45 protein-coding genes and 1 tRNA gene (2 of these 46 only partly in view) are annotated in these 57,671 nt (G+C 59.6%); 19 read left to right on the forward strand and 27 right to left on the reverse strand.

Features of this window, described 5'->3' with window-relative positions; all coding sequences use genetic code 11:
- Positions 1 to 1,283, forward strand: partial view of an aminopeptidase N gene (gene pepN, locus KI792_11140; protein MBV6633570.1) — the 3' portion only. It extends 1,396 nt beyond the left edge of the window; 1,283 of the gene's 2,679 nt are visible here — the last part of the coding sequence; the start codon falls outside the window, past its left edge; the stop codon is at positions 1,281 to 1,283.
- 10 nt (positions 1,284 to 1,293) lie between these two features.
- Here pepN and KI792_11145 read toward each other — a convergent pair whose 3' ends face one another.
- The 10 genes from KI792_11145 to tsaE form a co-directional block, all read right to left on the reverse strand.
- A complete protein-coding gene (locus KI792_11145; protein MBV6633571.1) occupies positions 1,294 to 3,732 on the reverse strand; it encodes a hypothetical protein in 2,439 nt (812 codons plus the stop codon).
- Between the two features lie 203 nt (positions 3,733 to 3,935).
- The gene (locus tag KI792_11150) at positions 3,936 to 4,415 is read right to left on the reverse strand and encodes a YrhA family protein (GenBank protein ID MBV6633572.1); all 480 of its coding nucleotides are present in this window, start codon (positions 4,413 to 4,415) and stop codon (positions 3,936 to 3,938) included.
- Between the two features lie 39 nt (positions 4,416 to 4,454).
- Positions 4,455 to 5,972 (reverse strand): hypothetical protein, encoded by a 1,518-nt coding sequence (locus KI792_11155; protein ID MBV6633573.1) that lies wholly within the window; start codon positions 5,970 to 5,972, stop codon positions 4,455 to 4,457.
- Positions 5,969 to 6,535 carry an HNH endonuclease gene (locus KI792_11160; GenBank protein MBV6633574.1) on the reverse strand — a complete coding sequence of 189 codons (567 nt, stop codon included), beginning with the start codon at positions 6,533 to 6,535 and terminating at the stop codon, positions 5,969 to 5,971. Before KI792_11160 ends, KI792_11155 begins: the two co-directional genes overlap by 4 nt.
- A gap of 294 nt (positions 6,536 to 6,829) precedes the next feature.
- Positions 6,830 to 7,165, reverse strand: coding sequence for a thioredoxin TrxA (gene trxA / locus KI792_11165; protein ID MBV6633575.1), 336 nt, complete (start codon positions 7,163 to 7,165; stop codon positions 6,830 to 6,832).
- Positions 7,166 to 7,383: 218 nt separating this feature from the next.
- Positions 7,384 to 10,938 carry a double-strand break repair helicase AddA gene (gene addA / locus KI792_11170; GenBank protein MBV6633576.1) on the reverse strand — a complete coding sequence of 1,185 codons (3,555 nt, stop codon included), beginning with the start codon at positions 10,936 to 10,938 and terminating at the stop codon, positions 7,384 to 7,386.
- Positions 10,939 to 10,941: 3 nt separating this feature from the next.
- Positions 10,942 to 14,013 carry a double-strand break repair protein AddB gene (gene addB / locus KI792_11175; protein MBV6633577.1) on the reverse strand — a complete coding sequence of 1,024 codons (3,072 nt, stop codon included), beginning with the start codon at positions 14,011 to 14,013 and terminating at the stop codon, positions 10,942 to 10,944.
- 8 nt (positions 14,014 to 14,021) lie between these two features.
- Positions 14,022 to 14,747, reverse strand: a complete 726-nt coding sequence (locus tag KI792_11180; GenBank protein ID MBV6633578.1) for a nucleotidyltransferase family protein — start codon at positions 14,745 to 14,747, stop codon at positions 14,022 to 14,024.
- Positions 14,748 to 14,875: 128 nt separating this feature from the next.
- Positions 14,876 to 15,976, reverse strand: coding sequence for a phosphotransferase (locus KI792_11185; GenBank protein MBV6633579.1), 1,101 nt, complete (start codon positions 15,974 to 15,976; stop codon positions 14,876 to 14,878).
- Between the two features lie 57 nt (positions 15,977 to 16,033).
- Positions 16,034 to 16,510 (reverse strand): tRNA (adenosine(37)-N6)-threonylcarbamoyltransferase complex ATPase subunit type 1 TsaE, encoded by a 477-nt coding sequence (gene tsaE, locus KI792_11190; GenBank protein ID MBV6633580.1) that lies wholly within the window; start codon positions 16,508 to 16,510, stop codon positions 16,034 to 16,036.
- A gap of 58 nt (positions 16,511 to 16,568) precedes the next feature.
- Here tsaE and KI792_11195 point away from each other — a divergent pair, with 58 nt between their 5' ends.
- Entirely contained in the window at positions 16,569 to 17,591 is a 1,023-nt protein-coding gene (locus KI792_11195) for an NAD(P)/FAD-dependent oxidoreductase (protein MBV6633581.1), read from the forward strand.
- Positions 17,592 to 17,647: 56 nt separating this feature from the next.
- Here the strand turns inward: KI792_11195 and ahcY are convergent, their stop codons facing one another.
- The 7 genes from ahcY to KI792_11230 all read right to left on the reverse strand — a co-directional run bounded on the left by ahcY (position 17,648) and on the right by KI792_11230 (position 22,879).
- Complete coding sequence (gene ahcY, locus KI792_11200; protein MBV6633582.1) at positions 17,648 to 18,946, reverse strand: adenosylhomocysteinase; 1,299 nt, start codon at positions 18,944 to 18,946, stop codon at positions 17,648 to 17,650.
- Positions 18,947 to 19,172: 226 nt separating this feature from the next.
- Positions 19,173 to 19,451: an HPr family phosphocarrier protein gene (locus tag KI792_11205; protein ID MBV6633583.1), complete on the reverse strand. Its 279-nt coding sequence runs from the start codon at positions 19,449 to 19,451 to the stop codon at positions 19,173 to 19,175.
- Between the two features lie 34 nt (positions 19,452 to 19,485).
- Positions 19,486 to 19,905 carry a PTS sugar transporter subunit IIA gene (locus KI792_11210; protein MBV6633584.1) on the reverse strand — a complete coding sequence of 140 codons (420 nt, stop codon included), beginning with the start codon at positions 19,903 to 19,905 and terminating at the stop codon, positions 19,486 to 19,488.
- Between the two features lie 97 nt (positions 19,906 to 20,002).
- Positions 20,003 to 21,262 (reverse strand): CCA tRNA nucleotidyltransferase, encoded by a 1,260-nt coding sequence (locus KI792_11215; GenBank protein ID MBV6633585.1) that lies wholly within the window; start codon positions 21,260 to 21,262, stop codon positions 20,003 to 20,005.
- A gap of 18 nt (positions 21,263 to 21,280) precedes the next feature.
- Positions 21,281 to 21,655 (reverse strand): hypothetical protein, encoded by a 375-nt coding sequence (locus KI792_11220; protein MBV6633586.1) that lies wholly within the window; start codon positions 21,653 to 21,655, stop codon positions 21,281 to 21,283.
- Between the two features lie 46 nt (positions 21,656 to 21,701).
- Complete coding sequence (locus KI792_11225) at positions 21,702 to 22,292, reverse strand: CoA pyrophosphatase (GenBank protein MBV6633587.1); 591 nt, start codon at positions 22,290 to 22,292, stop codon at positions 21,702 to 21,704.
- Between the two features lie 11 nt (positions 22,293 to 22,303).
- Positions 22,304 to 22,879 carry a DUF1285 domain-containing protein gene (locus KI792_11230; GenBank protein ID MBV6633588.1) on the reverse strand — a complete coding sequence of 192 codons (576 nt, stop codon included), beginning with the start codon at positions 22,877 to 22,879 and terminating at the stop codon, positions 22,304 to 22,306.
- Positions 22,880 to 23,131: 252 nt separating this feature from the next.
- Here KI792_11230 and KI792_11235 point away from each other — a divergent pair, with 252 nt between their 5' ends.
- The 7 genes from KI792_11235 to cydC all read left to right on the forward strand — a co-directional run bounded on the left by KI792_11235 (position 23,132) and on the right by cydC (position 36,153).
- Entirely contained in the window at positions 23,132 to 24,115 is a 984-nt protein-coding gene (locus KI792_11235) for a MoxR family ATPase (protein MBV6633589.1), read from the forward strand.
- 33 nt (positions 24,116 to 24,148) lie between these two features.
- Positions 24,149 to 25,126, forward strand: coding sequence for a DUF58 domain-containing protein (locus KI792_11240; protein MBV6633590.1), 978 nt, complete (start codon positions 24,149 to 24,151; stop codon positions 25,124 to 25,126).
- Positions 25,123 to 27,933 carry a DUF4159 domain-containing protein gene (locus KI792_11245; GenBank protein ID MBV6633591.1) on the forward strand — a complete coding sequence of 937 codons (2,811 nt, stop codon included), beginning with the start codon at positions 25,123 to 25,125 and terminating at the stop codon, positions 27,931 to 27,933. Before KI792_11240 ends, KI792_11245 begins: the two co-directional genes overlap by 4 nt.
- Entirely contained in the window at positions 27,930 to 30,038 is a 2,109-nt protein-coding gene (locus tag KI792_11250) for a hypothetical protein (protein ID MBV6633592.1), read from the forward strand. The genes KI792_11245 and KI792_11250 overlap by 4 nt, the downstream gene beginning before the upstream one ends.
- A gap of 148 nt (positions 30,039 to 30,186) precedes the next feature.
- Positions 30,187 to 31,998, forward strand: a complete 1,812-nt coding sequence (locus tag KI792_11255; GenBank protein ID MBV6633593.1) for a PAS-domain containing protein — start codon at positions 30,187 to 30,189, stop codon at positions 31,996 to 31,998.
- 58 nt (positions 31,999 to 32,056) lie between these two features.
- Positions 32,057 to 33,853, forward strand: coding sequence for a thiol reductant ABC exporter subunit CydD (gene cydD, locus KI792_11260; GenBank protein MBV6633594.1), 1,797 nt, complete (start codon positions 32,057 to 32,059; stop codon positions 33,851 to 33,853).
- Positions 33,850 to 36,153: a thiol reductant ABC exporter subunit CydC gene (gene cydC, locus KI792_11265; GenBank protein MBV6633595.1), complete on the forward strand. Its 2,304-nt coding sequence runs from the start codon at positions 33,850 to 33,852 to the stop codon at positions 36,151 to 36,153. The genes cydD and cydC overlap by 4 nt, the downstream gene beginning before the upstream one ends.
- A gap of 7 nt (positions 36,154 to 36,160) precedes the next feature.
- Here cydC and KI792_11270 read toward each other — a convergent pair whose 3' ends face one another.
- Positions 36,161 to 36,676, reverse strand: a complete 516-nt coding sequence (locus tag KI792_11270; GenBank protein MBV6633596.1) for a YdeI/OmpD-associated family protein — start codon at positions 36,674 to 36,676, stop codon at positions 36,161 to 36,163.
- An 87-nt stretch (positions 36,677 to 36,763) separates the two neighbouring features.
- Here KI792_11270 and KI792_11275 point away from each other — a divergent pair, with 87 nt between their 5' ends.
- The gene (locus KI792_11275) at positions 36,764 to 37,564 is read left to right on the forward strand and encodes a sulfite exporter TauE/SafE family protein (protein ID MBV6633597.1); all 801 of its coding nucleotides are present in this window, start codon (positions 36,764 to 36,766) and stop codon (positions 37,562 to 37,564) included.
- A 37-nt stretch (positions 37,565 to 37,601) separates the two neighbouring features.
- Here KI792_11275 and KI792_11280 read toward each other — a convergent pair.
- A tRNA-Gln gene (locus KI792_11280) sits at positions 37,602 to 37,676 on the reverse strand.
- Between the two features lie 338 nt (positions 37,677 to 38,014).
- Here KI792_11280 and KI792_11285 point away from each other — a divergent pair.
- Positions 38,015 to 40,312 carry an SEL1-like repeat protein gene (locus KI792_11285; GenBank protein ID MBV6633598.1) on the forward strand — a complete coding sequence of 766 codons (2,298 nt, stop codon included), beginning with the start codon at positions 38,015 to 38,017 and terminating at the stop codon, positions 40,310 to 40,312.
- Here the strand turns inward: KI792_11285 and KI792_11290 are convergent.
- From KI792_11290 to KI792_11300, 3 genes are all read right to left on the reverse strand, one after another.
- Complete coding sequence (locus KI792_11290) at positions 40,309 to 41,220, reverse strand: 4-(cytidine 5'-diphospho)-2-C-methyl-D-erythritol kinase (GenBank protein MBV6633599.1); 912 nt, start codon at positions 41,218 to 41,220, stop codon at positions 40,309 to 40,311. The genes KI792_11285 and KI792_11290 overlap by 4 nt on opposite strands.
- A gap of 9 nt (positions 41,221 to 41,229) precedes the next feature.
- Positions 41,230 to 43,056: a tetratricopeptide repeat protein gene (locus KI792_11295; GenBank protein ID MBV6633600.1), complete on the reverse strand. Its 1,827-nt coding sequence runs from the start codon at positions 43,054 to 43,056 to the stop codon at positions 41,230 to 41,232.
- Between the two features lie 110 nt (positions 43,057 to 43,166).
- Positions 43,167 to 44,798, reverse strand: coding sequence for an electron transfer flavoprotein-ubiquinone oxidoreductase (locus tag KI792_11300; GenBank protein MBV6633601.1), 1,632 nt, complete (start codon positions 44,796 to 44,798; stop codon positions 43,167 to 43,169).
- A 207-nt stretch (positions 44,799 to 45,005) separates the two neighbouring features.
- Here KI792_11300 and KI792_11305 point away from each other — a divergent pair, with 207 nt between their 5' ends.
- The 4 genes from KI792_11305 (at position 45,006) to KI792_11320 (ending at position 49,827) form a co-directional block, all read left to right on the forward strand.
- Positions 45,006 to 45,824 carry a uracil-DNA glycosylase gene (locus KI792_11305; GenBank protein ID MBV6633602.1) on the forward strand — a complete coding sequence of 273 codons (819 nt, stop codon included), beginning with the start codon at positions 45,006 to 45,008 and terminating at the stop codon, positions 45,822 to 45,824.
- Positions 45,825 to 45,936: 112 nt separating this feature from the next.
- A complete protein-coding gene (locus tag KI792_11310) occupies positions 45,937 to 48,045 on the forward strand; it encodes a lytic transglycosylase domain-containing protein (GenBank protein MBV6633603.1) in 2,109 nt (702 codons plus the stop codon).
- On the forward strand, positions 48,032 to 48,571 hold the full coding sequence (gene moaB, locus KI792_11315) for a molybdenum cofactor biosynthesis protein B (protein MBV6633604.1): 540 nt from the start codon (positions 48,032 to 48,034) through the stop codon (positions 48,569 to 48,571). Before KI792_11310 ends, moaB begins: the two co-directional genes overlap by 14 nt.
- A gap of 98 nt (positions 48,572 to 48,669) precedes the next feature.
- Complete coding sequence (locus KI792_11320) at positions 48,670 to 49,827, forward strand: PA0069 family radical SAM protein (GenBank protein MBV6633605.1); 1,158 nt, start codon at positions 48,670 to 48,672, stop codon at positions 49,825 to 49,827.
- An 8-nt stretch (positions 49,828 to 49,835) separates the two neighbouring features.
- On the opposite strand, the gene KI792_11325 is transcribed toward KI792_11320, so the two are convergent.
- Positions 49,836 to 50,645, reverse strand: a complete 810-nt coding sequence (locus tag KI792_11325; GenBank protein MBV6633606.1) for a dioxygenase — start codon at positions 50,643 to 50,645, stop codon at positions 49,836 to 49,838.
- Positions 50,646 to 50,713: 68 nt separating this feature from the next.
- Positions 50,714 to 51,190, reverse strand: a complete 477-nt coding sequence (locus KI792_11330) for a DoxX family protein (protein ID MBV6633607.1) — start codon at positions 51,188 to 51,190, stop codon at positions 50,714 to 50,716.
- A 233-nt stretch (positions 51,191 to 51,423) separates the two neighbouring features.
- Between KI792_11330 and KI792_11335 the strand changes: the two genes are divergently transcribed.
- The 4 genes from KI792_11335 (at position 51,424) to KI792_11350 (ending at position 54,831) form a co-directional block, all read left to right on the forward strand.
- A complete protein-coding gene (locus KI792_11335) occupies positions 51,424 to 52,371 on the forward strand; it encodes a LysR family transcriptional regulator (protein MBV6633608.1) in 948 nt (315 codons plus the stop codon).
- Entirely contained in the window at positions 52,371 to 52,976 is a 606-nt protein-coding gene (locus KI792_11340; GenBank protein MBV6633609.1) for a ribonuclease HII, read from the forward strand. Before KI792_11335 ends, KI792_11340 begins: the two co-directional genes overlap by 1 nt.
- Positions 52,977 to 53,115: 139 nt before the next feature.
- Positions 53,116 to 54,291, forward strand: a complete 1,176-nt coding sequence (locus tag KI792_11345) for a site-specific DNA-methyltransferase (protein MBV6633610.1) — start codon at positions 53,116 to 53,118, stop codon at positions 54,289 to 54,291.
- A gap of 87 nt (positions 54,292 to 54,378) precedes the next feature.
- Positions 54,379 to 54,831 carry a dihydroneopterin aldolase gene (locus KI792_11350; GenBank protein ID MBV6633611.1) on the forward strand — a complete coding sequence of 151 codons (453 nt, stop codon included), beginning with the start codon at positions 54,379 to 54,381 and terminating at the stop codon, positions 54,829 to 54,831.
- Between the two features lie 41 nt (positions 54,832 to 54,872).
- Here the strand turns inward: KI792_11350 and KI792_11355 are convergent, their stop codons facing one another.
- The 3 genes in view from KI792_11355 to mutY are tightly spaced (at most 9 nt apart) and all read right to left on the reverse strand, a layout consistent with a single transcriptional unit that may run on beyond the window.
- Positions 54,873 to 55,832: a M23 family metallopeptidase gene (locus tag KI792_11355; protein MBV6633612.1), complete on the reverse strand. Its 960-nt coding sequence runs from the start codon at positions 55,830 to 55,832 to the stop codon at positions 54,873 to 54,875.
- Positions 55,833 to 55,841: 9 nt separating this feature from the next.
- Complete coding sequence (locus KI792_11360) at positions 55,842 to 56,594, reverse strand: DUF1194 domain-containing protein (GenBank protein ID MBV6633613.1); 753 nt, start codon at positions 56,592 to 56,594, stop codon at positions 55,842 to 55,844.
- Positions 56,591 to 57,671 carry the 3' portion of an A/G-specific adenine glycosylase gene (gene mutY, locus KI792_11365; protein MBV6633614.1) on the reverse strand. Its footprint extends 71 nt past the window's final position, so the window shows 1,081 of its 1,152 coding nt (coding positions 72-1,152); its start codon lies off the right edge, out of view; its stop codon occupies positions 56,591 to 56,593. The genes KI792_11360 and mutY overlap by 4 nt, the downstream gene beginning before the upstream one ends.

Below are 57,671 nucleotides of genomic sequence, written 5' to 3' on the forward strand. Positions count from 1 at the left end.
AGTATGATGAGAAGGCGCAGCGCTACACCCTGACGTTTGAGCAATCCGTGCCCGAGACGCCAGTCAACGCGCCGCGTGAGCCGCTGCAGATACCTGTCCGCATGGGTCTGGTCGCCCCCAATGGCTTTGACATGCCGTTGCGGGTGGACGGTGACGAAGAAGACAACGTCCACAGTGGCGCGACAGAGCGTGTGCTGACGCTGACCGAAGCCAGCCAGAGCTTTACCTTCACCGATGTGCCAGTGCCGCCGGTGCCGTCCCTCTTCCGCGGCTTCTCAGCGCCGGTCCGTGTCGATTTGCCGGTCGATGATGCCCAACTGACCTTGCTGGGCAGTAGTGATGTGGACCCGTTCAACCGGTGGGAGGCCGGGCAGACCTTGGCCAGCCGTGTCATGCTGCGCCAAATCACCCATGGGACCGAACCGACCGCCGCCAATGAAGGCGCGGTGATCGACCTGTTCAAAGCCAACCTCGCAGCACCCGAGGCGGCGCACCGCTTCAGCGCCATGCTGCTGACCCTGCCATCGGAGGGATACCTAGCGCAGCTGGTTGAGGAGATTGAGCCAAGCCGCATCCACGAGGTGCGGGAGCACCTGCGCACCGCCCTGGCAGAGTCATTTGAGAGCCAGTGGTACTCGCTCTATGACCGGCTTAGCGCCGATGCCACGCCGCGCCCGCATATGGCGCAGATTGGGCGCCGCAAACTGCGCAACATTGCCCTGAACTATCTATTTGGCCTCCCCGATGGTCACGGCATTGCCTTGGCCAAGCGACAGTATCAGCTGGCCGATAACATGACGGACCGTTTATCAGCCCTGTCGCTGCTAGTGGATAGCGGCGGCCCAGAGGCTGATGCCGCCCTTGCCGATTTCCACCAAACCTGGCGCCATGATCAGCTGGTGGTTGATAAGTGGTTCATGATCCAGGGCCGCTCTACCCATCCGGATACGCTGAACCGGGTTCGCACCCTGATGGATCATCCGGACTTCAACCTGAAGAACCCAAATCGTCTGCGCTCCCTAATCGGTGCCTTTGCCGCCGGTAACCCGCTGCATTTCCATGCGGCCGATGGCAGTGGCTACAAACTGCTGATCGATGTGGTGATTGAGCTGAATGCCATTAACCCGCAAACGGCGGCGCGGCTGCTATCGCCGATGCGGCAATGGCGTCGCTATGAACCAACAAGGCGGGAAATGATGTCTGGCGAATTGACCAGACTGTTGGACCAGCCCGATCTATCGCCAGACGTGTTTGAAGTCGCGAGCAAAAGCCTCAAGGGCTGACTTGATTTGCTTAAGCTGACCCGTTGTTGAGCACCGTCGCGGCACCAGCGCCAGCGGTAGCATCTTCCATTTGGTTGCTAGCAAGGCCCATGATCGCGCGGGTCATGGCTTTGTGTGACACCGGCTTTTCAAGCAGGGCGTCAAAACCAGCGGCGGTAAGGAAGTCACGGGCTAGTGGGCTCATGTCACGCTCAACCAGGCCGATGACCGGCGGGTGACCTGCGCGTTCATCAAGTGCTTGCAGGATGGCAAGCGCCTGGCGCTGATCTTCCTCATCATTGCCAATGCCAATCAGCAGAAGATCGGCGGAGGCGTCCAGACGCTCCATCATCTTCTCCATCGAAGCGAAGGCGCTAACCTGCCAGCCATGGCTCTGCATCAGGCTGGAGAGGTGCTGACGATCGGCTGGGTTAGTCTCAAGTACCACGGCAACTGACGCGGCGGAGGTCAGGGCCGAGGCGGCATCCAAACCGGTTACCTGGTTCATCAGATCGGCAATGCGCGCCTCAGTCAGGCGCAGGCTGTCATCACCCTCAACCGGGTCAATCACCCGCAGGCGCAGGACCGAGAATAGATCATCGGCGGTCATGGGCAGGGTCATCACATGGTCTGCAACCTCACCAGCCAGCGGGTCCAGGGCACTACCCAGGTTCTGGGCTAGCGCGATACGACGCGGTGCATTCCGACCCTCACGAAGGCGTTGGGCCAGTGAGAAGGCGCGGCCCGGATGTGGGCCGGAGGCGATTATCGCCATATCAAAGCTAAAGTCGCGGCCAGCCTTGTTGGCAGGGCTGTTGTTGTTCACAGCATCCATGGCCGCCATCTCATGATCGGCGAGGACCACATCGGCGCCAAGGGCACGAAGTTGGTCGGCCAGAACCTGACCACGAACCGGGCTCTGATCAACGATCAGATAGGCGCGACCCTCAAGTTCATCAGCGGCGGCAACTGGCGCGCCCGGGCTTGCCAGCGGCAAGGTGACAGTAAAGCGGCTACCCAGACCCGGTTGGCTATAGGCGCGGATATCGCCGCCCATGGATTGGGCCAGATCGCGGGCGTCGGCAAGACCGCGGCCAACACCGCGTTGGGTTGCATCAAACGGCACGGCCATGGAGGCGCGGCCCGGTTGCACCTGAACCTGATCGTGGAAGATCAGCTCACGATCCTCGGCGGCGATGCCGATACCGGTATCCAGGACAGTGATGCGCAACTCACGGACAATCCCTTCAAAGGCAAGATCAACGGTGAGCACAACGCCGCCGCATGTGGTGAACTTGAACGCGTTACCCAGAAGCTGGCGCAGGATGATGCGGAGAGCATTGGGATCAAGATCCAGGGAACTCGGCACACTTGGATCGACATAGATTGCGCTGACGATACCGCGCTGTGACAGGGCACCAGCAGCCTCAATCATGGCGGTGTCGAGCAGTGGCAGCAGATCGGTGATCTCACGCTGGATTGCTGCACTCAACCGTGGCAGGGCCGGAGCTGGAGCCATCGGACGGCGTGGGGTCTTTGCAACGGTCGGGGTGCCGCCGGTGTCAGAAGAACCCGGCATATCACCAATGGCGTCGGCCCATTCTTCCTCAGGGCTTGGCGCTGGCTTGTTTTGATCAAAGACATCAGCAACCACCTCACGGATCCGCTCCATACCTGCCGCGGTGCCCTTGGCAACCATTGGCAAGGCTGGGGTGGTAGGCGCCTTCTCTGGCGCAACCTCTAGGCCAAGATCAGGGTGGATAGCATCGGCCATCTTGCGATGCATAGCGGCCCGACGCTTCGCATATCGGTCATCGCCATCACGAGCTGGCTGGGCCCAGATTGCCTGGCGAATACCGAACCATTGCGGCAGATGCCAAAGCAGCATCAGACCAAGCGCGATCTGCGCCAAAACACTAATGCTAAGGGCAGAGAGCATCAGAAATTGGTTCTGGGCTTGGGCATCCAAGATCTGACGCTGTCCGGTTTCAACATGCTCACGGCTATCGGCAACCAGGGCGTGCATCAGCGGCACAAAACGGTCCAGACGGGTGGCAATGCTGCTTGCAGTGCCACGGTCACCTTCGCTCAACAGGCGAATATCAGGATCAAGGGTGGTCAGCAGACGCTGCAAACCGTCGAGGGTGGCGCGGGCGCCAAACACCTTGGTGAAGGCATCTTTCAGCACCGCCTCTTCATTCAGGGCATTCTGTGCCAGAAGGCTGTCGAGGGAGGCATGCATCATGGTCTGATGAACCCGGACCGGAGCGTTCACGCCGGCACCACGACGTTCAACCGCCGCGATCAGGTTCTTTAATTTTGCCTCTGTGGTCAGGGCCGCAATATGCGGGTTGGCACGCCAGTCACGGGCCAAATCACCCACAAGCTGTTCCTGCCGCTCGGCAAGATGCGCCATGGCACCCAGGGCAAGCAAGCTGGTGACTAAAAGACCGCCAATCATCCGACGCATGGCAAACACTCCTAAAACTCCCGTTTTCGGCGCCGTTCTGGGCAAGTGGCCCGCCCCACCACCATGGTGAGCGCGGAATCTTTTGCCGACGGTTGAATGCCGAAACCGGTCTGTGACGGGAATGTCGCAAACAGCGTGCCAAGCGGGTTAAAACCGCCCCGGCAAATTGGTTAATTTTTGAGGGTAAATCGGGCTTAGAGCGCCTAGCCCATGCGCTCTTTGATCATGCGGGTCAGCATGCGCCGAAGTGTGGCAGCGGAGCGATAAAGCTCACCATCCAAGCGCTCACACTCCTGATAGACAAAGCTGCCATCTGGCTGTCGTTCAATCACCAGCGTTTCCTCACCGGTGGTGCCGATGACCAGTTGATTTGGCCCATCCACACCGCGACCTGGGGTTTGGTTTGCCGTGACCAGTGACGGCACCGTGTAGTTGCGATGGGGACGTGGCACATCTTCGGTGCCAAACAGCTGAATACCGTTCCAGTTCAGGCCGTTAGCCAACCCCAGAAACATCGCAAAGTCTTCTGGGAGGGCGAATTTGCCAATACCATCCAGGGCCTGATTTGCCGCTGCAACCTCATCATCGGCCGCCGGTGGTTGGACCACGGCAAACTGGGCAATCCGCTCCAGCAATTGGGGGATGGTGGGATCATCATCGCGATGATGCGAGAGCTCAGACATGGCTTAGCCGCGTGGGTTTGGGTGCATCGATACGGCTAGTTAGCCGGGACTGACACCCGGATCAACCCGCCCTTGCCTGGCGTTTGATGGCGGTGTTGTTGGATCGATAACGGGATCGTCCTGACACTTCGGCGGGCCACTGCGCTGATACGGCATGGTCGGCTTAAACCAAGAGCCCTCAGGCATCAAAACCCGCACGATGGCCGTCTCGTTCGGCTTCAACCGCTCGATCTGTGGGTCCAGATGCTGGTGGATTGCCAGGTGATAGGGCTGATTTGGGATCAGGATGAAGTTATCGAAATCATTGGCCCGGGCTGCCACGCGCGGGTCACCGGCACCGCCCAACGGATGCTTGTGGTGCACTGATAGCCCCTCGGGTGAGAAGCCCTGGCGCATCCCTTCAACTTCACAATCGGTGAGCTGATAAGCCTCTTTGATCTCATCGCCATGCTCTTCGACGAGCTTGCGAAGGAACTTACGCTTGGCCAACAAACCCTCGTAGCGCAGCACATCAACCTTCTCGCCATCGACCTGTTTGAAAGTCTTAACCCGGCGGGTGTAGGCAATCTCAGCGATCGGCATGCCGTAGTTATCGGATGCCGGACCGGAGGCGTAGATAATCCGGTTCTTAGGCTCTTGGCTCTTCTTCCGCCCTTTGCCACCTTTGCGGCGGCGCTCCATGGTTGGGTAAGCGCTCTCAAACTTGATCGCTTCGCGAATAGCGTCCAGGTCCCAGGAGCGGCCGTCATGATAATCATGATCTCCCGGCACCAAAATTTCTGGGAACTCATGACCAGCTAACGCAGCCAACTCTGGCAGATGTTGGAAATCTGTCGCCTGGACGTACTTACCGCGCTGTTCTAACGCGCCCAGTTCCAGCAAGAGTTCTGCCCGTTCTTTGAGAGCGTCCTGAAGCGCGTCAGCGCGCAGCTTGGCTTGCCGAGCTTCTTCTTGAACCTCTTCGCGCTGAAGCTTTTCAGCCCGCCGCTGCTCCTCTTTAGCCTTTCGAGCAATCCGTTTTTCTTCCCGGATCTGGATACGACGGTCAGCCTCCGCCTGATGCTCAGCCTCAAGACGCAGGCGGGTTTCGGTAACCGCTTCAATACTGCGCTTAGGTATGCGGAAGATCGGACCTTTAAGCAGCGGTAGCTTAATGGTGCGCTGTCGGCTCGGCTTAACAGTGTCGATCTGTTGGTGGAGATACTGACCAACCTTGGCACCGAAAGGTTGCTTCGGGATCAGCACCATATTGCTGAACTCGTTCGTGCCCTTCTTGTCAGTTAGCGGAATAACCCGACGGATCGCAAAACCGACCGGCGCATCGCCCTCGGCCATGGCGGCGATTTCGTCATCGGTAATGCCATTGCGCTTAAGCTGACCAGGTCTCGTCTCTGCCAAATGGGCGAGGAATTCCGCATCTGCCTGGCGCGCCTCGCGCCGCACTCTGTTCAGCTCCTTACGGCCACGATGCTGATAAGGATAGACGCTGTGGTTTAGGCCAAAGGGTGGATCTTCCTCTGGCATCTTGAAGGCTTGGTTCTTGCTGTTCTGGCTCATGGCGCAAGCCCCCCAAGATCAGTCCGGGGTGCCGTTTTCGGCGCTGCCACACGAGGTAGATCATCGCCGCGCCGGTCTTGCCAAGCATCGCGGCGGGCAGCGGCAAAGGCAGCCAAATCGTTGGCTGGTGGTACGAATACAGGGCCCTTAACCACAGGCAGCTTGACCGTACGACCGCGACTAACCTTTAGGCTGCCAAGCTGGGGCGCCAGGTAAGCGTGGATCGCGTCGTGATAGGGGGTTTGTGGCAGCAGGACCAGGTTATCGCGGTCATTGGTGCCGCCGGTGGAGTCCAATGGCTTGATGTGATGAACGGCAAAGCCTTCAGGCACGATGCCCTCACGCATGCCCGCGATCTCTTTCGCGGTGATGCCAAGTGCGGCCAGCTTCGGGCCTTCGCTCTCGGCAATATCGGTGATGAAGTCGCGGCGGATCTTGGTGAACTTGCCCTTAATCTCGTCATAGTCCCGCCGAGCCCGCTTCACATAGCGGTACTCAATCCAATCCAACCCAAGGGGCGGATCATTCTTCGGTGGAACAAAACGGCGGCGGCGGCGCGCCATAGGGCAACTCCCTCACGGAATTCGGGCATCAAAACTAAGTGCCAATCTTCAGCAGGTTGGTTCGAGGGAGAGAACCAATCGCGGGGGTAGCGCGGGCTGGATGCGTCCAAACGCTGCTAGTTCATAGCGGTACCTAAACTTACCCAACCTTGACGAAAGCGTCAGGAATATACTGACAAATCAACAGCCTGATTACGCAAGTAATGACCCAAAACGAAACAGGCGCCGCAATAAAGCGGCGCCTGTCATCGATATCTCGTTTCAATTCTGACGCCCAGACGGGGCGTTGAAGCTTTAGAGGGTGCCTTCGACCCAGCTGACCAGGTCGGTCTTTGGCATCGCACCAATCTTGGTGCCTGCAACCTGACCATCCTTAAACAGCATGAGGGTTGGAATGCCCCGCACACCGTATTTGGTTGGGATCATTGGGTTTTCATCGATATTGACCTTAGCAACCCGAAGCTTGCCACCCATCTCCTGGGCTAAATCTTCAAGGATTGGTGCGATCTGCTTACAAGGGCCGCACCATTCGGCCCAGAAATCAACGAGCACAGGCTCGGATGATTGCAGCACATCACTGTCAAAACTGTCATCGGTGACGCTTGCGGTCACGCTTTCCTCGTCGGCCATGCTTGCCTCCGCTTTGCTCTGTTTTTCGGTTTAAAGGTGACTGTTTGTGTGGGGTCCGGTCTCAGCTCTGAGAGCCTGACCGCGGCGCCTTCATTCAGCGCTGTCGCTCCTTGGGCTAGACCGTAGCCACCCGGTACATTCTGGGTCAAGCCTCCTGCCAACCCATTGCTCACCGCTAAAGATGGGCGGCATTCAACCCCCATGCAAGAGGCTTCAAGCTAACCCTTTGACTTACCAGGAAGATAGGGGGCGAGTGCCGTCTGATCAATCGGCATAAGACGCGGTTCAACCGTCCACAGGAGGGCTGATTCTACCGGCTTACCGCCGGAGATCCGCCCAACTAGATCGCTATAAAACGCCAATTGGCGCAGATAGGTAGCGGGAACCTGATCAACCAGCTTGGGCGGCGGGCGGTTGGTTTTGTAATCAACAATGATGATCCGGTCGGGCAAGGCGATCAGCCGATCAATCTGACCGTTAATCGTGACCAACTCCCCCTCCGCCGATCGAACACGCCCGGTTACCGACACCTCAGCGACGCTTCCTGGACCGAATAGCGGACTGAAGGCCGGATCATCGAGGATGTTCATTACCTCGCCCGCCAGCTCTTCCTGCGCGGCAAGCTCCAACCCATGATGCGGCTGGGCCAGATAGGCAGCGAGCCGGCGACGCCTTACCGCTTCTGGCGCGTCGGGCAGCCATTGCAACAGGGTGTGAACCAAACGCCCACGAACCAGGGCGGCGCTGGTCCCAATCTCAGCCAGTGGTGAGGCCGCCGCCGACCCAACCTCATCAGCACCGGGGCCGGATGGGGTTAGGGCAATATCCTGATCCCGCTCGGTGACCACGGCACTGACAGCCCAGCTCGGCAGCGGCTCTTTATGGGCAGAGATTGCTTCCCGGCGGCGATCTGGCTTTGCCGGTCGATCCTGCTGGGAGAAGTAGGTTTTGGCCTCAACCCCGGACATCAGCGTTTTGGAAACCGTCTCATGCTCCGCCAACTGATCAAGCCCAGCCTCAATCAACCGGTACCAACAATTGGCTGGTGGCGCGTTGCGCTGACCGTAGCCACAGACCAAAAGCCAGTCAGCCGCTCGGGTCATTGCCACATAGAGTAGGCGGTTTGCCTCCTCCTCCCGTCGCTGCCCCGCTGCAACCCGGCGATCCCGGGCCGCACCAACCAGCTCCGCTGATGATGGGGCCCATAGCGGTGGCCCAGCCTCAGCAATCTCAATTGGCCAAAGCGGTTTGGACGCATCGTTGCGGGCGGATTGTGCCGTGTCCGGCAGGATAACGATGGGTGCCTGCAAACCCTTGGAGCCGTGGACCGTCATGATTCGCACCTCATCAGCGGCGGCTTCCTGATCCCGCTTAATCTCAGGTGCGCTGGTTAACAGCCAGTCCAGGAAGTACTGCAAGCTGCCGGGACGCTCACGCTCAAAGGATAGGCAGCGATCAAGGAATTCATCTAGCGGTTCAGCCGCGTCGAGGCCGAGGCGGGAGAGCATGGCACGGCGGCCCGTTGCCTCTGGCTTGGCGGGACAGTTCTCGGCCAGCAGACCGGCGAACAGCTGATAGGGGCTAATGAAATCAACCCGGGCTAGCCACCGCTCGAGGTATGCGGCCACCTGGGCGAAAGGCGCATCGGAACGGCCGCGCAGAACCTGCCGCAGCGTGTCATCACCGCGACCGATTGCGAGTGTCGCAAGCTGTTCATCATCAAGGCCGATCAGCGGAGATTTGAGGACGCAGGCCAGTGTCAAATCATCTTCAGGCAACAGCAGGAACTCTGCGAAGGCAAGGAGATCGCTAACCGCCAGCTGGTCTGGCAGCACCATCCGGTCGGCACCGGCCACGGGAACGCCCCTTGCCTGCAGTGCCCGCACCATGATGGCGGGTGGGAAGCTGGCCCTGGAACGGACCAGGATCATGACATCGCCCGGTCGAACCGCGCGGCCATACGGCTCCAGCTCGGCCTTATCACGCAGCCATTCGGCAATCTGATCCGCGATCCGGTCAGCCAACCGCGTCTTGGCAGAGCGGGTCTCAACCGGCTCCATCGGCGGTAGGGCCCAGGGCTGTGGCCCATCGACCTTGCCATCATCCTCCCCCTCGGCAAAGGCAGGCTCCAACGGCCACAACCAAACTTTGCCAGCATGGCCCTGCCGGGATGATCGGTGCTCTACCAACTGCCCGTCTGCAACCACGCCGGTTCTTGCGTGCCCCTGGGCAAAGACAGCATCAACCAGCTGAAGAACCGGTGCCGAGGTTCTGAAAGACTGGTTAAGGCCAATGGCATCCCAGCGCTGCTCCGCCGCCTTGATCTGCTCCTCAAAATAGGCTCGCATGCGCTTGAAGGTTTCAGGGCTAGCGCGCTGAAAGCTGAAGATCGACTGCTTGTCATCGCCCACCACGAACAGGCTGCGTGTCGCAATATCGGCGGCGCCCAACCCGGCGAAGAACTCCTCAGCAATGGCACGAACAATATCCCACTGCTCTGGGTTCGTGTCCTGCGCCTCATCAATCAGTAGGTGATCGATCCCCTGATCCAGCTTGTAGAGAACCCATGCGGCTTTACCGTCGGCCTGTAGCAGGTCACGGCTAGTCAAGATCAAGTCGTTGAAGTCGAGATAGCCCAGCCGTTGCTTAATCGAGGCATAGGCAGCGAGGATGGCGTGCCCGACGATTAGGAGGTGGCAACTAGCCTCGGCCAGCTTGGCCGACTTCCAAGCATCGACCAGTTGGACCAGCCGTGCTTGCTCCGCCTTCAGGGCCTCATGATGGGCCTCATGCCCCTTAAGGCACAGCGTCTTTTCAGAACATGGCTCACCAGCCTTGGTGAAGAAACAGCCAAGATAGGCATCAAGATGCGGCTCCCGGGCTGTGCCTTCAGCCGCCAGGAAGGCCGCCATCGCATCGGCCATTTTGATAGCTGTTTTACGCGGCTGCTTACCCGTACCACCCGCATCAACCGAGAGGTCCGCGGTTGCGGCCCGCAACGCCACCAGATCACGGCGCGGATCATCCAGAATGTCTTGGCGATACGTCTCTGGGGACCTGCTTCGGTCAACACCCATGGCCCGATGCACCTCACCCAGCAGGGCATCGATATCACTGCCCAGACGGCGCAGCTCACGGGCAAAGCGGCCCCGTTCATCGATCAGGGCACCGATGGTGTCGGCGAACTGATCCGCATTCTGCCGACCGGTTAGGAACTCAAGCGCGGCCGCAACCTCTGGCGGGTTACTGGTACCGGCTAACACTCGCTGCCGCGCCTGGGCCAGCGCGGCCTCAGCCGCCGCATCTTCAATCAGGCGGAACCGTGGGCTAACCCCTGCCTCCACCGGGAAGCGGCGCAAGAGGCCCGTACAGAATGAGTGGATGGTCTGGATCTGCAAACCGCCCGGCGCTTCCAAAACCTTGGAGAACAGGCCGCGTGCCCGCAAGCGGTACATCTGTTCCGGTGGCCCATCGAGACCGAGCAGGTCGGCGAGGCTCTGGTCCAGCTTTGCCTCATCAGCGACGGCCCATTCGCCGAGCCGCTGCTGTAAGCGGATGGCCATCTCAGCTGCACCGGCCTTGGTGAAGGTAACGCAGAGGATCTTCGTCGGCGCCACCCCATCAAGGAGCAGGCGCAAAACCCTGTCGGTCAGGACCTTGGTCTTGCCGGTCCCGGCCGAGGCATTGACCCAGACGCTAGCGCCAGGATCGGCGGCGCGGCGCTGCTGAACATCCGCACTTTGAATGGCGGCAAGAGGCGTGTCAGGGGCCATGGCCTACCGATCCTCCAGCAGGCCCGGCGCCCACTCATCAACGCGGGATAGGTGGCGATAATCATCAAAACGGGGCGCCAGCTTGGGCCTGGGCACGGCCAGATAGGGGCGCGCCGGATCGGCAAACGCATCCATCAGGGCAACGATGCCAGCCGCCGCATAATCCACCAGTGCCTGGGCATCATCACCGTCATAATCATTAAGCTTACCGCCAGCGCCCAACCCGTTTAACTGCCAGTACTCAAGCCGCGACTGGGCGGCAGCCGCGACGCCCTCAAACCCACCATCGCGGGCCATGACAGCCTCCAGCGCCAGCTGTGGCTCAATCCCCAGATAGACTTGATTTCGATCCGGTACACCGCCGGTTTTGTAATCGATGACCGATAGGGCATCGGCATGGGCATCAAAACGGTCAGCGCGGCCACGCAGGCTGGTTTCGCTGCGCTCGCCCTTGATTGTCACCTTACCGGCCAGTTCAGTCGCCAAAGGCGCCCAACCCTGGGCCCGGCGCTCTTGCTCATAATCGACAAACCAGGCGGCGATGCGCTCAAACCGCGACCACCAGAAGCTGTGGATTTCCGGCTGCCCAGCCAACGGGGCAAACAACCCCTCCCCAATTTCCAACAGACGATCCAAGGCATCAGCCTCAATCGCCTTGCCATGCTGTTTGATGTAGAGGTTCAGCGCATCGTGGATCAGCTTACCGCGATCAGAGGCGCCGGGCGGTAGTTCCAAATCATCGAGGGCGTTAAGACCCAAGATATTGCGGGCATAAAAACCGTAAGGGTTCCGCATCAGCAGGCTAACATCAGTCACCCGCAAATCGGTCGGTCGCTGTGCCGCGGCCGGTCTGGGCTCAGGTGGCGCGATTGGCTGCACCTGATCCGGGTCAGGGCGATCAAGCGCCAACGCCCAGTCGTGATAGCGCTTGGCCCGGTCCTTCATGGTCTCAAGCGGCTTTGCCTCTGCCCCCTCAAGACCCGACCAACGGGTCATCAAGACGTCGAGATACTGTAGCCAACGCGCTGGGATTGTTGGTGCGCCGCCCTGACGGATAGCCCTGAGCAGGAACACCTCATCAGCACCTAAAGCCTGGGCGAAATCATGGGCCTGTTGCCCCAACCGCCGCTCTGGGGTTGGCAAGCCAAGCTGACGCCGCATGGGCCGCGATAACCACGGATCGGCGGTTGGCTCCGGCGGCCAGGTCCCCTCATTCAAACCGGCCAGGATTACCCGGTCCGCGCGAACCAGACGTGCCTCGAGCAAGCCTAGGATTGTTAGCCTCGGATGTGCCTGCTGACGTGGGCGCACAACCTGACCTTCCATCAGGGTCGCCAGGAAGGCGGCATAGGCAGACGGCGCCAAGGGTGGGAAGCCATCGCTGGCACCCATCAAATCAGTGAGGAAGGCCGCCGCCTGCTCCCCTGCCTCATCACACCAAAGGCGCTCTGAACCTTCCGTGTCTGGCGTTGCGGCCAAAGCTTCGGCGAGCTTGATATGGGCCTGAACCAGGCTGGCCAGCGGGCTTCGCGCATCCTCAAACACCGGCAGAGCATCTGCCAGATCATTAACGAAGCCCTGGCACAGTTTAATCATGCCGGGCGTTGCCTGGCGGCGTGGATCGCTGGCTGCCGCCTCAATCGCCCCATGCAGTCCTTCAACCCCAGCCCCTGGTGTCGGGCCGCGTAGGGCCAAACGCTCCAGCAGGCGAATACTCTCCCGGCACTGGGCCGTTGACCGGCCAAGGGCCGCAAAGGGGTGTTTGAAGGTGGCCAGAAGATCGCGCGGGCGGAGGTCACCCGCCATCAAGGTTGCGGTCATCCGCAGCCAGTTGCCAACCGGTGTCTCGCCCAGTGGCTGACCACCACTATCGTTCACCGTAATACCGAAGCGGCCCAGAATACTGGCGACCCGACGGGCGAGGTCACGGTCCGGCGTCACCAGCATGACGGTCTGTGGCCCGACAAGTGCGTCGTTATCTAAGACCTCCCGCATGGCCAACGCCGCGACCGTCGCCTCATGCTCAGGGCCCGTGCAATCAACCGGTGTGATCCCCTCCACGGCCGCAGGCTCGGCCTCATCCAACATGCCCTGGGTCAATGCGCGGATCAGTCCATCGCGTTGCCGTACCACCAAGGGCGGCATGGCCGCTTCAGGATGTGGTTTGGGCCAAAGCGGCACATCCTCAACCAAATCCCGTGCTTCTGGCTTGAGTGATAGCGCCGCCCGCAACAACTGATGCTGTGGATGGCTCTCTGGCAAGTCCGGCATATCGGCCGGGCTCAAAGACTGATCCAGGCCGGGCAGGATGACGGCACCGTGGTCCAACGCGCAAACCGCATGCATTAGGGCCATGGTGGCGGGGATCGACCCGGTGGAGCCAACAATCAGAACTGGTTCTTTTGGTGCCTCACGAACCAGCCTTGCCGCCGCACGGCGCAACCACAGATCGCGATAATGCGCCGGGTTAATCGCCCCCAACTGTTCAAGAATACCGGGCCAATGCTGGCCTAGAATATCGAGAAAGGTCAGGGTCTCTTGCCAGTGCTCGGCATAGTCATCGGGGACCAGGCCGTGAAAGGCATCAAGCTCGATCCCCTCGGTATCCAACTGATCGAGCAGGCGGGCAAGCTCCGCCGCCAAATCGGCCGCAAGCTCGGGCGCGATTGGTTCGTCGCTTGGCTTCGCCAGGATCGCACGGGCCAGGCGCATCTGACGGTTCAACGCGCCAATCGCCGGCGGCAGTGGCTCCAGCCCCGGATCATCGCCGGTCAGGACCAACTCATCCTCATCAACATCACCGATGGGGCGCAGGATAGGAAGGAGGAGTGCGGCCTCTTCCCCCTCATCACCATCGGCGGCCAGCTCTAGGAAGGCGGCACGCATGGCGCGGCAGGCCCGGCGAGTGGGCAGCATAATGGTGATCTGGGCCAGGCTCATCGGCTCGGCCTGACAGCGCTGCCAGATACCATGCGCAATGGTTTCAAGCATTGGCATGGTCGGCGGCAGGGTGAAAACCCCACGCGGCCAGGCGGCCCAGGGATCTATTACCTCGGGGTCGTCAGTCGGCGCCATCGCTGGCCCTAAACCATATGGAGGGGGTCAAGCCACCGTGCGCGCTCTGGCGCCAGCTGCTCATCAGCGAGGTCCAGCCCCTCTGGCGTGCCGACATGGAACCAGACGCCATCATGAGACATGCCGAACAACCGCTCATCTTCAATTGCCCGGTCCCAGAACCGGTTGAAGGAGAAAGATTCAGCCGGTGGATCGGTGATCAGAGAGGGGGACACCAATTGCACCCCGCCGTAAACAAAGGGGGCAATGTTCCAATCTTGACGGCGGATTAGGCGGCCATCGGGCGCCATCTCAAAATCGCCGCGCCCCTCATAATCGCCAAAGACACGAACCGTTGGCTGCACCATAAGCAGGGCATCCATCTCCCCAGGCACCCAAAGCTCGGCCATACGCTCAAGCAACGGGCTAGGCCCATCGAGCCAGAGGGTATCGGCGTTGATGACAAAGAACGGATCGTCGCCCAGATGCTCGCGGGCATTGTAGACCCCGCCGCCGGTCTCTAACCGCTCTGGCTCCGCAACGGTAATGAACTCTGCCTCATCCCGGTTATCCAGGTGGTCGATAATCTGCTCACCTAGATAGCTGGCATTAACCACCACCCGCTCAATGCCAAAGGCTTGCAGGCGGTCGATCACCCAATCGATTAGGGGACGGTCGGCGACCTGCAACATGGGCTTGGGCGTATCATCGGTTAGATGACGCATCCGCTCACCACGGCCGGCCGCCATGATCATCGCGGTATGGGGCCGGACATGAGTTGATGCGGATGATGCCGGCGCGCTGCCAGACTCCGTTGCGGTGTCGAGAGTGTCGGCAACGGGTTGGGTGGCTGCGGTCATGATCGCTGCTGCTTTAGGTTAATTTAAGTGACCAGATCGGCCCGGAACTCGGCCGGGACATTACGCTCAAACCAGGCACGGACACCGTCCAGCTCTGGCTCGGCCTCAAACGCTTCTTCAAGCAGGCGCCAACAACGCGGCACATACTTCATATAGCTGTCATCGCCCTCTTCCACCGCCATCTCAGCGAAGACGCCAAGAACGCGGACCATGCGCTGAGCTTTCAGCACGTTATAGGCGGTTTGAAACTGCTCACGATCCAAGTCGGGGAAGATCTTAAGGTAGCCCTGGCGCATAGCCTGGGTCACCTCAGGCGCCAAATCGCGGCGCACATCCTCAAGCAGGGATACCAGGTCATAGATACCGGGGCCCATGCCGCCATCCTGGAAATCCAGGACGCCAACCCGTTGGAATGCGGAGGTATCGTTGATGTCGACGCCTTCCTCGGTCACCTCAAGCAACATGAGGTTGTCGAGGATGTAGTCACGCAAGATAAGGCTTTGCGGCATCTCACAAGCGGGGCCGAGGACGGCCTCCCAAACCTGGATGAACAGCTCCACCATCTCCTGAAGTTCCATTGGGTCTTCAGGTAGCAGGTCAGCACCGCGCATATAGGTATCGAGGAACAGGGCGGCCTGATCGGCAAAGGTAGCGGCGTCGAACACGCGCAAGCCGGTGCCCATTGGCGCTTCAAACCGCTTATGCAGAGCAATCAGAAGTTTGGTTGCACGGGTCAGCAATGGCTTCGCCTCGGCACCGCCATCGATCAGGCTGCTGAAAGTCTCATTGCCAAAATCCTCAACCAGCATGAAGCCATGGTCGAGGTCGCGAGCCATGATCTCTGGCGCGGAGATGCCGACATTATGCAGCAGCTCTTGAATGCGGATGAAACGATTGACCACCGGACCCGGGGTCAACCAATCAACAAAAATGGCCTGGGATTCGGGATCAACGCCGCTATCGGTTAGGCGAATGATTGCTTTTTCAGACGCGCTGGCGGGAAGCAGCTCACGCTCGGCTTCGCTCCACCCGTACTTGTCGACAAACGCCTCAGCTAATGCCGAGCGGTCATCGGCCGCTGTGGTGTCAGCGGCGGTATCAGACGTGGCCTGATCGTTGTCCAACCGGGGGGCCCTTAAGAATGCGTGTCGATAAACTGGTCAGCGACATAGTGTTAGCTGTCAAAGCCCAGCAATCAAGTCCCGTATTCGGTTACCCCAGTCGCCGTGCCCGTGCAACTGAACCGAACGTTGATCGGCAGAACTGCCCGGCGCGATCTGCAAATGCAGCACATTACCGGGTGGCATGGCGCCCAAACGCGATGGCCATTCCACCAGGGCGGTAACATCCGGGCCGCCCACAGCCTCCCATCCCAGCTCAATCAACTCACTGGGATCTTCCAACCGATAAAGGTCGTAATGGTAGAGTTCCCCACCCTTGGGCAGGGCATATTGCTGAACTAGGGTGAAGGTCGGGCTCGGCACGTTTTCATCCGATCCCAACAGCGCTTGCACCATGGCACGAGCCAGCGTGGTCTTCCCCGCCCCCAACGGTCCGTCGAGCAGGATGATGTCGCCACCTTGGCAGGCGGTCGCGAGGGCGGCACCAAACTGGGCCGTCGCCTGCTCATCCGCGAGGGTTAAGGTTGCCTCCGCCATGGTCGCTGTGCTTTCTCCACTGCTCTATTCCGGCGCCCAGCCATAGGACGAAACCGCCATGAATGCGACCCCTATCCAAACAACCGATGTAACCATTATTGGTGCTGGCCCGGTCGGCCTTTACGCCATTTTCCAATGCGGCATGCTGGGCATGAAGATTGAAGTGGTGGACGCCCTGCCCGAAATCGGGGGTCAATGCACAGCCCTATACCCTGAGAAGCCAATCTATGACGTGGCGGGCTTCCCCGAGGTGGCCGCCGCCGATCTGATTGAACAGCTGGAGCAGCAGGCCGCACCCTTTAACCCCAACTATCACCTGAACCAATCGGTGACGGGGCTGGAGGAGATCGAGGGCGGCTATCGCATCACCACGGCCAAAGACACGGTGATTGAGACGAAAGCGATCATCATCGCCGCCGGCGCCGGTGCCTTTGGTCCCAACCGGCCACCGCTTGCGGGGATTGAGGATTATGAAGGAAGCGCGGTGTTCTACGCCGTGCGTCGCCGGGATGATCTCAAGGGCAAGCGCATCGTCATCGCCGGTGGCGGCGATAGCGCGGTTGATTGGGCCCTTTCCCTGCATGAGATTGCTAAGCGGGTCACCGTGATCCATCGCCGGGATAAGTTCCGCGCCATCCCCGACAATGTCGCCAAAATGCGCGCCCTGGCCGAGGCTGATAAGCTCGACCTGGTCATCCCCTATCAACTGCACGCGCTGGATGGCGACGGTACTAATCTGAACCAGGTGATCCTGAAATCCATGGATGGGGATGAGAAGGTGATTGAGGCGGATACCTTACTCCCCTTCTTCGGCCTCGCCACCGATCTAGGCCCGCTCAAAGACTGGGGCATCGCGTTTGAGAAGAGCCAGATCACCATCGCCCCCAGCACGGGCGAGACCTCAAAACCCGGCATCTTCGCCGTCGGCGATGTCGCGACCTATCCGGGCAAACTAAAGCTGATCGTCAACGGCTTCGGCGAAGCCGCCACCGCCGCCCATAACGCCTACGCCAAGGTATTCCCGGGCCAAGCGCTGCACTTTGAGTACTCGACAACCAAGGGCGTGCCAGGCGCGGCATAGAAAAAGGCCCCAACCTTTCGGCGGGGCCTTTTCTGAAACCGAAGGGACTGTGTCCCTTAGTAGCGATAGTGCTCTGGCTTGTAGGGGCCGTTTTCGGCGACGCCTAGATACTCGGCTTGCTCTTGGCTGAGCTTGGTCAGCTTGGCGCCAATTTTGTCGAGGTGCAGCATGGCGACCTTCTCGTCCAGCTTCTTCGGCAGGACATAGACCTGACGCTCATACTGGTCGTGGTTCTGCCAAAGCTCGATCTGGGCGAGCACCTGGTTGGTGAAGGACGCACTCATCACGAAGCTTGGGTGGCCAGTGGCGCAGCCCAGGTTCACGAGGCGGCCTTGGGCCAGGAGGATCATGCGCTTGCCATCGGGGAAGACAACCTCATCAACCTGTGGCTTTACCTCTTCCCAAACGAGGTTGTTCAGGCTCTCAACCTGAATCTCGTTATCGAAGTGGCCGATGTTACAAACGATCGCCCGGTCCTTCATCTCCCGCATGTGGTCGAGGGTGATGATGTCCTTGTTACCGGTGGCGGTGACGAAGATGTCGGCCTTAGGTGCCGCCTCTTCCATGGTCACGACCTCATAGCCTTCCATGGCAGCTTGCAGGGCGCAGATCGGGTCGATCTCAGTGACCATCACGCGGGCACCGGCCTGACGCAGGCTGTCGGCGGAGCCCTTACCAACATCACCGAAACCGGCGACGACGGCGACCTTACCGGCCATCATCACGTCGGTGGCACGGCGGATACCGTCAACCAGGCTCTCACGGCAGCCATAAAGGTTGTCGAATTTCGACTTGGTCACGCTGTCATTGACGTTAATCGCAGGCACGCGCAGCTGGCCAGCCTTGGCCATCTCATAAAGGCGGTGCACGCCGGTGGTGGTTTCCTCGGAAACGCCCAGCACGTCGTCGAGCAGCTGTGGGTATTTGTCGTGCATCAGCTTGGTGAGGTCACCGCCATCATCAAGCAGCAGGTTTGGACGCCAGCCATCTGGACCAGCGATGGTTTGCTCAACCGCCCACCAGTATTCTTCCTCATCCATACCCTTCCAGGCAAAGACCGGGATGCCAGCAGCGGCGATAGCAGCGGCGGCGTGGTCTTGGGTTGAGAAGATGTTACAGGAGGACCAGCGGATCTCAGCGCCCAGGGCAGCCAGGGTTTCGATCAGCACGGCGGTCTGAATGGTCATGTGCAGGCAGCCGGTGATGCGGGCACCTTTGAGTGGCTGCTCAGCGCCGAACTCTTCGCGCACAGCCATAAGGCCAGGCATCTCGGTTTCGGCGATGGCGATCTCACGACGACCGAAATCGGCGAGACCGATATCTTTAACTTTGTAATCGGTGAAGTCGGCTTGCATGGCGGGTGCTGACATGGTGCTTCCTATGTGAGGCTCGGTTAATGGGGCGCCCTCAAAAGGCGATCACTAAATTCGTATTCCGCATCCGAAACGGTAGAGGTGACGGTGCGGATAGGTGGGGCTATAAATAGGGCGACGGCAAAGGGCAAGCAAAGGTGAATTGCCGCATGGCCGAGACCCGGGCGCTGCAGGGCAGTCCTGGGGCAGGTTTTACGGCAAAGAACGTCTATTCATCCTCGCCAAATCGGCTTGTCACCAGGTTAATAAGGGCATCAACGGCGGCCCCTGCTTTCGCACCCTCGCCAGCAATCTCAATTTCGGTCCCCGGCCCGGCTGCCAGAACCAGCAAGCCCATGATGGATTTGCCCGACACTTCGGTACCGGCCTTGGTCACGGTCACCTCAGCATCAAAGGTTTCCGCCAGTTTGACGAATTTGGCTGAGGCGCGGGCATGCAGGCCACGCTGATTACAGATGGTGACGGTTTTTGAGATTTTGTCGGTCATGGTGACGGGAACAAGCGTCACCAGGCCCCAAAAATCAAGTGGCGTCCTGCAAGAGGCTGGACGCCACGCTGATGTATTTACGGGCAGAGTCGCAGGCGGCGGCCACGGCTTTCGGCAATGTCTCGGTGGTTCGGACACTGGCCAGCTTGACCAACATGGGCAAATTCACCCCGGCGATCACCTCAACCTTGGCGCCGGTTCTGGCCCCAACATCCATAATTGAGATGGCTAGATTCGAGGGCGTGCCGCCGAACATATCGGTGCAGACAATAACCCCGTCGCCGGTATCCACATCCGAGGCGGCCTCGATAATGTCCTGGCGCCGCTGCTCCATATCATCATCGGCGCCGATTGAGATGGCACGCACCGCCTCCTGGGGGCCGACCACATGCTCCATCGCGGCAATCATCTCAGCGGCCATACGGCCGTGGGTGACAACAACAAGTCCGATCATTTGTCTCGATGTTCCCCTAATCGACACGGCGAAATAAGTGCCGCAGCCGCATAGTGCCGCAATTGTGCAGAGCAGCAAAGCGAGAACCGTAAAGTAACTAGTCGATCTGACCGATCAGATGCTTGGCTTGCACAAGCGTGGCCTCTCGGCCCGGCGCCCGCCCCGCATCAAACCACCACATTTCCAGGGCCTTCAGCACTTCACCTAGCTTCGGCCCGGGTGCCAGTCCCAGCGCTTGAAGGTCCTGCCCATTCACGGGCAGTTCAACCGGCTGCCACGTACTTGCTGCTGCCAGGACACCATCAAGGTCACTACTTGGGCTGCGACCAGTGGCGAAATCCAGCCAGGCACGATCCGTCACGGCCTGAACACCCAAACGGTGCATCGCCAACTCAAGATTATCCGGCATATCGCGGAGCATGATGGTCAAGCGGCGGCGATCGGCATTGGAAAGCTTCAGGTGATCCGCCACCTGATCACGAACACCCTCATCCCCAGGCAATGAAATACCAAGGCACAACACGGCATCGGTGACTGGGAATGCATCATGCCCATCGGCCGCCGCGAGGCATTCCGCCGACAACTCAACTGGCAGGGCATGCTTTAGAATACCGGTACCGGCCATCAGGGCGATCAGGCTCGCCCCCGATGCCTGGCCCAGAATGCGGAATAGCTCTTCCCGGATCCGCTCCCCCGACAAGTGTTCGATTAATGCGGCCTGGCCGATGCAGGCTTCCATCGCGGCAACATCGGGGGCACCGGCAGCAAACCGACCGTGGAACCGGAAGAACCTAAGGATGCGCAAATGATCCTCGGCAATTCGCTGGCTGGCCTCACCAATGAACCGGACACGACCCGCCTTAAGGTCGGCCTGACCATTGGTCCAATCCTCTAAAACGCCGTCACGGGTGGCGTTCAGGGCATTAATTGTGAAGTCGCGCCGCGCCGCATCCTCCCGCCAAGATTGGCTGAACGCGACCTCGGCATGGCGGCCATCGGTACTGACATCACGGCGGAGGGTCGTGATCTCGACCGTGCCGCCGCCCTGCTCTTTCTGGGCCAGGGCGGTTATGGTCCCATGCTCAATTCCGGTTGGGATAGCCTTCAGCCCGGCGGCCTCAAGCAACTTGATAACGCCTTCGGGTTCAACCGCCGTTGCCAGATCGATATCGCTGGGTTCCTGGCCCAGCACGGCGTCGCGGACGCAGCCGCCGACAAACCGTGCCTCAGCCCCTGCCGCCGCAAAGGCATCAAAGACGGCAATAACATGCCCAGCAGTTGCCCAGCCCGGCAGATCAATAGACCCGGTAAGCGGCTCGGTTAGCAGGCGATCATTTGGTAGGGGGTCAGAGGGCACGCGCCGTAATCCGTCGGATTAGTTTTGGCACTGATACATCTGCTCAAACGCCTGAACGATTGAGATGATCGGCGGACCGACAATCATGAACGGGTTAGCCTGCCCCCACTCGAGGTAAGCCATGCGGGCCTGATCGGCACTGACGAATAATGGCGGGCAGAACAACGGGGGGGTCTGGCCCATCCGCACGGCATGGCGCTGCATGTCGATGATGCCACCCAGATAGTTCATGCAGCGATCACGGCCCGGGCCTGAACCCTGCTGGCAATCAAACTGGAATTGCTGCGCCTGATAGGTCGGCGGCGGTGGTAGTTGCTGTGCCGAGGCTGGGTTGGGGCCGAGCAGCGTTATCGCGCTGACAGCAAAACCGAGGGCCAATAGAAATCTAATCATTACCGGTTACTCTCTCACCTGCCAGCGCCTGCCCATCGCTTGGGCGTCAGGATGCGCTGCCGACCACCGTGCATAGGTTTCTTAGCATTGCGGCGGTGGCCCCCCAAATAAAACGACCGTCATAGGGGACAGCATAGAAGGCGCGGTGCCTACCATCCACAACCCGGTCATGGCGCTCAAAATTCGCCGCATCCAGGAAGAAGGGCAGTGGCACCTCAAAGATTTCGGCAACCTCGCTGGGATCGGCCTTTAACGGCCCTGGATCTTCAATCAGGCCAATCACCGGTGTGATCCGGTAGCGGGTGATGGTGCGGTACTGATCAAGCTCACCAATCGTTTCAACCCGGCTGGGCTGCAGCGCGATCTCCTCCTCCGCCTCTCGCAACGCGGCGGCGAGGGGGGAGGCATCATCGGCATCAACACGACCACCAGGAAAACTGATCTGTCCAGCATGGTGGGTTAGATCGCTGGTCCGCTGGGTTAGGATCACGGTCCACCCCTCAGACCGGTTGACTAGCGGCACCAAAACACCCGCCGGTTTTAGCACCGGCCCCTCGGCATGTTCGGCCAATGGTCTCGGCTGATAATCGGCAAAGATGCGGCGGAGGTTGTGGTGGTCGAGAGTTGATAAATCCATGGCGGTCGCGACTAACCCTCACCCGCTAGGGCATCAACCTCACCGAGGGCATAGAACTCACCACTGCTCATCACGCCGAGCAGTGTCTTGCCATCGACCTCTCGCATCTCGCCAATCTCAGCCAGCTGATAATAGACCGCGCGATTAATCAGGGCGGACAACCCACGATCCATGGCGATGTAAGGTGTTGGCTCGCCCGTCACTGGGCTGGCGGCCACGGTGATCGGGTAATCGGTGCCAGCCGTGACCTCTTGGTCCAGATTGGTGCGGAAGGTTAGCTCCTGATCGGCACCGCTGCCGGTGACCGACACCTCAACAGCGAGGAACGGGGCATCCTCAACCTCAACCACGCCACGTTCAGCCGGTGTTTCAAGCCAGTACTGGCCATCCTCAAGGCGCTTCAACACGGTAGAAAACAGCTTCACCAGCTTCATGCGGCGCATCGGACGGCCCTGATGAAACCATGTCCCATCGCGCGCAATTCGGATGTGATACTCGCGCGGCTGGGGCTTGCCGTTCACCTTACCGGCGGGCTTCTGCCCTTGTTCTCCGCCACTCTCAGACGGTTTTAACTCTTGGTCACCCATGCCGTGTTTTCTTAGGTCCTGCTGCTCACTCTTTAGTGAGGCAGGATGACTGCCCAATTCTCATCCGAAACAGTTGCTAAGCATGTTAGCCTGCAAATCTATATAGGACGACTAACAGCAAAAGTGGATTGGTGAGTAATGGGTATTGGAATGGGCTTTGCTGACATTTCGAGTGTTGCATCCGGTATTGGGCGCAGCCGACAGCCGCTGAAATCCCCGTCGGATGCCGGCACCGCCACGAAACCGGAAGAGATGACCGCCAATCAAATCGCAGATGAGGCCACCCGCCTTGGCGCGGTTTTGGGGGCTGCCCGTGAACAGGTGGGTAAAGTTATCTTCGGCCAGCGTGATGTGGTCGACCTGTCCCTCATCAGCATTCTGGCCGGTGGCCATGTCCTGCTTCTGGGCGTGCCTGGCCTGGCAAAAACCCGGTTGGTTGAAACACTGGGCGCTGTACTGCACCTGGATTATCGCCGGGTTCAATGTACGCCAGACCTAATGCCCGCAGACATTTTGGGTTCTGAAGTCTTAGAGGAGACCAAGGGCGGTAAGCGTGAGTTCCGCTTTATCAAAGGCCCAATTTTCACCCAGCTGCTAATGGCGGATGAGATTAACCGCGCCAGCCCACGCACCCAATCAGCACTGCTGCAGGCGATGCAGGAGAATAACGTCTCTGTTGCTGGTCATACCTACGACTTGCCGCAGCCCTTTTACGTGCTCGCGACCCAAAACCCGCTTGAGCAAGAGGGGACCTACCCACTACCGGAAGCTCAGCTCGACCGCTTCTTAATGCAGATCAATGTGGATTACCCGGACCGGGAAGCTGAGCGTGAGATGCTGCTCGCGACCACTGGTACGGCAAGCCAGACAGCGGCAGCCAGCCTGACCGAGGCGGATTTGATCACCGCGCGCCATGTGGTTCGCGCCCTGCCGGTGGGCGAGCAAATTGTTGAGGCAATCCTGGATCTGGTCCGCAGTGGCCGCCCGGAGGAGAGTGCCCTCGCCGAGGTGCAAAAGCATGTGGCATGGGGCCCTGGCCCCCGCGCTAGCCAGGCGCTGATGCTTGCCTGCCGTGCCAAGGCTCTGCTTGAGGGGCGCCTGTCCCCATCCATGGATGATGTGGCGGCGTTGGCGCGACCCGTCCTGCAGCACCGTATGGCGCTTAGCTTTGGTGCCCGGGCTGACGGTATTGTGCTTGATGATGTGATCGGCCGAATGGTCGAAGCCGTCGCTTAAGGGTCGCGAAACCAGAACTGCTTCACAGAGTTTATGAGCGCCCCAAGCCAACAGAACGAGAGTAAGCCCAAGGCAAAGCTGCCCGCTGGTCGGCGGGTGCTGAACCGTGCGGCTGGCTTGGCCGAGCCGCTGCCATCGCTCTTGCTTGAGGCACAGCGCATTGCCGAGACAGTGCGCCAGGGTCTGCATGGCCGCCGCCGTCCGGGCGCTGGCGAAACCTTCTGGCAGTTCCGTGACTACCAGCAGCATGACGGCACCCAGCGGATCGATTGGCGCCAATCCGCCAAGGGTGAGCGGCTCTATGTGCGTGATGCGGAGTGGGAAGCAGCGCAGACAGCGTATCTTTGGACCGACCGATCCGCCTCCATGGTGTTCAGATCATCGAAGAACCTACCAACCAAACGCATGCGGGGCATGGTTCTGTTGCTTGCCACGTCGACACTGCTTGTCCGTCATGATGAGCGGGTAGCGTTGATGAGCCGGTTTGACCGAACCAAACCGGCCGCCGGTCGGGGTGGATTGATCAACCTTGCGAATGCGCTGATCCCAGCTGAAGGGGAGGATGAGCCTGACCGCAACGACGATAACCCCTATGGCAACCTGCCACCGGCCCACCCACTGCCGCGCCACGCGCAGACGGTGTGGTTCGGCGATTTTCAGGCACCGCTTGAAGATATTCAGTCGGCCATTGCCCCCCTGGTCAATAGCGGGGTAAAGGGCCATTTAGTTCAGATATTTGACCCGGCCGAGGAGCAGTTGCCCTATCGCGGCCGAACCCGCTTCAAAGACCTGGAAAGTGGCGACCGCTTGATCGTGCCTAGGGTTGAGACCATCCGCGACATCTATCATGAGCGCCTGGAAGCCCATCGTGCGGGGCTTAATGCCCTCGCCCGCAACGCTGGCTGGGGTTTGACCCTGCACCGCACGGATCAATCGGCCCAATCTTGCCTGATGAGCCTATACACCGCCCTGGCCGAGGGTGGCACGCTGCCCGGTGAGGTGGCGCGATGATTGAGGCGTTCGGCACCACCATCGCCTTTGGTGCGCCCTGGGCCCTTGCTGGCCTCTTGCTGCTGCCTGTTTTGTGGTGGGTGCTGCGCCTACTGCCGCCGCGCCCAAGGCTGGTGGCCTTCCCGAACCTGCGGCTCTTGCGAGATCTATTACCGACGGAGCAGACACCGGCGCGCCTACCCTGGTGGTTGATGCTGCTGCGGATGATCTTTGCCGCCCTGCTAATCTTGGCCGCATCGCAGCCAACGCTGAACCCACGGGATCCGTTAGCCGGTGATGGGCCGCTCGTCTTCCTGATTGAGAATGACTGGTCCACCGGCGGGAATTGGGCCGACCGGGTTGGCAAACTGCAGGCGCTACTCGACCGGCCTGGCGTTGAGGATAGGCCGATTGTCTTCGCCCCGACCGCAATGCCGGCAAATGGCGATCCGCTAGAGCTCTTTGGCCCCTACTCTGAGACCCAAGCTGCCGAACGACTTGCTAGCATCGCGCCACAACCCTGGGCCGGTGATATGGACCTCGCCGTTGGCAACATTGCCGATTGGCTTGAGGAACAGGGCAGCGCCGTTCCCTCAATCTATTGGATCAGCAGCGGGCTCGAGCATGACGGCGATGACGAGGCGCTGTCCCGCCTGACCCGATTGGGGGATGTCACCTTAGTTCGCGCAGCGGCAAACAATCTGCCTGTAATCCTGCGGCCACCGGGATCAGGCATTGGTGCAGACAAGAACATCGATGACGGTCCCAGCGTGATGGTGGAGCGCAGTGCCGCCGACCGCCCGGCCATCATCCGTATCCAGACATTGGGCAGCGAAGATCGCCTGTTGAGCGACCAACAGGTTGAGCTGCCCGCCGACACCGCTTCTGTCCCCGTGGCCCTCACAGTCCCGGATGAACTGCGCAGCGATATCCGCCAGGTTCGTATCATCGGTGCCGACCATGCGGCGGCGCGGGTCCTGTTCGATGACCGGTTTGTACGTCGCCCAGTTGGCCTCATCGCCGGCGGTATCGACCGGGAATCCCAGCCCCTGCTGGATCAGCGTCACTATCTGCGCCAGGCCCTGAACCCATTTGCCGAGGTTCGTGAGGGCGATCTGGACCAGCTGCTAGCACAACCGCTTGCTGTGTTGATGATGGCGGATATTGGCACCATCGATCCAGATGCCGAGGACCGGCTGAATGCCTGGATCCGAGAAGGTGGTTTGCTGGTTCGCTTTGCCGGGCCGCAACTTGCCAATAGCGGTGAGAACCTATTGCCGGTTCGCCTCCGCCAGGGCGACCGCTCCCTTGGCGGCGCGCTATCCTGGACTGAGCCGGTACCCCTGGCCGATTTCCCGGACAACAGCCCGTTTGATGGGATGGCAGTCCCACCGGATGTCACCATTGAGCGGCAAGTCCTGGCCGAGCCCGCGCTCGACCTTAACGAGCGGACCTGGGCAAGGCTGGTCGATGGCACCCCCTTGGTCACCGCAGAGGCACGTGGCCGGGGCTACCTCGTCCTATTCCACACCACGGCGAGCCCTGATTGGTCCAACCTGGCCTTGAGCGGCCTGTTCGTCGATATGCTGCAACGGTTGATGCCGCTCAGCGCCGGTGTCGATCCCGGGCAATCCGCCGAGGCGAACCGCCCGGCCAACCTTGCCCCCATTCGTATACTCGACGGCTTTGGTACTTTAATTGAACCAGGGCCAATGGTGCAGCCACTGCCCATCGATACAGCGGACATCGTTGAGATCGGGCCCGAACATCCGCCGGGCCTTTATGGTCGTGATGCCGCAAGGCGCGCGCTGAACCTGGGCGCTGAGCTTCCAACCCTGCAGGCCCGAACCACGGTGCCTTCAGGCATGGCTTTGGAACCGTTGAGCGTGGCGTCACAGACGCCGTTACTGCCGCTGCTCATCTTGCTTGCGCTGATTATTGGGCTTGTAGATTGGGGCCTCGCCCAATGGTTGAGTGGTAGCCTTGATCGATTTAGCGGTGGCCTATCCGCGCTTAAATCCAGCACAACCCGTCGTGCCGCAACGGCTGGACTTACTGCGCTGTTCCTCACCATTGGTGCAACCGCCAACGCCCAGGGCCTAACCCTGGATGAAGAGCGGGCGATCAAGATCACCAGCGGCACCTATCTTGGCTATGTCATCACCGGCGACCGTTCGGTGGATGAGATTAGCCATGCTGGTCTGGAAGGCTTGTCCGGCATCCTGCGCCGCCGAACCGCCGCCGAGGTTGATGGCGCCATCGCGGTGGATATCAAGCGGGATGATCTCGCCCTCTTCCCACTGCTGTACTGGCCAATCACGGAGGTGCAGCAGGGTTTGGACAGCAACACCGTCGCCCGGCTGAACCACTATATGCGCCATGGCGGCATGATTATCTTCGACACCAGGGACAAGCTGCAGGGCGGTCTGGAAGAGGCTGGACCCGGCGTACAGCGCTTGCGACAGCTGACCCGCAATCTGGATATGCCGCCCCTGCGGCCCATCGATCCAGACCATGTGATGACCCGGGCCTTTTACCTGCTGCAGATCTTCCCGGGCCGCTATGCCGGTGGCGAAGTTTGGGTTGAGCGCACGGATGAGCGTCGCAATGACGGTGTCGCCTCGGTGGTCATCGGCGTCCATGATTGGGCATCGGCCTGGGCAGTTGGCCCAGACAATCGCCCAATGCTACCGGTTGTGCCGGGTGGTGAGCGGCAACGCGAACTGGCCTATCGCTTCGGCGTTAATCTGGTGATGTACGCCCTTACCGGGAACTACAAGGCCGATCAGGTACACGTACCCTTTATCCTGGAGCGGCTGGGCCAATGAGTGCTGGCAATCAAAGCCTCCAGGAATTTGCGACCCAGATTGCTTGGTCACCCGACCTACCGCTTTGGGTGCTGGTTAGCCTTGGCGCCTTCATCGCTATTCTAACCATTAGTGGCCTAGTCAGCCGTCAACGCGGCACGCTTTGGCGCTTTGCCCTGATGAGCCTGCTGCTACTGGCCTTGGCCGACCCGTCCCTAATCCGGGAACAGCGGGTGCCAATTCCTGACATTGCGTTGGTGGTTTATGACCAAAGCCCAAGCCAAAACCGCGCACTGCGCCAGGAACAGCTGACCGAAATCAGGGCGCATTTGTCTGATCAGTTCTCTGCCGCTGACGGGTTGGAGCTTCGGGAGATCACTGTACCTGGCCCTGGCATTGCCGGACGTATTGATGAAACCCGTCTGTTCCAGGCGATTGAACAAGCGTTAAGCGACCTGCCGCGCCAACGGGTGGCCGGCATCCTCTTGGTCACCGATGGTCAGGTTCATGATGTGCCAGGCAATCTCGCCGCCTGGCAGGATTTGGGACCAATCCACACCCTGCTAACCGGTGAAGAGACCGAGATTGACCGACGACTGGAAGTGGCGCAGGCGCCCAGCTTCGGCCTTGTCGATAAACAGGTCACCGTAACCGTTCGGGTTGAGGATTTACCCGGCGATGCCCTAGACCGGCAGCCAGTGCGCGTCACGGCCCGCAAGAATGACGATGCGCCTATCAACTTCACCGTGCAAACCGGCAGTGACCAGGAGCTTACCTTTACCCTCGACCATGCCGGGCCTAACGTTGTCGAACTGAGTGTTGAGCCGCTAGCCGGTGAGATTAGTGAGCAGAACAACCGCGCCGTGATCGTCGTGAACGGGGTTCGCGACCGGCTTCGGGTGCTTCTAGTCTCCGGTGAGCCACATCCGGGGGAGCGTACTTGGCGGAACCTGTTGAAAGCGGACCCGGCGGTTGATCTGGTCCACTTCACCATTCTGCGCCCGCCGGAAAAGCAGGACGGCACCCCCATTCGAGAGCTATCGCTGATCGCCTTTCCAATCCGGGAGCTGTTTGAGATCAAGCTGGAAGAGTTCGACCTCGTCATCTTCGACCGGTACCAGCGACGCGGCGTGCTGCCCCGGATCTATCTTGAGAATATCGCGGATTATGTCCGTCGTGGCGGCGCCCTGTTGAGTGCCGAGGGGCCAAGTGCGGCAACGCCACTTTCCCTCCACCGCTCGCCCCTAGGTGCGGTTTTGCCAGCGGCACCAGATGGTGATGTCTCAATCGCGCCATTCCGCCCCCAGATCACCACCATCGGTGACCGTCACCCGGTGACGACCAGGCTAGGCGGCGTTCAAGGTACTGCCGAGGCTGGCGATTGGGGGCGTTGGTTCCGCCGGATCGATAGCCGGGTTGAGCGGGGCGTCGTCCTGCTCGCCAGTGAAGATCAGGGCCCGTTGCTCGTTATGGATCGGGTTGGCGAGGGCCGCGTTGCCCAGCTGCTAAGCGACCATGTCTGGCTTTGGGATAGGGGTTTTGAGGGTGGCGGCCCACAGGCAGAGCTGCTGCGCCGGGTTGCGCATTGGCTGATGAAAGAGCCCGCACTCGAAGAAGAGACCCTGACCGCCCGGGTGGAAGAGGACCAGCTGATCGTCGAGAGACGCAGCTTGGACGATCCAACCATTGCGGTCGACGTGACCAAGCCAGATGGCACCACCGAATTGTTGATGCTTGCCAATCAGGGGGACGGCACCGCGCGCGGCGTCCTAACAACCGACACCCCCGGCCTGTATCGGATTTTCGATGGAATGCTGAGTGCCGTTGCCTTGGCCGGACGAATCAACCCAAAGGAGCTGGCGGATTTGCGTTCAGATTCAACGCTGTTGGAGCCGTTGATGGCGGCCACCAGTGGGGCGGCAAAGCGGCTTGAGGATGTACCAACCCCAGCGCTGCGCCATATTGCCTTTGGCGACAACTATGTGGGCGGCAACTGGCTGGGCCTCAGAAACAACGATAACTACCGGGTTGTCTCGATCACCGATGCCCCGCTGTTGCCCGCGATCCTGCTTATTGGCCTCGCCCTCTTGCTGCTGATTGGCGGCTGGTGGCGGGAATCCCGCTGATCCCCTCAACATTCCCGGAATACATTCCAAGCTTGGACGGATCGCGCCAGCATGCCATATCTGCTAGATGGTTTCTTTGGGATGCCGCTTGGCTGCCCTTAAGCAACCCGTTCATCAATTTGACGTATTTGGTTCGTAGCCCCCAACGATGACCTCATTCATCGACATATCGGCGACCACATCGGCCTATGATGCCGATCGCCATTCCGCCTTTGAGCGGCTCGATCAATGGCGTCTGCGTACCCATTACAGCAACCTGCCCTTCACCCTAACCGGGCTGACCCTCGGGTCGATCATCGCGGTGATCGCCTTCTGGCCGTATTTTGAGCCGTCGCTGTTGGTTGGTTGGCTTTGCGTTCATGCCGCCATGATCGGCTATCGGTCGCATTACTATCTCACCTTCCGTGAGACCGGGATTACGGTTGAGAACATTGCCCATTGGCGACGACAGGCCATTCTAGGCACCATCGCGGCCGGCTTGGTGTGGTCAGCGGCGGTGATCCTGTTAATGCCGCCCCTGGAGCTGCCGGGGCGCATGCTACTGACCTTCCTAATCGGTGGATTTTCAGCCGCGGCTGTGGGCATCACCAGTGTCTACCTGCCCAGCCTTTATGCCTGGATTTTGACCGCACAGATCACGGTAACCCTCGGCACCTTTGCGACCGCTGACGACCAGACCGGTTACAGCATGGCGGTGATGATGACCTTCTTCACGGTCGCATTGCTGTTCTTCGGCAATAGTTCCAGCCGCAGCATGCGGCAGTCCTATATCGATGCGAGCCGCCAAGCAGCCTTACGCTCTGAGGTATCGATGTTGGAAGCGCGCACCCGTTCCGCGCTTGAACATATGCCAGCGGCGGTCGCGCTGTTTGATCAACATGACCGGCTGGCGGTCTGGAACCGACAAGCCACTGTCCTGTTCCCTGAGCTGCACCATCTTTGGCGGGCAGGCTCCAGCTTTACCGATCTGGCTGAAGCATCGCATAGCTGGCGCTCCCTCGGCCCCGCCCATATGGAGAGCCACGACCCCGTCGCGGACCGCCTAGCCGTGCATGAGGCACCGGGCACCAGCTGGGAAGTGGCGGTTGAGGATGGCCGTTGGCTACAGGCGCAAGAGGCGCGGATGCCCGATGGCGGATACCTGACCATCTATATCGATATCAGCAGCCTGAAACGTGAGGAGCAGGTCCTCCGCGCCGCCAAGGAAGATGCCGAGCGGGCCAGCCAGGCGAAGTCGCAGTTCCTGGCCCTGATGAGCCATGAGCTGCGCACCCCGTTGAATGCGATCCTTGGCTTTGCCCAGGGTATTGAGAACCGACAATTCGGCGATCTAGACGACCACTATGTCGAGTACGGCGCCGTGATCCGTGAGAGTGGTGAGCACCTACTCTCCGTGATCAACGACATCCTGGATTTGTCCAAGATTGAGGCGGGTCACATGACCCTGGCGCCTGAGAAACTGGACCCTGGCCGATCCTTGCAATCTGCCAAACGCATCCTGAAGGAAAAGGCGATTGAGGCGCAGCTCACGGTCACCCTGAAGATCGAGCGCAAACTGCCCGCCTTCCACGCCGATCCCCGCGCAGTGCACCAGATGCTGCTGAACCTGATGGCAAATGCGATCAAGTTCACCCCGTCAGGTGGCACGATCACCCTTGAATCCATTCGCCGTGGTGAGGAGCTGGTGCTTGCGGTTTCCGATACCGGGATTGGCATCGCGCCGGAGGATATTGAGGCCGTGTTGCAGCCTTTCGTTCAGGTTGATGACACCCTACGCCGCCGCGAGCAGGGCACAGGCCTTGGCGTGCCGCTAACCAAATCCCTGATTGAGCTGCATGGCGGCCGGTTGGAGATTGAGAGTGTGGTTGGCAAGGGCACACGCATGGCCCTGGTCTTCCCGCCTTCCTGCCTAGATGAATCAGCGGCGAAAGACCGCGCCTTATCCCTGGCGCGCCTCTAACCCTTTAGACGTTACGTCACCACCCCATGGGAGCTTGGCCGGGATACCGGATCAAACAATGACCAACGTCGCCACGACCCCCGACACAACCGAAGCCGGGCCCGCTGCTGATCAGGAGCAGCCACCCAGCCTACAAGAGTTGCAAGCGCGCCAGAAGGCGCAGCAAGGGTGGCTTCGTGGTCAAGCAGCGCCCCTGAAACGCCGGGTGATGCTGGCGGTGCTGCTCGGCTTTCTGGCTGGGCTTTGTGTGATTGGTCAGGCCGCCTTGCTGGCCACCGTGCTCTACGATGTGGTGGTTCAGGGGCAGCCGCTTGATGGTTTCTGGCCGCATATAGCCGGGTTGGCCGGCCTTATGATCCTGCGTGCCAGCCTTATGGGGTTGGCAGAGCGGGTCGGCATGGCAACCGCCACCAAACTTAAGGCCGGCCTTCGCCAGGACATGCTGGAGCGGGTTGCCGCCGCCGGTCCTGATTTCGTGGCCGATACCGGCAGCGGGAAGATCATCACCAATCTCTACGATCAGATTGAGGCGCTGGATAACTACATCGCCCGTTATTTGCCGCAGCGGATGCTGGCCGGCCTGGTGCCATTAGCCATTGTTGTCGCGGTTTGGCCGGTGAACTGGTTGGCCGCTCTCATCCTACTTTTCACCGGCCCTGCCATTGTCATGATGATGGCGTTGGTCGGCCTTGGCGCCGCAACGGCAAGCAGGCGCCAAATGATCGCGTTGGAGCGCCTGGGCGGATACTTCGTCGACCGGCTGCGCGGACTTGGCACCCTGCGCCTCTTCGGTCAGGCCGATGCCGAGCTTGAGCGTGTTGGCGCCATGGCCGAGCGATTTCGCAGCGGCACCATGTCCGTACTGCGCCTCGCCTTCCTATCCTCGGCTGTTTTGGAGTTCTTCAGCTCAATCGCTATTGCGATATTGGCGGTGAATATCGGCCTCGCCCTGCTTGGCCTATTCAACCCTGGGCCGCTCGCCGATATCACGCTTTATGCGGGCCTGTTCATCCTGATCCTGGCGCCAGACTTCTATATGCCGCTTCGCTTGCTGGGCCAGTACTACCACGACCGCGCCACCGCCATGGCAGCGGCCGACGGCCTGATGGGCCTAGAGACAGCGATGGCTGACTACGCTGCGGCCAACGCCACTGCTGCTAAGGCCGCCCCCTCACAAATCAGCTTTAGCAAGGTTGTGCTGGAGTATCCCGATGGTCGCCGCGCCCTGGATCAAGTTGATTTGGATATCACGTCTGGTGAGCGCATTGCCCTAATCGGTGCCAGTGGCGGCGGGAAAAGCAGCATCTTCAAACTACTCCTCGGCTTTACCGCACCGACCGGCGGGCAGATCACGATTGATGGTGTGCCGCTGGACCAGGCTGGCCTGCGTGATCATTGCGCCTGGGTCGGCCAACGCACCCATCTGTTCCGGGGTACCATCGCTGAGAACATCGCCCTCGGCCGCCCGGACGCGACAGAGGGCGCGATCATTCAGGCCGCCAATGCCGCCGGGGTCAGTGACTTTGCCCGTTCCCTGCCTTACGGCCTGGACACCCAACTTGGTGACAACAATACCGGCGTGTCAGGTGGTGAAGCGCAGCGCATTGCCATCGCCCGCGCCTATCTCGCCAATCGCCCAATTCTGCTGATGGATGAGCCAACCGCCCATCTGGATCGTGCAACGGCAACCCGCATCTTAGATAGCCTCGAGCCATTGATGGCAGGTCGCACCGTCATCCTGGCAACCCATAGCCCGCAGGTGCTGAGCACTGTTGACCGGGTGATATGCCTCGACCATGGCCGGGTTGTGACCAGCGAGGATGCCGCCCAACTGCTGGATGAGGCAGTGGCATGAGCGATCACGATAACAATCAGCCACGCGCCCTGCGCCGTATTCTTGGCCTGATGGCAGGTCAGCGGCTGCTGATACTGGGCGGGATTATACTGGCCCTGATCGCCACCCTCTCCAGTATCGGGCTGTTGATGACCGCGGGCTGGTTCATCACCGCGACGGCCCTTGCCGGGATTGCCGTGGGTGGTGCCGCGGCCGGTGGCGCCATTGCCTTCAACTTCCACTTCCCCAGCGGGTTTATCCGTGGCTTCGCCTTAAGCCGCACCTCTGGCCGGTATGCCGAACGCCTAGTTACCCATGAGGCGACGTTCCGCGCCCTAACCGATCTACGCCTGTGGTTGTTTGCCCGCCTGATCCCGCAGGTGCCGGGCCCAATTGGCAGGGATGAGCAGGGTCGTGGCCTTCGCCTCGGCGATATCATGACCCGGTTAACCGCCGATATTGATGCGCTCGACAACCTCTACCTCCGCATCATTGTGCCCAGCACCATTGCCCTGATCGTGGTGATTGTGGTGGGGGCGATCATGGCGATGCACAGCCCGTTGATCGCGATCACGACGATTGTAAGTTTGGCCATCGCTGCCATTGCGGTACCGGCCCTCACCCACCGGCTGGGCAAGGCCAGGGGTGAGCAGCTGATCCAAACCCGGGCGGTAATGCGGAGTGATATTGCCGATCTAAGCGATGGCATCGCCGAACTGGCCGTTTATGGTGCAACCCAGAGCCGGATCGACGCCATCGCCGAGCGTAATGGCGACCTGTCACAACAACAGATTGGTATGGCGAGCATTGCCGGCCTTGGCACCTCCCTCGGGCAGTTTTGCCAAGGCCTGGCCCTTCTGATCGGGTTAATAATCGGCGTGATGCAGTACCAAGCCGGTGTGATCAGCGGCCCTGTGCTGGCCATGATCTTGTTCGGTATTCTTGCCTGCTTTGAGGCGGTATCCCCGCTATCCCTCGCCTATCAACTGCTCGGCCAAACACGCACGGCCGCCCGCCGTGTTTTGGCCCTCGCTGATGCACCAACCGCCGTCACTGGCGACCAGACCAACACCGATGCCATCGACCTGAAGCATGGGTTGAGTATCGAGGGGGTCAGCTTTGTTTACCCCAGCAATGACCGGCCAGCCCTGGACAGTTTGACGCTAGCCCTAGAGCCCGGCGACCGGGTTGCGGTGGTTGGGTCCAGCGGTGCGGGGAAATCCACCCTGTTGGGCCTGCTGCTGAAGATGCATCAGCCTGATCAGGGTGAGATCCGTTGGGGTGGCAGTGACCTGGCCAGCCTGCATCCAGATCGCCTGTACCAAGATATCGGTGTGCTTGATCAACGCCCGCAGCTTTTTGCCGGCACCATTCGCGACAACCTGCAAATTGGCCGCGCCAATGCCGATGAGGCCGCGATGATGGCGGTGCTGCGCCAGGTGGACCTGGATGACTTAGTTGAGAGCCTGCCGACTGGCCTCGATACCTGGCTGGGTGAGGCAGGCGCCAAACTATCTGGTGGCCAGTCACGTCGCCTGGCCCTTGCCCGCCTGCTGTTGAAAGACCCCGCGCTACTGCTGCTTGATGAACCCACTGAGGGATTGGACCCCGTAACCGAGCGGGCAGTGGTTGATGAGCTGAAGACCATCTGTGCCGGTCGCACGGTGATCCTGATCACCCACCGTCTGGCCCCACTGGGGCTCACCAATCGAGTTATCAGCCTGGAGGCAGGGTGCATCACCGGGGAAGAACCAGCGGATCAGTTTATCGAACGCACCCGTGCCGCAATTACCGAGGCGATTGAGAATACGGCGATCAGCAAACCGGCAGATCGACCCGTGCCACTCGCAACGCCAACACCGAATCTGATCGAAGAACCAGTGAGTGCCCCCGTTAACAGCGCAGCCGAGCCGTCGACGGCACCGCAGCTAGAGAAGCTCGCCAGCTGGTGGTTGCGGCCACTCTATTTCGGGATTGGTGTGTTCTGCCTGGTGCTGGGGCTTGTCGGCGTCTTTGTGCCTGGCCTGCCGACCACAATCTTCCTAATCATCGCCCTTTGGGCCTTCAGCAGATCCTCGCAAGCCTTCCATGACTGGCTGTGGCAGCACCCGCGTTTTGGCCCGAGCCTAAAGGCATGGAGTGAGCATCGCGTGGTACCCCGCCGCGCCAAAATCGCTGCTGGGCTGATGATGGCGGCCAGCGTGGCCATTATGGCCGCTTTGGGCTCACCGTTATGGGTGACAATCCTGGTTGCCGCCATCTGCCTGGGCGTCATGGCCTATATCGCGCCGAAACCGGAAGCGCCGCCAACGTCTGAGTAACCGTTGATCAGCGCTTAGCGTTCCGCCAGGCTTTTAGATCAGCCTTGAAGTCGCGTAACGCCTCTGATGCCTCGGCAACCCGCTTGGCTGTCGTCTTCTCAGTTTTAGCGGAGAGGACATGCTGGCACAGCATCCGCTTTTTACCCGGCGTCAACGCCTCCCACTTTTCCGTTAGATCGGCATCCGCCGCCAAAGCGTTCTGAAGCGCAGGTGGCACATCGACCCGATCCTGATCGGCAATCCGAAATCGCATTTCAACGATATCGCCGAGCGCTAGGTCAGCGCCCTTAATAACCGGTGGTGCCACGATCAGGTAGTAACGCCCGTCACCCGTTGGCATGAAGGCATTCTCAACCGGAATGTCGGCAAGCTCCCCCTCCACCCGTAGGCGGGGGTATCGATGAAATGGGAGGGTGGATTTAAGCTCGGCTGGCAGGAAGAGGACGTTGTACCAAATCTTACGTGCCTTCCCGACGCCGAACCGTTCCAGCGGGCCTTCAAACTGATGTGGGTAGTAACTCATCTTCCGAACTGGCCCATTTGAAAACCTGTTTCATAACCTCTAACAACCGCTACAGCCCCCTCTGCGCTGACGCCTTGATAACCCTCTATGCCCGATTTCTTGTTCAACAGCTTGCTGTTTCTCATCACCTATGTGGGTGAGGTGTTTGGCACCATCTTTGGTGGCGGCAGCTTCTTTATCCAGCCGGGCATGATTGCACTGGGCATCGGGGCAAAGGTGGCCGTCGCCAATGACATTACCGCCGCTTGTTTTTCGGCCTATGCCTATCTCTACGACCAACGAAAGGCGTTGGCCGAGGAGTATCGGAAGTACCTGAAGATCTTCCTGGTGATGTTCCCAGGCATCCTGCTCGGCACCTTTATCGGCACCCGGGTGCTTAAGGCGATCCCATCTGAATATGTGATCTGGTTGATCATGTTCATTGCGACGGCTGGTCTGATCCATATGGCCAGGCAGATCCGGCGAAAGCCAGCGAGTATGGAGAAGGTTTCCACCGGATCTGAGATCAAGCATTGGCAGATCCTAAGCTTCCTGGCCGCAATACTGCTGGGCTTTTATGACGGGATGGTCGGCGCCGGCGGTGGCACGCTGCAGATCCTGACCTTCGCCATCTTGTTCCGCATGGCGATGAAGGAACTGATCCTAATGGCGGCGATCTTCAGTGGCTTTAGCCTGTCGCTGGCCAGCATCAACTTCCTGCTGATCGGCCTGATTGATTGGGGATTGCTGCTCTATATGGTCCCGGCCGCAATCCTCGCCGGTTTCAGCGCGTCATGGATCGTCAAACTGGCATCTGAGCGGACGCTGCGTATTGCCTTTATCGCGATACTAACCGTGCTGCTGCTCTATCTCGGCTACACAGAGATAATCGCACCGCTGCTCGCGTGAGTGCGGATCAGGGAACCTGGCGGACATATTTGGAAGATGGCTGGGGTGGTAGGATTCGAACCTACGCATGGCGGTACCAAAAACCGCTGCCTTACCGCTTGGCTACACCCCACCAAGCCCGGATCGACACTGCAATCCGGCGTGCGGAGCAGTTATGTAGCGGGAAAAGTCCCGGTCTTCAACTGCTCAAATAGGGATTTTCTGATCAGAGGCGGTGGCCGAATGACGCTACCCCCATCTACCCGGCGGAAAGACTCCCTTTCCCGCCGCATGCTATCCTTAAAGTTCTTTAAAGTTAGATGCCTGCCCCCGCCAAAAACCAAGCGCGGGAACCTGGCCCCTAACAGCTTTGATTTTCGGGCATGCCGGGTTCTGCAGGTCCGTTGGTAGTCGCAATCAATGATGTGAAGTTGCCAGGGGAACACTGGCCTTCCGCAGGGTTTAGAGCGAATGAGTGATACCTTGGATGATGAAGTCCTGGTGCTTGAGGACGGTTCAGAAACCGGCCATGGCAAACAGGATGGCAGGGGCCAACCACCACGTCACAAACCCCGTGATCTAGCCGAATCGGATGCGGCAGAAGATGCGTTTATTCAACTGATGACCGCCCTTGGTGGTCAAACGGCCCCTGATGATGAGGGCGATACCGACCAGCCTGTTGATGAAACCGGTGAAGACGCTGAAACCGGTGACCTGGAAGGCCCTGATTGGGAGGCCGTCGCCGACCCGCTAAACGCTCTCGACGATGCCGAAGATTGGGATAAGGAACTCGCGGCCCTCATCGATGGGTTGGAGACCGAGGTCAGGAACCCAGATGGCGGGGCAACGGCCCAACCGCTGCAGGAGCAAATCTCCGACGCGCTGATCCGCAACCGCTTCGCCGAGGGTGGTGAGCAAGCTGCGCGACAGTTTCCAATGCTGTCACCACCGGATGAGGTTGGTCGTATTGGCGCGATGTTGGGGGCCGACCAAGCACCCTTGCGCCGAACCGAACTGGGCCACCTCCCGCTAGTTGAGACCAGCCCAACCGATAAGTTGGACGACGTGGCCGCCGTCCATGGCGCCATTGTCGATGCGACGCCAGAGGTCGAGTTACAAACCATGCCAGTGGCACAGCCGGTGCCGGCCATCCTGCTGGCTGAGGCGGACCCAGCACTGGCTGAGGATGCCTTTGATGATGCCGAAGACAAGGTGGTCGAGGCAGAGATCGAGGAAACAGATGCAACCACCCTCGAAGAACCAGTAGCGGAGGAAACCCCACCGGTTGAGGAAGAGGCCCTCCTTGATACTCCTGACACCGAAACACCAGAAACGTTAGAGCCAGAAGCGAAGCAACCGGCACCTGAAGAAGACCCGGACGAGCTAGAGCATCCAGACATCGCGCTGGCCGAAGACCCGCTTTATCAAGCTTCTGCCCCCATCGCCGGGGATAGCGGCTGGGTCAATCGCTCGGGTCTAAGGCTGGCAGTTGATGAAACATCACCTGCTAAGAAATCAAAGCCCCGCAAAGCCGAAGCCGCGCCAAAGCCAGCCAAAGCAGACAAAAAGGCCGCCAAACAAGAAGCCGCGCAGGCACGGCAACTGGCTAAGGCCGAAGCCAAACAGGCCAAGCTGGATGCGAAGCGTGCCAAAATCGATGCCCGTGCCACGGCCCAGGCCGCCAAGAAGGCGGAGCCACAGACCGGCACAAATCCTGGGGTCGTCGTCCTGGCAGCATCACTGGTGATGGCAATGATGGGTGGTGTGACCCTGTTCTTGTTCCATGACCAACCACTGGTCCGGGAATGGACCGCACCACTACGTGAGCGCGCCATTGAATTGCGGGCTAACGCACGTCAGACCCCGACCAGTACAATTCCAAGCCTGGCGGATGCGCCAGCCCCTGCGGTTGATGCACCAACCCAACTGAGCCAAGGCGCAACTCTGCCACTGCAGCCGGTTGAGGATGGGGTTGAGCCAACCTTGACCATCGCCGAGCTTGAAGCGCTGGGTGGCCTACAAGCCCCGGCGCCGGCAGAACTCGCGGATGAGGTAACAGAGACCGCAGCTGCAGCAGGTGACGTCGCCGCCGCGCCAGAACCAGCACCCACGCCAGAGGTCGCAGAGCCAACCCCGGTTGAGGTGCAAGAAGTGGCGGCACTGCCAAGCCCGGCTGTGGTTCCACCACAGACCGAAACCACTGACATCACTGAGGTTCGCCTCGCGGCACCTCCAGCCCTGCCACTACCGGCTGAGCTTGAGGCACTGCGCAATTCCGCAGCCGCGGGTAACCGTCAAGCGCAGCACGATCTAGGCGCGCATTTCGCTGCCGGCAGGTTGGTTGAGCAAGACTTTGCCCGCGCCGCCTATTGGTTCCAAGAAGCCGCGATCCGAAGCGTCGACAACGCTCAGTACAATTTGGGGGTCCTGTTCCAGCAGGGTCTCGGCGTTGAGCAGAATGCCGCCCTCGCCGTGCAATGGTATGAGCGGGCTGCCGATAACGGCCATGTTGAGGCCAAGTACAATATGGGTGTGGCCTACGCCGATGGCATCGGGGTTGAGCGGGATATCGCCCAAGCGGTCCGTTGGTTTGAGGAAGCCGCGGCCGAGGGCATCTCACGCGCCGCGTTCAACCTGGGTGTGATGTATGAGGTTGGCATGATCGGTAGCCCTGATCTGGCCGTCGCCCGCCAATGGTATCGCCAGGCCGCAACCAGCGGTGAGCAAGACGCCATTAATGCATTAGAGCGTTTGGACGCTGCCAATTAGGCGGCAAGTGTCGTCGCTGACACCCACCAGTCAGGATGGCCAGCCTGCAATCCAGCAGCAGCAGCCTTAGCCTCATTCTGGGTGCGGTACACGCCGAAACAGGTGCTGCCGCTACCCGACATGCGGGCGAGTTGGCAGCCATCGGTTGCCGCAATCCTATCAATAACGGAACCGATTACTGGCGCTAAGGAACGCGCGGGGGCATCGAGGCCATTGGTTGTGTTTGCGCCTACCCATGCAGCGACAGACTGCGCATCGGTAAAACCATTCCTGGGCCAAGAAACTTCTGGATCGAATGGCAGTTGGATATCTCGACGCGCCTTAAAGACGGCTGGGGTCGGTTGCGCTGCCCCTGGATTAACCAAGATCGCTGGCAAGGCAGGAAGGTTAGAAACCGGCGTCAGCTGCTCACCAATGCCACGGGTGATGACGGGCTTACTGACGAGGCAAGCGGGCAGGTCCGCACCGATGGATGCTGCCAGCGCCATAACCTCGGCATCATCAGCGTTCACACTCCACAGGCCACAAAGCAGGCGGAGTGCGGCAGCCGCATCGGCGGAGCCGCCGCCTATTCCACCGGCCAGTGGTAAATGCTTATCCAACGTGAAATGGAGCCCATCAAGGTTCTGCCCCAGATGCTTTGCTAAGGCGTCAGCGGCGCGCAGCACGAGATTATCTGCAACATCAAAGTTTGAGAGCGCAGCGGCAAAGGGCCCGGTGATTGAGAGCCGATCCTCACCAACATGATCAGTTTGAAGAGTTAGACGATCACCGATATCGGCGAACACCACCAGGCTATCAACCTCATGATAGCCATCGTCACGGGCGCCGGTGATATGCAGGTAAAGGTTAACCTTCGCTGGCGCGTGGGCGGCCAACATGGTCGGCGTCGTTGGAGAAGTAGACATCACAGATGGTTAGCTGCCAGCGGCGGCGGCATCCTGACCATTATCGACGGTGGTGCGCTCACTGCCATCATCTAGTGGCGGCGGCGGTGGTGGGAGGCCGTTCTTCAACTTATCCCGGGCCGTCTCAGTGATTTCGGCATCGTCGTTTAGGTCAATCGCCCGCTGCCATTGGAAGCGAGCCTCAAGCTCACGACCAACCCGCCAAAGGGCATCGCCCAAATGGTCGTTGATTGTCTGGTCACCGGGTGACAGGGCAACGGCCTCTTCCAGAATGCCGACCGCCTCATCAAACCGGCCCAGGCGGTAGAGCACCCAACCAAGGCTATCAACGATAAAGCCGTCCTGTGGGCGCAATTGAACCGCCGTGCGGATCATCTGCTCTGCCTGCCTCAGGTTCACACCCTGATCGGCCCAGCTATAGCCGAGATAGTTCAAGACGAATGGCTGATTTGGCCGCAACTCCAAGGCGCGCTTGAAATCAGCTTCAGCTAAAGGCCATTGGTCTGACCGCTCATAAGAGATGCCGCGGGTGTAGAACAGGATCCAGTTATCGGCCTGCACTTCAGGCAGCAGATTAATGGCCTTGTTGTAGGAAGAAATGGCGGCGACGAACTGCTCGTCCCGGCGCAGCAGGTCACCAATACGACCATGGAGCGCAAACTCCGATGGGTAGGTCCGCACCTTACGGCGCAGCAGGGTTAGGGCATCGGCATCCTGCTCTGAATCATCCAGCATATTAGCGCGCCGGATAGCGGCGGCGAGGCCAATATCGCTATCAGCGGGGATGGTCAGATAAGCCTTATCCGCGGCCGGGTACTGTTCGCGCCGGGTCAGAATGTCGGCCAGCAGCAACTGCGCCAGCGGGAAGTCCGGCTGTGCATGCAGGGCTATCTGCAGCAAGACCAGGGTTAACTCGGTGCCAAGCTCGCCCTGAAGCACACTAGAAAAATCAAACAGGATGGCGGCCATCCCATCACTGACGGTTTCAAACCCACGGGCGGGAGGGCCACCAGCCTCTAAGCGACGGATACCAGCGGCCAACAGGCGGGAACCATCACGGGCCCGGAAGGTATCGTAAAGGCGGATCGCCTCATCAACATTCCCCTCTCGGCCAAGCAAGCTGCCATAGGCCTGACCGGCCCGGAGGGTCGTCGAGAGCGATAGGGCGTTCTGATACTCGGCTTCAGCCTCATCCACACGGCCTAGATAATCGAAGATAAAGGCGCGGTGTAAGGCGATAAGCGCCTCAAAACCACCAAAGGCCCGCAGCTCTTCAAGTGCCGCCGTGGCCGCCTCGACATCACCGTCACCGGCGGCCAGCCAAGCCCGAACGCCAGGCTTCAAAACGGTCTGAAGCCCCTCATCCGTGATGCGGTCATTGATCTCTTTTGCAGCCTCAAGCTCACCCTGTTTGACGGCCTCAACCATCAGCAGAACCAGCGCAAGGTCCAAGGCCTGCTCTTGTTCTGCGAGCTTCTCAGCTTGTTTTAGGGCTTCTTCAACTTCACCACCGCCCAGGTTTAACAGGAAGGCACGCTGTAGTAGGCGGTAGTTATCAGGATCCCCAGCCAGCGCGTTGTTCATAAACAGTGCGGCGGATGACCAGTCACCGGCACCCTGCGCCAGATGTCCGGCAAGATAGCTGCCAGATGCCGTTTCCCGAATGGGCGGGCCACTGAACTCAGCCCGCGGGCCAACCACATCACCCACATCTGGGGAGTAGGTGCCACCGGGTTGGGTGGCACAGGCGGCAAGCATGACCAGGCCAATACCAGCGAAGGCGGGACGATAAGGAACCAGGGTCAGGGCGGACTGAAACCGTTGGCGAATAGACAAGGACTTGAAATCCTTCAATAAAGCATGTGAGCGCAAGCGCCGTTAGACACTACACCACACCGCCTGACAGGCGGCAACACCGGACCGCCCATAAGAGCGGCCCAGGTCGATCACATCATTGCGTAGTTCGGGCCACCGGCACCCTCAGGCACGGTCCAGTTGATGTTCTGGCTCGGGTCCTTGATATCGCAGGTCTTACAGTGGACGCAGTTCTGGGCGTTGATCTGGAACCGTGGCTCCTCACCCTCTTCACGCACCACCTCATAGACCCCAGCGGGGCAATAACGCTGCGCTGGCTCATCATAGAGCGGCAGGTTATGGGCGATTGGAATGCTCTCATCCTTAAGCTTCAGGTGAGCGGGCTGGTTCTCTTCATGATTGGTGTCTGAGATGAACACCGAGGAGAGCTTGTCGAACGTGAGTTTGCCGTCCGGCTTTGGATACTCAATCTTCTCGCACTCAGCCGCTGGCTTGAGCTGCTTGTGATCGGCGTGGTTCTTCAAGGTCCAAGGCGCCTTACCCCGGAAGATGTAGGTATCAATCGCTGAGTAGATGATTGCTGGCCAGAGCCCCCAATGGAAGCTCGGCTTGATATTACGAACCCGATACAGCTCATCCCACAGCCAGGTCTTCTTCAGCATCTCAGGATAGGCGGTGCATTCCTCGCGCCCCTTCTCCGCTTTCAGATGCTCAAAGATCGCATCAGCGGCGGTCATGCCAGACTTCATCGCCGTGTGATTACCCTTAATCTTGGGCACGTTGAGGAAGCCGGCCGTGTCGCCGACCAAGACGCCACCTGGGAAAGTCAGCTTCGGCAGGGATTGGTAACCACCGGCGGAAAGCGCCCGGGCGCCATAGGAAACCCGACGTGCACCCTCAAACAGCGGTGCAATCGAGGGGTGGGTCTTAAACCGCTGCATCTCATCAAAGGGTGAGAGATAGGGGTTCTGGTAATCCAGACCGATCACATAGCCAACCGATACGAGATTATCTTTGAAGTGGTAGAGCCAGGACCCGCCATAGGTCTTGTTATCCATCGGCCAGCCGATGGTGTGCACGATCTTGCCTGGCTTATGCTTCTCCGGGTCAATCTCCCAGAGCTCTTTAATGCCGATGGAATAGGTTTGCGGATCGCTGTCTTTGCGAAGGTCAAACTTCTCAAACAACGTCTTGGTCAGCGACCCGCGGCAGCCTTCTGAGAAAACCGTCTGCTTGGCATGCAGCTCCATGCCTGGGGTGTAATTGGCGGTCTGCTCACCATCCTTGCCGATGCCCATATCGCCCGTGGCGACACCCATCACCTGACCCTGGTCATCATAGAGGACCTCAGCGGCGGCAAAGCCTGGGTAAATCTCAACGCCAATTGCCTCGGCCTGCTCAGCTAGCCAACGGGCCAACTCGCCCAGGCTGATGACGTAATTGCCCTTGTTATGCATCTGGGGCGGCGTCGGCATCTTGAAGGCGCTCTTCTTGGTGAGGAACATGAAGCTGTCCTCTTTCGCCTCCACCGTCAGCGGTGCACCTTTGTCTTTCCAATCTGGGATCAACTCATCCAAGGCACGGGTCTCAAACACCGCACCGGAGAGCAAGTGGGCGCCAACCTCAGAGCCCTTCTCGATCACGCAAATCGCCAGTTCCTGGCCAGCCTCATCGGCACGTTGTTTCAACCGGATCGCCGTCGCCAGGCCCGCCGGGCCAGCGCCAACAACCACAACGTCGAATTCCATGCTTTCGCGTTCCATCCTCAGGCCACCTTTCTTGCTTTTATCTAAAGGGTTTTTAACCCAAATCTTACGTATACGTAAAGTTTGAATTTACGCATTTAATGGGTTTCAGGCGCTTATCAACACTCGCCTCTATCACATTTGTTGTGTTCCGGCATCGGCATCCTTAGCTTGGGGCAAAATACGCCCCGCACCGTAGTTTCAGTTTTTTGGTTTTTTGCTGCCATGGCTCAAGACAGCGCATCTAATACCGCAGCCGATCTGCCGCCCGAGGCAGCGCTCGCCATGCTGCAATGGTATGTGGATGTGGGCGTCAAAACCGTTGTAGCGCCCCAACCGATCAGCTGGACCGAGCATCGGGCAACCGCACAGCCAAAACCCGCACCAAAAGCAAAGCCACAGCCTCAAGCCGCTGGCGACGCACCGTTAGGAACGGCGGAGGCGGTTGGGGCGGCCCAACGCCTGGCAGCCGAGGCGCAGACCCTCGATGACCTGCGTAAGACGCTGGAACAGTTTGATGGCCTCAGCATTGTTAAGACTGCGCAAAACCTGGTCTTTGCTGATGGTACGCCGGGTGCGCCGCTAATGATTGTGGGGGAAGCGCCGGGCCGAGATGAGGATGCCCAGGGCAAACCCTTCGTTGGCGCCAGCGGTCAGCTGCTGGATCGCATCCTAAAGGCCATCGGCCGGGACCGCACGGATACCTATATTTCAAACATTGTTAATTGGCGCCCGCCCGGTAACCGCAAACCCACTACCGGGGAGATTGAGGTCTGCAAGCCCTTCATCATGCGCCATATCACCCTGGCCGGGCCTAAGGTTCTGGTGCTGATGGGTGATACGGCGGGCAAGGCGCTATTGCCCGTAACCCAAGGCATCACGCGCTATCGCGGCCAATGGCATGAGGTGCAGCCGGGCGCCGATGCGGCGAAGATTCAGGCAATAGCCACCTTCCACCCCGCTTTCCTGCTCCGCACCCCGGCGCGCAAGCGTGAGGTCTGGCATGACTTTTTAAAGATTGCTGCGGCTATTGGGACACCGTGACCAGTAAGCCGCTGATATCTAAAAGCCATTTCAAATACGCATAGCTGTTGCCAAAAATTTAATGAAAACCCGAACTTGTCGGTGTCTTGGGTTCGGGGTAAATCTACAGGCCATGAGACAGCTGGCGATCCGGGGGGGTCGCCTCGGCAAACGGCGGTCAGTGATCGCTAGCGGTGTTTTCGCGGTATTGGCCGCGAGTTTGATTGCCGAGGGACCGCACAGCGCAGTAGCCGACGAGTTATCGTCTGGCATGCCAATCCCCCAGCAAAAACCCATAAGCGCGAATGCGACCGCTGACAGCAGCAGTGCGCCCGCGCAGGTAGCCAATATTGAGCAGCGGCCATTCTTCACCATGGCCTCGCTAAACCTCCGCACGCTTGCCGAGCGGGTTAGCGATATCGACCTGTTTGATGGTGACCTGCCACTGTCCCGCGAAGCATTCGATGCAGCGCAGGCCGCCAGCGGCAATCGTCCCGCCTTCTCACTCGCGACCCTAAACCTCCGCACCTTTGCCCCGCCAGAGCGGGAGGTGGCGCCGATCCATGTGATCAGCGATGCCGACGCAAAGCGCTATCGCCTGATCTTTGATCTGCAGGCAGGTGGTGATTGGGATGCCGCCGATGCCCTGATCAGCCAGCTTGGCGATGATATCTTGATGGGCCATGTGCTGTACCAACGCTACATGCATCCAACCGCCTATCGCTCTAGCTATCCTGAGCTTCGTGATTGGCTGGCCGACTATGCCGACCATCCGGGTGCCACCAATGTTCGCACCCTGGCGATGAAACGCAAACCAGCAGGTGAGGCCGCACCGGCCCGTGCCCGCACCGGGCGCCTGGTCACTGGCGCAGTTGAGAGCTATGGCTTCGTGCCACGTCGCTATCGCTCCGATCGGGAGCGGACGCGGGAACAACGCCGCGCCGTCACCCGCCTGATGCGCACGATCAGTGATAAGGCCGAGCGCGGCTCACCAGCAGATGCCTGGGCGATTTTGAACCAGCCTGCCAATCGCAACCTGCTGGATAAAAACGAATTCAACCTGATGCGTGCTGAGGTGGCCCAGGGCTACTTCCACCGTCGGAAGTATGAGCGCGCTGTTGAGCTTGCCTCCGCCAGTGCGAAATCGAACCTGTCCTATCTGGACCACGCCGATTGGACCGTTGGCCTAGCCCATTGGAAGCTTGGCAACTATGAGCAGGCCGCCAACCACTTCGGTAAAGTTGCCAGTTCAAACAATGTCTCGCCCTGGAAACGCTCCGCTGGTGCCTTCTGGGCCGCGCGCAGCCACCGAGAGTTGGGCGAGAACCGTGAGGCCTCACAATGGCTAGAGCGGGCCGCGAAGTATCCAGGCACCTTCTATGGCCTGATCAGCACCCAAGTGCTGGATGAGCCCGCCCGCTTCCATTGGCGCACCCCTCGGCTTAACCGTGACCGGTTGGCTGTCCTCCAAGACCACTCCGTTGGCGCCCGTGGCCTGGCCCTTATTCAGGTTGGCCAGCGCGAGCTCGCCGTTGAAGAACTGCGCCGCATCAACCCACGCCGGGACCGCGACCTTGAAGAAGCGCTGGTGGCTATCGCTGAAGATGCCGGCCTGCCAGATCTCGCCGTTCGTGCCGGTAGCCGTTTCCGCCCTGAAGAGGGTGAGCGTTACGACACCGCGCTGTATCCAATTCCACCATGGTCACCAGACACTGGCTTCCAGGTTGATCGGGCCCTGGTCTTTGGCTTCATGCGCCAAGAGAGCCGGTTTGACCCTGGCGCACAAAGTGGTGTTGGTGCCTCTGGCCTGATGCAGCTGATGCCGCGCACCGCCAAATATATGGGCGACACCGCACTCTACGATGGCAGTGACCGCAAGCAGCTCTTTGACCCCCTGGTTAATATTGAGCTGGGCCAACGCTACCTCGCCTATCTGATGGAAAGCCGCCTGGTCGGTGAAGACCTGCTGCTTCTTGCCGCCGCCTACAATGCAGGCCCCGGTAATCTTCAGCATTGGCGCCGCCGCGTGGATTACCGCGAGGACCCACTGTTCTTTATCGAGAGCATTCCGATCAAAGAGACCCGTGATTTCGTCGAGCGTGTGCTGACCAACTTCTGGATCTACCGCATGCGCTTCAACCAACCTGTTCCATCGCTGGAAGCGATTGCACAGGGCGACCGGCCGCTCTATGTCAGACTGGATACGAAACATATCCAGGTGGCAGCCCATGGCCGGAATTGACGAAAACGCGACCTTTATCCCGCTTAACATCGCCGTACTAACTGTCTCGGACACCCGGACTGAGGCGGATGACACCTCCGGTGCGCTTCTGATCGAGAAACTGACGGCGGCTGGTCACAAGCTCGCCGAACGACGAATTGTTCCCGATGACCGCCGACGTCTGGGCCTTGCGTTCGAGCAATATGCCAGCGATGACCAGGTTGATATTGTGATCAGCACTGGCGGCACCGGCCTGACCGGTCGCGATGTGACGCCGGAGGCGCTGCGCGATGTGATGGATAAGGAGATTGAGGGGTTTGGCGAGCTGTTCCGACAGCTGAGCTATGACATCATTGGCACCTCAACCATCCAATCCCGCGCCATGGCCGCACTGGTCAAGACCACCTATGTGTTCTGCCTGCCAGGTTCCACCAGCGCTTGTAAGGATGCCTGGGATGGCATCCTCTCAACCCAACTCGACAGCCGCTATAAGCCCTGCAACTTCATTGAGTTGATCCCACGGCTGAACGAGCGCGAACCCGCTTAGGTATAAAGTCAAGCGCAATTGTTCGCTTTTTGTTCTTGATAGAACGAACCGTGATTCGATAGCCTCTCCGTCAAGCTAAAGATGGGAGATGATCAATCATGGACGAGGCGGCGGCACTCAACACGGAACCCCAAAATCCAAAGCCCCTGAATCTTAAACCACGGGGGCGCGGCGCGATCAGCAATCGCAGCGGTCGGTTTGAAGCCACCGCGCGCGAACTGGTGGATGATGGCTGGAACTCGCTTGCTGGCGATCAAAGCAGTGAGGTAGCCGCCGAGATTGGTACCCAGCTTGAGACGATCATCAGTGTCGACCAGAGCCGCAGCATTATCTCCAAGAACGATAGCCCGGACCTTGGCTTTGATCGCTCAATCAACCCCTATAAGGGCTGCGAACATGGCTGCATCTATTGCTATGCCCGGCCAACCCATACCTATCTTGGCTTCTCGGCCGGGGTAGATTTTGAACGCCGGATTTTTACCAAACCCCACGCGGCCGAGTTGCTTCGTGAGGCGTTAAACAAACCGCGTTATGAGCCCCAGACCATCGTCATTGGCGCCAACACCGATTGCTATCAACCGGTGGAGCGGCAACTGGCGATAACCCGCCAACTCCTCGAGGTCATGCTGGAGGCAAAGCACCCGGTCGGCCTACTAACCAAGTCAGATTTGATTACCCGGGACATCGACTTGCTAGCCGAACTGGCTAAGGACGATCTGGTCCATGTGGGCGTGTCGGTGACCAGCCTGGACCCCAAGCTTTCGCGACTGATGGAACCCCGGGCAAGCAGCCCCGCCAAGCGCCTCGCCGCGATTAAGGCATTGAGTGAGGCCGGCATCCCGGTGCGGATCATGACCGCCCCCATGATCCCTGCCCTGAATGACGACCAGTTGGAGAAACTGCTGCAGGCGGGGCATGAGATGGGCGCCCGCTATGCCTCCTACACCATGGTTCGGGTGCCGCTGGAGATTGAGGATCTGTTCCGTGAATGGCTGGAGGAGCATTTCCCTGACCGGGCTAAGCGGGTGTTTAGCCTGCTACGTGGGTGCCATAGCAGCGCCGACGACCCGAACCGTGCCTACAATGCCGAGTTTGGCACCCGCATGCGCGGCAGCGGCCCCTATGCCGATCTGCTTCGCCAGCGCTTCCGGGCCACAGTAATGCGCCTTGGCCTGAACAGTGACCGCCCACCACTGCCGGTCAATCTATTCCGACCACCGGCGGTTGAGACCGATCAATTCTCCATGGGGTTTTAATTCAATGATCAGGCGGCAACGCGCTCAACCCCATCGAAGCGGTAGGTATCCATGGCCAACACACCAAAGGTATAGCTGCGGTGGAGTGGCGTGCCGCGCCAGTCACCGCGCCCGGCAGCAACGCCTAAGGCGACAAAGAAGGGCAGGAAGTGCTCATCGGTCGGGTGGTTTTCACCAGCATTGGGCGCCTGCTGCGCAAAACTAACCAAGCGATCCAGATCACCGGCCTTACTCTCCACCTCAATCCAATCGGCGAAGCTGGAGACCCAGTCAGGCGGCGGGGCATCAATCTCATGCCCCCGAAACGCCGACAGGTTGTGGGTCATCGACCCCGTGGCGACGACCAGGACATCAGATGGCACGACCTTGGCCAGGGCTTGCCCAATCGCCAGGTGATGCGCTGCATCCGCGTCAGGCTGAATTGAAAATGGGATGACCGGGATATCGGCATCGGGATAGGCCAGGGCCAATGGCACCCAGATCCCATGATCCAGTCCGCGCCCCTCATCCCGTGCAACCTCAATGCCTTCAGCCGCCAAGTCGTCGGCGATTTGGGTGGCAAGCGCTGGCATGCCCTTCGCCGGGTAGTTGAATGCGTGGAGAGAGGGCGAGAAGCCGAAGAAGTCATGGATGGTTTCAGGCGCTGCGGCGAGACCAATGGTCGGTACAGCCGTCTCATAATGGGCGGACACCGCCAAGATGGCCCGCGGCTTTGGGAGATCGTTGCCCAACCGCTTAAGGAATGATCGTGCTGGCACATCACTCTCCAGCAGGTTTGGTGCGCCGTGAGATACGAATAGGCTGTTTGGCATGGCCATGATCATCACTCCCGAATGAAAAACGGGCTGTGAGCATTCGCGGTCCCACAGCCCGTGGATCTTTGAGGTTAGGCGGCGACCGCGTTGCGTGGGTCGTTCAGCCGGAACTTGGCAAGGATGCTGTCAACGGCACCAAACCGTAGGGCATAGGCACCAGGGCCAAGCAACGCCTGGACAACCAACAGCACGGTCCACAGAGCTGGGAATTCCCAACCGCCACCTTCGGCACTAAAGAGCCAGCCATTGGCCGCATGCTGCAGCGTGGCGCCGATTAGAATTGGGACGAGGCCCAACGAGACCAGGCGCGTTTGCAAACCCAGGATTAACAAAGCACCGCCGCCAAGCTCAGCGGCAATCACCAAATAGGCAAAGAAACCGGGATACCCAATGCTCTCAAAGAACCCGACTGTGCCGGGAATGGTGAAGACCAGGACCTTCAACAGGCCGTGAGCAATAAACAGGGAACCCATTGATAAGCGTAGGATAAGGGCAGCCACATCAGCGTTGGAAATTGCGCCTTTTGCAGCAATAGATTGACCAGTCATGTCGTTTCTCCTCATATGCGCACCGTCCCCTACAGGCTCTGTCCTGATTTGATCCGGGTTTGGCAGTGGCAACGGCGCTGTTCACGTCTTGGAGAAAAATCTAGAGCCAACCATCCGATTTGATAATCCGGCCAATTCAGAATAAATTGTTCACGATGAGGAAACTGTCGTGAGCCTTCGTTCATCTAGGGGCAGATGAGCGTTCAGCGCGTGATGCAAGGGAGAACACCACCATGGATCGCCTTATCAGCATGGAAGTCTTTGTCCAGGTGGTGGATCAAGGCAGCTTCGCTGGCGCCGCACGGCACATGAACCTGTCCCGCGCCATGGTCTCTAAACACATTCAAGCGTTGGAAGAGCGCCTGGGCGCCCGCTTGCTGAACCGCACCACCCGCCGGGTATCCCTTACCGAGATTGGCACCGCCTATTATGAGAAATGCCAAACCGTCTTAACCGATGTGGAAGAAGCTGAGCGGGTCGTCGGTGATTTGCACCAGGCGCCGAAAGGTGTCCTCCGCCTCAACGGGCCCATGTCCTTTGGCGCGCGCCACCTATCCACCGCACTAACCGGGTTTAAGGCTGCCTTCCCTGAGGTGTTTATCGACCTCTCTCTCAATGACCGGATCGTTGACCTGGTTGAAGAGGGTTACGACGTGGCAATCCGTATTGGTGAGCTGGCCGATAGTAGTTTGATTGCCCGTAAGCTGACCCCATGCCGCCGGGCCCTGGTCGCTGCGCCGTCTTATCTAGAGAAGCATGGCGAGCCCAAAACCCTTCGCGAGCTGCAGAAGCATAACTGCCTCGTCTACACCCTCTCACCGAAGCTGAATGATTGGCGCTTCATCGGCCCCGATGGCACTGGCCAATCGGCGAAGGTGACTGGCTCGCTGCAGGCCAATAACGGTGACGTGCTGCGCCAGGCCGCAATCGGTGGTCATGGCATCGTGCTGCAGCCAACCTTCCTAATCGGTGACGACATTAACGAAGGCCGATTGGTGCCACTGCTAACCGACCACATGCCGTCGGAGATCAATATCCACTTGGTCTACCCGCACAACCGCTACCTGACCGCCAAGGTCCGTAGCTTCATCGACTATATGGTCGAGCAGTTTAAGGGTGAGCCCTATTGGGATAAGTGGATGGCCAAGTACCCGAACCACGCGGTGCACAAACACACCTAATGGCCCCCGATTACGCGTTTGAAGAGCAGGCCCGTGCCGATGGCGCCCGGGTCATTTGCGGTGTTGATGAGGTCGGGCGCGGCCCCCTCGCCGGCCCGGTTGTCGCCGCCGCCGCTATCCTGCCGCCGGACCTACCCGAGGCACTGCTTAACCGCCTTAATGATAGCAAGAAGCTTACCGCCAAGGCCCGGGAAGATATCTTCGGGCAGCTGATCGATGTGGTGGATTACGGCGTTGGGCGCGCGGAGCCAGAAGAGATCGACCGCATCAATATCCTGCAGGCCAGCCTCACCGCCATGGTTAGGGCCATTGGTGAGTTAAGCGCAGCACCAGATTACGCCCTGGTTGATGGTAATCGTCTGCCCCGCGACCTGCCTTGTAAGGGACTACCCGTTGTGAAGGGCGATAGCCGCAGCCTTAGCATCGCCGCCGCCTCAATCATTGCCAAGGTGATCCGCGACCGTGAGATGGCGGCCCTGGCCGAGGCTCACCCCCATTATGGCTGGGAACGAAATGCCGGCTATGGAACAGCCGAGCATCGGGCGGCCATTGCGACCCACGGCCTAACGTCAGCCCATCGCCGTAGCTTTGCGGGCTGCCGCTAGCTGAGCCCCCCCCCCCGGTTGTGACTCAAAAGACTCAGCGCCGAATCGGAAACCGAATCGGCGCTTTAAGCTTTGACGCCGGAACCAGATTGACCGAAGATTCAGCCACTTACGGGGAAGATTTTAAAGGTTTTAAACCATGACTGGCGCATCGAAGGCAGCCAAGGCAAAGGCTGTGGGGAAACGGGCTAAAACCAAAACCGGGGCTAAAGCAGGCTCGGGCGACCTGCCACTGAACGAAATCATCTTGGGTGATTGCGTGGCTGCGATGAACGCCATGCCGGCCGGCTCGGTTGATATGGTCTTTGCCGACCCACCCTATAATCTGCAACTGCGCGGCGATCTTGAACGCCCGGATATGAGCCGGGTCGATGGTGTTGATGAAGCCTGGGACCGGTTTGAAGATCTGGCCGCCTATGATCGCTTCACCCATGAATGGCTAGCTGCCGCTAAGCGGGTGCTGAAGCCGGATGGCACCCTCTGGGTCATTGGCAGCTATCACAACATCTTCCGGGTTGGGGCAGCACTTCAGGATCGAGGCTTCTGGATCCTGAACGACGTGGTCTGGCGCAAAACCAACCCGATGCCAAACTTCCGTGGCCGCCGCTTCACCAATGCCCATGAGACAATGATCTGGGCATCCCAGGGACCCGAGGCGAAGTACACCTTCAATTATGAGGCGATGAAGCGCCTCAATGATGACCTGCAGATGCGCAGTGATTGGACCCTGCCAATCTGTTCTGGCGGGGAGCGGTTAAAGGGCGAGGATGGCAAGAAGGCCCATCCAACCCAGAAACCGGAGGCACTGCTGTTCCGCGCGATCATGGCAGCGACCGATCCTGGTGATGTGGTGCTGGACCCGTTCTTTGGCACCGGCACCACCGGCGCGGCGGCCAAGCGTTTGGGTCGGAACTATATCGGGATTGAGCGCGAGATCGGTTATCGCAAGGTCGCCGTTGAGCGATTGGATAAGATTGAGCCGATGGACGATCCGGATGTACTGAAGCTTGAAAGCAAGCGCCAGGCACCGCGGGTTCCGTTCGGCCTGTTGGTTGAGCATGGGTTGCTGGATCCGGGTGCAGTCATCTTTGACCAGCGGCGGCGTCACCACGCCCGCATTCGTCCCGATGGCACCTTAATCGCGGAAAACAGCCGCGGCCGCATTACCGGCTCCATCCACCAGGTGGGTGCTGCCGTGCAAGGGGCCGAGGCCTGTAATGGCTGGACCTTCTGGCATTATGAGCAGGCACGGAACCAGCTGGCGCCAATTGACGTGCTTCGCCAACGCATGCGGGATGAGTTGGGTCTACACTAAAAGACCCGAGCATTAAGGCAGGCACTGTTCGCCTGCCGCCATTTTGCCATTTGCGTTCCGCAGGGCGGCAGTGCTAGGCACGGCGCCATGATCTCACTTATCAGCAAAGCCACCCGGGCCACTGACCGCGCCACCGCATCTGCAAGCGCACCTGAATCAGAGGAAACCGGCACCAAACCGTCGATGACCTATCGGCGAATGTTCCTGCGCGACATGGATCTGGAAGCCGAAATCGGCGCCTATCCTGAGGAGCGTGGCCGCACCCAACGGGTCCGTTTGAACATTGAGGCTGTGGTCGCTGACCGGATCATCACTGAAGATGATCTGGATGCCGTGGTCTCTTACGAGTTGCTGCGCGATGCCGCCCACCGCGTTGTCTCTGAGGGGCACATCAACCTAGTTGAGACCATGGCCGAGCGTATTGCCGCCCTCTCACTCAGCCACCCATCGGTTGAGAAGATCACCATCCGGATTGAGAAGCTGGATGTGTTTGATGACTGCGCAGGCGCAGGCGTCGAGATCACCCGCGAACGGGCGTAATCTGCACAGAGCGCAGCACCAAGCTCTAATCAAAACACAATTTAGAACGTCGCCTTATAGATCTCGCGGGTCTTCATGACCGTGTTCCCTTTAGTGGTCGCGAAGGTCATGGGAAACGTCTTAAATCCCTCACCATTGATCAGTGGTGTTGAGACGTGAACATGAAGCATTGGCTCTTCTGTGTAGCCAGTGGCGCCAGATAAGGCGATTTCTTGCCCTGCAATAACACTGGCGCCAAACTCAACCTTATTGCTGTCCCGAAGCAGATGCCGGTAGGTGGCAACGGTGCCATCTAGATGTTGGATCCAGATGTAGTTCTCTTTTCCTCTAGCCCGATCCCGTGTGCCACCGAGGAATTGATCCATCCGCATGCCAACGACAAACCCGTCACGCATCGCCCGCACCGGGGTTCCTGCTGGCACCTGAAAATCTACGGCATGCTCTAGCATCCCCTCATGATCTTTCAGCCGGTCGGAAGCCTGCAGAACCCGGAACCCGCGCTCTGATGGTAAGGGCATGACATAAACAGAGTTATCTGGCGTTGATGGCAAGCCACCAAACTGCGGCATCACCGAAAGGCTGGCAGTGGTGTTGCCATCAGGGCCGTCGGGAAATTCAAAAGAATACAGACGAACCAAATCGTCATCTTTGAGCTCTAGATACATTTGATCACCAGAGCCGATCAAACCGTCCTCATGAGCCTCAACAAGAAGGCCGATGGAGGCGCCGCCTGACATCTTTTGCACCAGAAACTCGACACAAACATCTGATCTGATCTCTTGGATGCAAAACATGTCACCATGACAAACTTCATCATGGATTGTTCCCTGGTCCAAGGGCGGACAATCGGGTTCGCCCTCGCTGGTCGCAAACAGGTAAACCGAGACACTAATCCCAATTACACCAGCTAGCAGAATAGACAGGCGTTTAAAGGCTTCCGGATACTTCTCAAAGATTGAGAGGTTTTCGACTTCGCCTAATTCGTCTTCTTCGATACCCATCGGTACCCCCTATTGGCGCCTGACGGAGGCATCGGCCCCATCTAACGGGGCCAATTCTGCCAGATCAGTCGACTCATTTGGCCGATACGATAGCTCGCGGATCAGTTTGCGCAGCAATGCATCAGCGTAGTCACGCTCCTGATGGGCGACCATCACAAATGGGGCGTAACCGGTAATCACAGATTTGCTGAAATACTGCGCCAACCAATCATACTCGTCGAGAATGACGAGGCCATTCACCTCTATTTCAGCCTCTTGCAGTGACGGCTTCACCGCATCTGGGCGCGGGCCAATATTGCTGAAACCGTTGGACGAGATGTCGATGATCAGGCGGGGCGCCGTGTAAGGCGCATTCAACAAATGCCGCCGCCCAGCCGCCATGGCCGAGCCAAGACCGGTCGATCCCGCCCGCTCTGTTCCCGGGATGGTGGCTATGTCAGCCGCAAGGCGCCAAGCATCCTCTGGCGTGCGCACAATCCGCCAGGGCAAGGTCAACCGGGTATCCACCGGGCTGGACCACAGCATCACACCCACCGCAATCTCCCCCGCCGGGCCAGAGCGTAAAGCCGCCTGAACCCCCTCATCTCGGAAAGCGCTGGCATGCCCTTCAAGCTGGGTAGCTAAAACTGATTGGCTAACGCTGGCCGAGGCATCAATGGCCAGCAGCAACAAGGTATCAACGGGCCGCTTACGCTCCTGTGCCTCAGCTACAGCAAAGGGCAGAACGAAAAGCATCAGGATGGCGACGATTAGGTGCTTCATGAGGCAGCCTCAAACAAATCGGCGTCAGGCTCTGCCATCTTGGCCATGGCATGGCGAACCATCTTCGCCGTTACGGTGGGCAAAGCCACATCGCCAAGCTCATCGATTGAAACCCATCGCCAATCCTCCCCGTCAGGCTCGATGATCTCGCCATGTGGAACAGCGATCCGTGCCGTAAGGTGGAAATGGGTGAAGGTATGGCCGACGCTACCGGGCAGCATGCGCCAACGTCCTTTAAGTGGCAGCTGGTTCATCAAGGCGGGATAATCTGCATCGCGCGCGGCCACAACCGACTGCCAACCGCCGGTCGGTAACTCAAGCATCCCGCCGAGCAACCCCTTCTCCGGTCGGCGGCGCATCAGGATGCGGTCCTGCTGAACCAGCCAGAGGTGTAAGCCGACCCGTTGGGGCTTCGGTTGCTTCTTCGCTTTCCTGGGCAGGGTATGCGCAATGCATGCGGCACGCCCCTCACACTGGTCAAACCAAGGGCAACGATCACAACGGGGTTTAGCGGGAACGCAGACGGTGGCCCCTAAATCCATCATCGCCTGGGCATAATCCCCGGGGCGCTCGCGGTCATCGCCCTCGAACAAGGGAACCGATAGGGCTCTCAGCTTTGGTTTCACCGACGGCATGGGTTCGGTAATGGCATTTAGCCGCGCCACCACCCGCTCCACATTGCCATCGACAACAGTCGCTGGCCGGTCAAAGGCGATCGCCGAAACCGAGGCCGCCGTGTAGGCACCAATGCCCGGCAGGTCGCGCAGCTCTTTCTCCGTGTTTGGGAACTTGCCACCATGACGGTCAACCACCGCCACGGCGCAGGCATGTAAGTTGCGGGCGCGGGCGTAGTAGCCAAGACCAGACCATTCGGCCAACACATCATCCAAGGGCGATGCGGCCAGCATCTCAACCCGTGGCCAACGATCAAGGAAGGCATCGAAACGCGGCTTTACCGTCGCAACGGTGGTCTGCTGCAGCATGATCTCCGACAGCCAAACCCGGTAGGGGTCCGGCACCTCACCCGGCAAGGCACGCCAAGGCAGAACCCGTCGGTGCTTATCATACCAGTCGAGC

The sequence above is a fragment of the Alphaproteobacteria bacterium SS10 genome, assembly GCA_019192455.1.
GTDB lineage: Bacteria > Pseudomonadota > Alphaproteobacteria > TMED2 > TMED2 > TMED2.

Coding starts and splice junctions, on each gene's coding strand:
- trxA (MBV6633575.1), bottom strand. CDS start 7,165: ATGGCCGACGAGGAAAGCGTGACCGCAAGCGTCACCGATGACAGTTTT.
- cydC (MBV6633595.1), top strand. CDS start 33,850: ATGAGCGATCACGATAACAATCAGCCACGCGCCCTGCGCCGTATTCTT.
- KI792_11290 (MBV6633599.1), bottom strand. CDS start 41,220: ATGTCTACTTCTCCAACGACGCCGACCATGTTGGCCGCCCACGCGCCA.
- KI792_11255 (MBV6633593.1), top strand. CDS start 30,187: ATGACCTCATTCATCGACATATCGGCGACCACATCGGCCTATGATGCC.
- cydD (MBV6633594.1), top strand. CDS start 32,057: ATGACCAACGTCGCCACGACCCCCGACACAACCGAAGCCGGGCCCGCT.
- KI792_11345 (MBV6633610.1), top strand. CDS start 53,116: ATGACTGGCGCATCGAAGGCAGCCAAGGCAAAGGCTGTGGGGAAACGG.
- KI792_11230 (MBV6633588.1), bottom strand. CDS start 22,879: ATGGGTGACCAAGAGTTAAAACCGTCTGAGAGTGGCGGAGAACAAGGG.
- KI792_11160 (MBV6633574.1), bottom strand. CDS start 6,535: ATGGCGCGCCGCCGCCGCCGTTTTGTTCCACCGAAGAATGATCCGCCC.
- KI792_11350 (MBV6633611.1), top strand. CDS start 54,379: ATGATCTCACTTATCAGCAAAGCCACCCGGGCCACTGACCGCGCCACC.
- KI792_11320 (MBV6633605.1), top strand. CDS start 48,670: ATGGACGAGGCGGCGGCACTCAACACGGAACCCCAAAATCCAAAGCCC.
- ahcY (MBV6633582.1), bottom strand. CDS start 18,946: ATGCAAGCCGACTTCACCGATTACAAAGTTAAAGATATCGGTCTCGCC.
- addA (MBV6633576.1), bottom strand. CDS start 10,938: ATGGCCCCTGACACGCCTCTTGCCGCCATTCAAAGTGCGGATGTTCAG.
- KI792_11360 (MBV6633613.1), bottom strand. CDS start 56,594: ATGAAGCACCTAATCGTCGCCATCCTGATGCTTTTCGTTCTGCCCTTT.
- moaB (MBV6633604.1), top strand. CDS start 48,032: ATGGCCGGAATTGACGAAAACGCGACCTTTATCCCGCTTAACATCGCC.
- KI792_11155 (MBV6633573.1), bottom strand. CDS start 5,972: ATGAGCCAGAACAGCAAGAACCAAGCCTTCAAGATGCCAGAGGAAGAT.
- KI792_11270 (MBV6633596.1), bottom strand. CDS start 36,676: ATGAGTTACTACCCACATCAGTTTGAAGGCCCGCTGGAACGGTTCGGC.
- KI792_11250 (MBV6633592.1), top strand. CDS start 27,930: ATGAGTGCTGGCAATCAAAGCCTCCAGGAATTTGCGACCCAGATTGCT.
- KI792_11180 (MBV6633578.1), bottom strand. CDS start 14,747: ATGATCATGGCGGCCGGCCGTGGTGAGCGGATGCGTCATCTAACCGAT.
- KI792_11335 (MBV6633608.1), top strand. CDS start 51,424: ATGGATCGCCTTATCAGCATGGAAGTCTTTGTCCAGGTGGTGGATCAA.
- KI792_11240 (MBV6633590.1), top strand. CDS start 24,149: ATGAGCGCCCCAAGCCAACAGAACGAGAGTAAGCCCAAGGCAAAGCTG.
- KI792_11305 (MBV6633602.1), top strand. CDS start 45,006: ATGGCTCAAGACAGCGCATCTAATACCGCAGCCGATCTGCCGCCCGAG.
- KI792_11245 (MBV6633591.1), top strand. CDS start 25,123: ATGATTGAGGCGTTCGGCACCACCATCGCCTTTGGTGCGCCCTGGGCC.
- KI792_11145 (MBV6633571.1), bottom strand. CDS start 3,732: ATGCGTCGGATGATTGGCGGTCTTTTAGTCACCAGCTTGCTTGCCCTG.
- KI792_11300 (MBV6633601.1), bottom strand. CDS start 44,798: ATGGAACGCGAAAGCATGGAATTCGACGTTGTGGTTGTTGGCGCTGGC.
- KI792_11220 (MBV6633586.1), bottom strand. CDS start 21,655: ATGATTAGATTTCTATTGGCCCTCGGTTTTGCTGTCAGCGCGATAACG.
- KI792_11195 (MBV6633581.1), top strand. CDS start 16,569: ATGAATGCGACCCCTATCCAAACAACCGATGTAACCATTATTGGTGCT.
- KI792_11330 (MBV6633607.1), bottom strand. CDS start 51,190: ATGACTGGTCAATCTATTGCTGCAAAAGGCGCAATTTCCAACGCTGAT.
- KI792_11355 (MBV6633612.1), bottom strand. CDS start 55,832: ATGGGTATCGAAGAAGACGAATTAGGCGAAGTCGAAAACCTCTCAATC.
- KI792_11310 (MBV6633603.1), top strand. CDS start 45,937: ATGAGACAGCTGGCGATCCGGGGGGGTCGCCTCGGCAAACGGCGGTCA.
- tsaE (MBV6633580.1), bottom strand. CDS start 16,510: ATGGCGGAGGCAACCTTAACCCTCGCGGATGAGCAGGCGACGGCCCAG.
- addB (MBV6633577.1), bottom strand. CDS start 14,013: ATGGCGCCGACTGACGACCCCGAGGTAATAGATCCCTGGGCCGCCTGG.
- KI792_11225 (MBV6633587.1), bottom strand. CDS start 22,292: ATGGATTTATCAACTCTCGACCACCACAACCTCCGCCGCATCTTTGCC.
- KI792_11235 (MBV6633589.1), top strand. CDS start 23,132: ATGACCGCCAATCAAATCGCAGATGAGGCCACCCGCCTTGGCGCGGTT.
- KI792_11325 (MBV6633606.1), bottom strand. CDS start 50,645: ATGGCCATGCCAAACAGCCTATTCGTATCTCACGGCGCACCAAACCTG.
- KI792_11285 (MBV6633598.1), top strand. CDS start 38,015: ATGAGTGATACCTTGGATGATGAAGTCCTGGTGCTTGAGGACGGTTCA.
- KI792_11340 (MBV6633609.1), top strand. CDS start 52,371: ATGGCCCCCGATTACGCGTTTGAAGAGCAGGCCCGTGCCGATGGCGCC.
- KI792_11205 (MBV6633583.1), bottom strand. CDS start 19,451: ATGACCGACAAAATCTCAAAAACCGTCACCATCTGTAATCAGCGTGGC.
- KI792_11210 (MBV6633584.1), bottom strand. CDS start 19,905: ATGATCGGACTTGTTGTTGTCACCCACGGCCGTATGGCCGCTGAGATG.
- KI792_11275 (MBV6633597.1), top strand. CDS start 36,764: ATGCCCGATTTCTTGTTCAACAGCTTGCTGTTTCTCATCACCTATGTG.
- KI792_11150 (MBV6633572.1), bottom strand. CDS start 4,415: ATGTCTGAGCTCTCGCATCATCGCGATGATGATCCCACCATCCCCCAA.